49 protein-coding genes and 3 tRNA genes are annotated in these 52,853 nt (G+C 40.3%); 20 read left to right on the top strand and 32 right to left on the bottom strand.

Features of this window, described 5'->3' with window-relative positions; translation table 11 throughout:
• Positions 1-380: 380 nt before the first annotated feature.
• Positions 381-821, bottom strand: a complete 441-nt coding sequence (locus tag DPC56_RS07500; RefSeq protein WP_112094456.1) for a DUF371 domain-containing protein — start codon at positions 819-821, stop codon at positions 381-383.
• 99 nt (positions 822-920) lie between these two features.
• On the opposite strand from DPC56_RS07500, the gene DPC56_RS07495 reads away from it, so the two are divergent.
• Complete coding sequence (locus DPC56_RS07495; RefSeq protein ID WP_181454426.1) at positions 921-1,304, top strand: GIY-YIG nuclease family protein; 384 nt, start codon at positions 921-923, stop codon at positions 1,302-1,304.
• Here DPC56_RS07495 and cfbC read toward each other — a convergent pair.
• From cfbC to DPC56_RS07460, 7 genes are read right to left on the bottom strand one after another with little or no spacing between them, the layout of a single operon-like run.
• Positions 1,293-2,105, bottom strand: coding sequence for a Ni-sirohydrochlorin a,c-diamide reductive cyclase ATP-dependent reductase subunit (cfbC, locus tag DPC56_RS07490; protein WP_112094454.1), 813 nt, complete (start codon positions 2,103-2,105; stop codon positions 1,293-1,295). The genes DPC56_RS07495 and cfbC overlap by 12 nt on opposite strands.
• A 17-nt stretch (positions 2,106-2,122) precedes the next feature.
• Positions 2,123-2,599, bottom strand: coding sequence for a CBS domain-containing protein (locus DPC56_RS07485; protein WP_181454425.1), 477 nt, complete (start codon positions 2,597-2,599; stop codon positions 2,123-2,125).
• A gap of 9 nt (positions 2,600-2,608) precedes the next feature.
• Positions 2,609-3,796, bottom strand: coding sequence for a U32 family peptidase (locus tag DPC56_RS07480; RefSeq protein ID WP_112094453.1), 1,188 nt, complete (start codon positions 3,794-3,796; stop codon positions 2,609-2,611).
• Between the two features lie 31 nt (positions 3,797-3,827).
• Entirely contained in the window at positions 3,828-5,195 is a 1,368-nt protein-coding gene (gene purF / locus DPC56_RS07475; RefSeq protein WP_112094452.1) for an amidophosphoribosyltransferase, read from the bottom strand.
• Between the two features lie 24 nt (positions 5,196-5,219).
• Complete coding sequence (locus DPC56_RS07470) at positions 5,220-6,059, bottom strand: toprim domain-containing protein (RefSeq protein ID WP_112094451.1); 840 nt, start codon at positions 6,057-6,059, stop codon at positions 5,220-5,222.
• Positions 6,060-6,242 carry a 50S ribosomal protein L37e gene (locus DPC56_RS07465; RefSeq protein WP_112094450.1) on the bottom strand — a complete coding sequence of 61 codons (183 nt, stop codon included), beginning with the start codon at positions 6,240-6,242 and terminating at the stop codon, positions 6,060-6,062. It abuts the gene before it with no gap.
• Between the two features lie 49 nt (positions 6,243-6,291).
• Complete coding sequence (locus tag DPC56_RS07460) at positions 6,292-6,534, bottom strand: LSm family protein (RefSeq protein WP_112094449.1); 243 nt, start codon at positions 6,532-6,534, stop codon at positions 6,292-6,294.
• Positions 6,535-7,216: 682 nt separating this feature from the next.
• Between DPC56_RS07460 and DPC56_RS07455 the strand changes: the two genes are divergently transcribed.
• Genes DPC56_RS07455 through DPC56_RS07445 form a run of 3 tightly spaced genes read left to right on the top strand, consistent with a single transcriptional unit; the run spans position 7,217 to position 10,826 of the window.
• Complete coding sequence (locus DPC56_RS07455) at positions 7,217-7,693, top strand: RNA-binding protein (RefSeq protein WP_112094448.1); 477 nt, start codon at positions 7,217-7,219, stop codon at positions 7,691-7,693.
• Positions 7,675-8,382: a 2-amino-5-formylamino-6-ribosylaminopyrimidin-4(3H)-one 5'-monophosphate deformylase gene (gene arfB, locus DPC56_RS07450; protein ID WP_112094447.1), complete on the top strand. Its 708-nt coding sequence runs from the start codon at positions 7,675-7,677 to the stop codon at positions 8,380-8,382. Before DPC56_RS07455 ends, arfB begins: the two co-directional genes overlap by 19 nt.
• Before the next feature lie 26 nt (positions 8,383-8,408).
• Complete coding sequence (locus tag DPC56_RS07445) at positions 8,409-10,826, top strand: ribonucleotide reductase N-terminal alpha domain-containing protein (RefSeq protein ID WP_112094446.1); 2,418 nt, start codon at positions 8,409-8,411, stop codon at positions 10,824-10,826.
• On the opposite strand, the gene DPC56_RS07440 is transcribed toward DPC56_RS07445, so the two are convergent.
• From DPC56_RS07440 to DPC56_RS07425, 4 genes are read right to left on the bottom strand one after another with little or no spacing between them, the layout of a single operon-like run.
• A complete protein-coding gene (locus DPC56_RS07440; RefSeq protein ID WP_245923974.1) occupies positions 10,823-12,373 on the bottom strand; it encodes a hypothetical protein in 1,551 nt (516 codons plus the stop codon). The genes DPC56_RS07445 and DPC56_RS07440 overlap by 4 nt on opposite strands.
• Positions 12,364-14,865, bottom strand: coding sequence for a DUF5814 domain-containing protein (locus DPC56_RS07435; protein ID WP_112094444.1), 2,502 nt, complete (start codon positions 14,863-14,865; stop codon positions 12,364-12,366). Before DPC56_RS07435 ends, DPC56_RS07440 begins: the two co-directional genes overlap by 10 nt.
• A complete protein-coding gene (locus DPC56_RS07430; RefSeq protein WP_112094443.1) occupies positions 14,849-16,507 on the bottom strand; it encodes an AMP-binding protein in 1,659 nt (552 codons plus the stop codon). The genes DPC56_RS07435 and DPC56_RS07430 overlap by 17 nt, the downstream gene beginning before the upstream one ends.
• Positions 16,508-16,526: 19 nt before the next feature.
• Positions 16,527-17,099: a helix-turn-helix domain-containing protein gene (locus DPC56_RS07425; protein ID WP_112094461.1), complete on the bottom strand. Its 573-nt coding sequence runs from the start codon at positions 17,097-17,099 to the stop codon at positions 16,527-16,529.
• A gap of 194 nt (positions 17,100-17,293) precedes the next feature.
• Between DPC56_RS07425 and DPC56_RS07420 the strand changes: the two genes are divergently transcribed.
• The 3 genes from DPC56_RS07420 to DPC56_RS08135 all read left to right on the top strand — a co-directional run bounded on the left by DPC56_RS07420 (position 17,294) and on the right by DPC56_RS08135 (position 18,994).
• The gene (locus DPC56_RS07420; RefSeq protein WP_181454424.1) at positions 17,294-17,884 is read left to right on the top strand and encodes a DJ-1/PfpI family protein; all 591 of its coding nucleotides are present in this window, start codon (positions 17,294-17,296) and stop codon (positions 17,882-17,884) included.
• 9 nt (positions 17,885-17,893) lie between these two features.
• Positions 17,894-18,406, top strand: a complete 513-nt coding sequence (locus DPC56_RS07415; protein WP_112094441.1) for a thermonuclease family protein — start codon at positions 17,894-17,896, stop codon at positions 18,404-18,406.
• A gap of 222 nt (positions 18,407-18,628) precedes the next feature.
• Entirely contained in the window at positions 18,629-18,994 is a 366-nt protein-coding gene (locus tag DPC56_RS08135; RefSeq protein ID WP_146737624.1) for a hydrogenase maturation nickel metallochaperone HypA, read from the top strand.
• A 42-nt stretch (positions 18,995-19,036) separates the two neighbouring features.
• Here the strand turns inward: DPC56_RS08135 and mch are convergent, their stop codons facing one another.
• From mch to DPC56_RS07380, 7 genes are read right to left on the bottom strand one after another with little or no spacing between them, the layout of a single operon-like run.
• Positions 19,037-19,999 (bottom strand): methenyltetrahydromethanopterin cyclohydrolase, encoded by a 963-nt coding sequence (mch, locus tag DPC56_RS07410; RefSeq protein WP_112094440.1) that lies wholly within the window; start codon positions 19,997-19,999, stop codon positions 19,037-19,039.
• Positions 20,000-20,004: 5 nt separating this feature from the next.
• The gene (locus DPC56_RS07405) at positions 20,005-20,655 is read right to left on the bottom strand and encodes a thymidylate synthase (RefSeq protein WP_112094439.1); all 651 of its coding nucleotides are present in this window, start codon (positions 20,653-20,655) and stop codon (positions 20,005-20,007) included.
• Positions 20,630-21,568 (bottom strand): methionine synthase, encoded by a 939-nt coding sequence (locus tag DPC56_RS07400; RefSeq protein WP_112094438.1) that lies wholly within the window; start codon positions 21,566-21,568, stop codon positions 20,630-20,632. The genes DPC56_RS07405 and DPC56_RS07400 overlap by 26 nt, the downstream gene beginning before the upstream one ends.
• 21 nt (positions 21,569-21,589) lie before the next feature.
• The gene (locus DPC56_RS07395) at positions 21,590-21,895 is read right to left on the bottom strand and encodes a DUF1894 domain-containing protein (protein WP_112094437.1); all 306 of its coding nucleotides are present in this window, start codon (positions 21,893-21,895) and stop codon (positions 21,590-21,592) included.
• 1 nt (position 21,896) lies between these two features.
• Positions 21,897-22,358: a DUF1890 domain-containing protein gene (locus DPC56_RS07390; RefSeq protein ID WP_112094436.1), complete on the bottom strand. Its 462-nt coding sequence runs from the start codon at positions 22,356-22,358 to the stop codon at positions 21,897-21,899.
• Between the two features lie 3 nt (positions 22,359-22,361).
• Positions 22,362-23,441, bottom strand: a complete 1,080-nt coding sequence (locus DPC56_RS07385; protein ID WP_112094435.1) for a hypothetical protein — start codon at positions 23,439-23,441, stop codon at positions 22,362-22,364.
• Positions 23,442-23,498: 57 nt separating this feature from the next.
• Positions 23,499-23,978, bottom strand: a complete 480-nt coding sequence (locus DPC56_RS07380; RefSeq protein ID WP_245923972.1) for a GNAT family N-acetyltransferase — start codon at positions 23,976-23,978, stop codon at positions 23,499-23,501.
• Positions 23,979-24,042: 64 nt separating this feature from the next.
• Between DPC56_RS07380 and DPC56_RS07375 the strand changes: the two genes are divergently transcribed.
• Positions 24,043-24,116 (top strand) — tRNA-Ala (locus tag DPC56_RS07375).
• On the opposite strand, the gene DPC56_RS07370 is transcribed toward DPC56_RS07375, so the two are convergent.
• The 3 genes from DPC56_RS07370 to hypA are packed head-to-tail and all read right to left on the bottom strand — an operon-like array spanning position 24,117 to position 26,190.
• A complete protein-coding gene (locus DPC56_RS07370; protein ID WP_112094434.1) occupies positions 24,117-25,145 on the bottom strand; it encodes a DUF354 domain-containing protein in 1,029 nt (342 codons plus the stop codon).
• A 21-nt stretch (positions 25,146-25,166) separates the two neighbouring features.
• Positions 25,167-25,814, bottom strand: a complete 648-nt coding sequence (gene hypB, locus DPC56_RS07365; RefSeq protein ID WP_112094433.1) for a hydrogenase nickel incorporation protein HypB — start codon at positions 25,812-25,814, stop codon at positions 25,167-25,169.
• Positions 25,815-25,818: 4 nt separating this feature from the next.
• The gene (hypA, locus tag DPC56_RS07360; RefSeq protein ID WP_112094432.1) at positions 25,819-26,190 is read right to left on the bottom strand and encodes a hydrogenase maturation nickel metallochaperone HypA; all 372 of its coding nucleotides are present in this window, start codon (positions 26,188-26,190) and stop codon (positions 25,819-25,821) included.
• Positions 26,191-26,299: 109 nt separating this feature from the next.
• Between hypA and DPC56_RS07355 the strand changes: the two genes are divergently transcribed.
• Positions 26,300-27,163, top strand: a complete 864-nt coding sequence (locus DPC56_RS07355) for a ribose-phosphate diphosphokinase (protein ID WP_112094459.1) — start codon at positions 26,300-26,302, stop codon at positions 27,161-27,163.
• Here the strand turns inward: DPC56_RS07355 and lonB are convergent.
• Positions 27,160-29,055, bottom strand: coding sequence for an ATP-dependent protease LonB (gene lonB, locus DPC56_RS07350; protein ID WP_112094431.1), 1,896 nt, complete (start codon positions 29,053-29,055; stop codon positions 27,160-27,162). The two genes, DPC56_RS07355 and lonB, sit on opposite strands and share 4 nt — an antisense overlap.
• Before the next feature lie 101 nt (positions 29,056-29,156).
• A complete protein-coding gene (locus DPC56_RS07345; RefSeq protein WP_112094430.1) occupies positions 29,157-29,915 on the bottom strand; it encodes a PAS domain-containing protein in 759 nt (252 codons plus the stop codon).
• A gap of 75 nt (positions 29,916-29,990) precedes the next feature.
• On the opposite strand from DPC56_RS07345, the gene cobQ reads away from it, so the two are divergent.
• The gene (cobQ, locus tag DPC56_RS07340) at positions 29,991-31,505 is read left to right on the top strand and encodes a cobyric acid synthase CobQ (RefSeq protein ID WP_112094429.1); all 1,515 of its coding nucleotides are present in this window, start codon (positions 29,991-29,993) and stop codon (positions 31,503-31,505) included.
• Here the strand turns inward: cobQ and DPC56_RS07335 are convergent.
• Positions 31,494-32,915 (bottom strand): DASS family sodium-coupled anion symporter, encoded by a 1,422-nt coding sequence (locus DPC56_RS07335; protein ID WP_112094428.1) that lies wholly within the window; start codon positions 32,913-32,915, stop codon positions 31,494-31,496. The genes cobQ and DPC56_RS07335 overlap by 12 nt on opposite strands.
• 66 nt (positions 32,916-32,981) lie before the next feature.
• On the opposite strand from DPC56_RS07335, the gene DPC56_RS07330 reads away from it, so the two are divergent.
• Complete coding sequence (locus DPC56_RS07330; RefSeq protein ID WP_245923971.1) at positions 32,982-33,980, top strand: DNA-methyltransferase; 999 nt, start codon at positions 32,982-32,984, stop codon at positions 33,978-33,980.
• Here DPC56_RS07330 and DPC56_RS07325 read toward each other — a convergent pair.
• The gene (locus DPC56_RS07325) at positions 33,975-34,247 is read right to left on the bottom strand and encodes an ATP cone domain-containing protein (protein ID WP_181454423.1); all 273 of its coding nucleotides are present in this window, start codon (positions 34,245-34,247) and stop codon (positions 33,975-33,977) included. The genes DPC56_RS07330 and DPC56_RS07325 overlap by 6 nt on opposite strands.
• A 334-nt stretch (positions 34,248-34,581) precedes the next feature.
• On the opposite strand from DPC56_RS07325, the gene pheT reads away from it, so the two are divergent.
• On the top strand, positions 34,582-36,225 hold the full coding sequence (gene pheT / locus DPC56_RS07320; RefSeq protein WP_112094425.1) for a phenylalanine--tRNA ligase subunit beta: 1,644 nt from the start codon (positions 34,582-34,584) through the stop codon (positions 36,223-36,225).
• 11 nt (positions 36,226-36,236) lie between these two features.
• On the opposite strand, the gene DPC56_RS07315 is transcribed toward pheT, so the two are convergent.
• The 3 genes from DPC56_RS07315 to uvrC are packed head-to-tail and all read right to left on the bottom strand — an operon-like array spanning position 36,237 to position 39,555.
• On the bottom strand, positions 36,237-36,641 hold the full coding sequence (locus DPC56_RS07315; protein ID WP_112094458.1) for a secondary thiamine-phosphate synthase enzyme YjbQ: 405 nt from the start codon (positions 36,639-36,641) through the stop codon (positions 36,237-36,239).
• 20 nt (positions 36,642-36,661) lie between these two features.
• Positions 36,662-37,795: a DUF362 domain-containing protein gene (locus DPC56_RS07310; RefSeq protein ID WP_112094424.1), complete on the bottom strand. Its 1,134-nt coding sequence runs from the start codon at positions 37,793-37,795 to the stop codon at positions 36,662-36,664.
• A 17-nt stretch (positions 37,796-37,812) separates the two neighbouring features.
• Positions 37,813-39,555, bottom strand: a complete 1,743-nt coding sequence (gene uvrC / locus DPC56_RS07305; RefSeq protein ID WP_112094423.1) for an excinuclease ABC subunit UvrC — start codon at positions 39,553-39,555, stop codon at positions 37,813-37,815.
• Positions 39,556-39,658: 103 nt separating this feature from the next.
• On the opposite strand from uvrC, the gene uvrB reads away from it, so the two are divergent.
• The 4 genes from uvrB to DPC56_RS07285 all read left to right on the top strand — a co-directional run bounded on the left by uvrB (position 39,659) and on the right by DPC56_RS07285 (position 47,879).
• Positions 39,659-41,605 (top strand): excinuclease ABC subunit UvrB, encoded by a 1,947-nt coding sequence (gene uvrB / locus DPC56_RS07300; RefSeq protein WP_112094422.1) that lies wholly within the window; start codon positions 39,659-39,661, stop codon positions 41,603-41,605.
• Between the two features lie 14 nt (positions 41,606-41,619).
• On the top strand, positions 41,620-44,493 hold the full coding sequence (gene uvrA / locus DPC56_RS07295; protein ID WP_112094421.1) for an excinuclease ABC subunit UvrA: 2,874 nt from the start codon (positions 41,620-41,622) through the stop codon (positions 44,491-44,493).
• 438 nt (positions 44,494-44,931) lie between these two features.
• On the top strand, positions 44,932-46,296 hold the full coding sequence (locus tag DPC56_RS07290; protein ID WP_112094420.1) for a B12-binding domain-containing radical SAM protein: 1,365 nt from the start codon (positions 44,932-44,934) through the stop codon (positions 46,294-46,296).
• Positions 46,297-46,319: 23 nt separating this feature from the next.
• Positions 46,320-47,879, top strand: coding sequence for a B12-binding domain-containing radical SAM protein (locus DPC56_RS07285; RefSeq protein WP_112094419.1), 1,560 nt, complete (start codon positions 46,320-46,322; stop codon positions 47,877-47,879).
• On the opposite strand, the gene DPC56_RS08480 is transcribed toward DPC56_RS07285, so the two are convergent.
• Positions 47,876-48,001 (bottom strand): hypothetical protein, encoded by a 126-nt coding sequence (locus DPC56_RS08480; RefSeq protein ID WP_281267929.1) that lies wholly within the window; start codon positions 47,999-48,001, stop codon positions 47,876-47,878. The two genes, DPC56_RS07285 and DPC56_RS08480, sit on opposite strands and share 4 nt — an antisense overlap.
• Before the next feature lie 1,077 nt (positions 48,002-49,078).
• Positions 49,079-49,789 carry a heparan-alpha-glucosaminide N-acetyltransferase gene (locus tag DPC56_RS07275; RefSeq protein ID WP_245923968.1) on the bottom strand — a complete coding sequence of 237 codons (711 nt, stop codon included), beginning with the start codon at positions 49,787-49,789 and terminating at the stop codon, positions 49,079-49,081.
• 317 nt (positions 49,790-50,106) lie between these two features.
• Here DPC56_RS07275 and DPC56_RS07270 point away from each other — a divergent pair.
• From DPC56_RS07270 to DPC56_RS07255, 4 genes are all read left to right on the top strand, one after another.
• A tRNA-Gly gene (locus DPC56_RS07270) sits at positions 50,107-50,180 on the top strand.
• A gap of 2 nt (positions 50,181-50,182) precedes the next feature.
• Positions 50,183-50,256, top strand: a tRNA-Gly gene (locus DPC56_RS07265).
• 151 nt (positions 50,257-50,407) lie between these two features.
• Positions 50,408-51,448: a hydroxymethylglutaryl-CoA synthase gene (locus DPC56_RS07260; RefSeq protein ID WP_112094417.1), complete on the top strand. Its 1,041-nt coding sequence runs from the start codon at positions 50,408-50,410 to the stop codon at positions 51,446-51,448.
• An 11-nt stretch (positions 51,449-51,459) separates the two neighbouring features.
• Positions 51,460-52,611, top strand: coding sequence for an acetyl-CoA acetyltransferase (locus DPC56_RS07255; protein ID WP_112094416.1), 1,152 nt, complete (start codon positions 51,460-51,462; stop codon positions 52,609-52,611).
• 26 nt (positions 52,612-52,637) lie between these two features.
• On the opposite strand, the gene DPC56_RS07250 is transcribed toward DPC56_RS07255, so the two are convergent.
• A partial coding sequence (locus tag DPC56_RS07250) for a TCP-1/cpn60 chaperonin family protein (RefSeq protein ID WP_281267928.1) occupies positions 52,638-52,853 on the bottom strand: 216 nt, incomplete at its 5' end.

Raw genomic sequence — 52,853 nt, 5'->3', positions numbered from 1 at the left:
TGGCAAGTGGTATAGCGCAGATGCAACAAGCAGTAGAAACAGTCTAGGTGTAATAAACAATTGGAACACAGCAACCGGGAAAATACTAGGAACCTACGCAAGCCTACCATTCTAGGCCCTCTATACGCCCCCTCATATTCTATTTTTTTATATTTTACAAAAGAAAAATCTCAAATTTTCAAAAGAGAGATGAACTGCCCAGATAAATACGTTTAAAGTCTACAGAAAGTAATTAGATCAACTGCGATAAATGAAATATACAACTTCACAAAACTCGGTTTGTCCGCGGATATAAAGTTTAGCTTTCAATCCTATAATGGCTAATGGTTCCTGCGAACCAAGACGTGGAATGGAAAGTTCCCTCTCCATGGGTAAATTTTTCATGAGGTACTATCCTTAGAGGGAGGATAGCTCACTATTATTTCAACCTTAAGATTAGAACCTTGTTTTAGGTCTTCTATCAATTCTCTTTTAAGGTCACAAGCGGCCTTATCAGCTTTTATCATGAGGGTTCTGTCGCATATGTAGTCGCTTTTACGGCAGACCATGTCCCTTGGATGATCCAAGGTCAAATTAGGATGACCTCTACCTGTTATTTCATCCTTTGCATTCTCTGTTTTTAATATAACTTTGATTATAGCATTTTCTTTTGCAATCGCTTTTTTGAGCTTCTTTGGAAAATCTTTCATGGAAACTGATGAATCAACGCCTATAATACAATCAGCTGTTTTCCCAATTTCATCATCCATGGTGATTTCAAATGTGGATTTATGCCTTGAAGTCACATTAGGATGGCCCTTAGCATAAAATACATATTTCATGATATCACATCCTGAAATAGGTTTTTTAACTCAGTAACCATATTATAGGTTATGAGGGGAACCTATTGTCTAATTATTAGGGTAGGGGAAACTTCATATTTGAATGTTGGCTCCCTTGGTAAGGTTAAAATTGAACGTGGATGTTATGTATACGTGGGTTCAGCTTTTAATTCATTAGAGGCTAGGATTATGAGGCATCTTTCAGAAAATAAGAGGATCCATTGGCATGTTGATTATCTTCTAGCCCATGAAAATACGATGATAGAGGATGTGATATTCACAACAGATGAAAGACGGCTTGAATGTTTGATCTCCAAAAGATTAGAAAATCGAAAATCCATAGAAGGTTTTGGATGTTCTGATTGTAGATGCAAATCTCATTTGCACTATTATGAGAATTTTGAGGCTGCTAAAAATGAAATTTTAAATGTTATGGAAGAATTAGGGACTAAAATCATGTCACTTGAAGATCTAAAATTCTAAAAATCCCATATTTTTAAGCTCTTTGAAGAATCCTTCAAATTCATCCGTGGTAAGCGGCTCTGGTACCGTGAAATCCTTGTTTTCATAAATTCTCCTAGCAAGTTCATGATAGACCATGGCCTGTTTCGAATCTGGGAATTTTTCTATAACAGTCATGGCTTCAATTTCGCTTTCAGGTACAAGTTCACTCCTTGGTATAACACCGATAACCCTTGACCCTATTTTCTCCGCGAATGATTCCACGATCTGGGCTTCATCCTTGATGCCCTTACAGTTGCAGATTATCCCCCCAAGTTTGCTGTTAAGCTTTTTTATACCCTTAGCTATATTATTAGCCGCATATAGTGACATGTATTCTCCTGATGTTACAATGTAGACTTCGTCTGCGAATTCTTCCCTTAAAGGTACTGCGAAGCCCCCACATACAACGTCACCAAGCACATCATATATGATCACGTCAAAGGGTTCTTTGAAAACGCCAAGTCTTTCAAGGAGGTTCATGGCAACTATAACTCCACGGCCGGCGCAACCAACTCCAGGCTCGGGGCCGCCGCTCTCAACACATGAAATATTATTATAGCCATGGTATACTACCTCTTCAGTGCGGGGTTCTTTGTTTTCCTTTAAAACAGATAATACTGTGGGTATTCTTGAACCATATAGTGTTCTGGTGGTGTCGGCTTTTGGGTCGCAGCCTATAACGAGTACATTGTATTCTTGGGAATAGGATGCTGCAATGTTAGCGACGATGGTTGATTTACCGATACCGCCTTTTCCATAGATTGCTATCTTTTTTGTCAATTAAGGGACCTCACAGTCTATGTTTTTACTAGTGCTCCTATAATATCGCCTCTTGTGATGATCCCTATGAGGTTGCCTTCATCGTCCACTACTGGTAGTCTTTTTATTTTATGCTTGTCCATGAGTTCAGCAGCATCTGATATTGATTGGTCTGGTTTTACTGTGATGAGCTTTCGCGTCATTATCTCATCAACTAATGTTAATGATGCCTTTTTTATCCCCTTTACTATCTCATCATATTCATGTTTCATTCTGATGGGGAGTTCTATGAGGTCTAGGGGTGATGGTAATATTAAGTTTAATTTGGGTGAGTGTACTTCCAAGAGTCTTATGATGTCTCCTTCACTTAGCATGCCAACTAGTCTATTCTTCTTGTCTATAACTGGGGCGCCACTTATCTTATTCTCCCTTAATATTCTAGCGGCTTCTTCTATCTTCATGTCGTTTTTGATCGTTATAACATTTTTTTGCATCGCATCTTCTACTTTTATCAAATTTCTCACCTATTCTCTTTTTACTCTTTTATATACCAAATCTCCGGGTCTTACCCTACTTTTTACTTTGACCCCGACTCTGCATTTTTCGGCTTTTTTAACGTCCCTTCCATTTATCTGTAATGATTTGACCTTATCTGTTAATGAACCTGTGGTTTTCCCTTGGATTATTATCTCATCTCCTATCTTGATTTTGTCCCAGAGTCTGATTTCAGCCGCGCCAACTTTCCTATAATAATTTAGGACTTGGCCTATGTCCTTTTTAACATACTTAGCTTGGTTCTGTGGAGGGCCTTGTTTTGGTTTTTTAAAGTAGAAGCCTTCTTCGAATCCTCTGTTGAATACTTTTCTAAGTTCATCTATCCATTCTTTTTTGAATTTCCATGAACCTTGAAGGTGGGAGTTTATAGCTTCTCTGTAAACTCGTGTTACTGTTGCAACATAGTCTGCTGGTCTTGCCCTCCCCTCGATTTTAAGGGCGTGGATGCCAGCATCAATCAATGAAGGTATATGTTTTATCATGCAAAGGTCTCTTGGACTTAAAATATAAGTTTTGATATTCCCTTGGCCAGATTCTAGTATTAGTGTCTCATCTTCTGATGTTAGCTTCCATGGTTTTCTGCATGGTTGGAGGCATTCCCCATTATTCGCACTTTTACCATAAAGGTAGTAGCTTAGGAGGCAGCGCCCAGATATTGCCATGCAAAGGGCTCCATGAACGAAGACCTCAACCTCCAAGGGGGATTTCTTCACGATCTCTTTTATCTCATCAAGTGACAGTTCCCTTGATAATATAACCCTTTTTGCCCCTATTTTTTTGAGCACATTCAAACTTCTAGTATTGGATATGTTGGCTTGGACGCTTACATGGACGTTAAGCCCATTATCTATGGCCAGGTCAATGGCTCCGAGATCTGATACTATTACGGCGTCTACTTCAAAGCTGTGTAGTGATGGTAGTTTCGATTCTAGATCTTCAAGATCCTTGTCCTTGAGGATGGTATTTGTACAAACATATACCCTTGCGTTGTTGTCATGGATTATCTTAGTGGCTTCTTTTATCTCCTCTAGGCTGAAATTGGATATGTTAGCACGTAAGTTACAACCTTCCATGCCAATATAGATTGCGTCGGCACCATTTTTAAGGGCTGCAGAGATTGAGGGGAAATCTCTGGCAGGTGCTAAAAGTTCGACCATAAACTCACCAGGGTGAAAATAATTTCACTATTTAAAGTGGTATGGGGGTGGGATATTTTCCATCGAGGCATCCGGTGCACAGATCTTCTTTGCTGATGCCAATAGCCTCCACTAGGGATTTTATGCTCAGATAACCTAGTGAGTCGACGCCTAGTATGTCCCTTATTTCTTTGATTGTTTTATTGGATGCTATAAGTTCCTTTTTTGTTGCCATTGCAATACCATAATAACAAGGCGATTTTATAGGGGGGCATCCTATCCTAAGGTGTATTTCACGTGCTCCAGCCCCTTTAAGGACGTCTATGAGGGCTTTGGATGTTGTGCCCCGGACTATACTATCATCTATTAGCACTATCCTCTTGTTTTTGAGTTCTGATTTTATAGGGTTCATTTTGAGTTTGACTGCGGTCTCTCTTTCTTCTTGGGTTGGCATGATGAACGTGCGGCCTACATAACGGTTCTTTATAAGGCCTTCACCATAGGGTATCCCTGATTCTCGCGAGTAGCCAATTGCGGCTGTTATGGCGGAGTCTGGTACTGGCATCACCACGTCCACGTCTACTGGGTGTTCTCTGTAGAGTGCTCTTCCTATTTTTAATCTTACTTCGTAGACGTTTCTGCCGTCGATGATGCTGTCTGGTCGTGCGAAATATACGTATTCGAACATGCAGTGGGCTCTTCTCATTTTCTCGGAGCCTTTGATGATATGTGACTCTTCATTGTTTAGGTGGATTATTTCCCCTGGTTTGACGTCTCTTTGGTATTCGGCGCCTATAACATCGAATGCCACGCTCTCGGATGCCACCATCCTTGTACTATCCTTCTCTGCTAATGCTAATGGTTTTATTCCTAGGGGGTCTCTTACAACATATAATTCATGGTTAAAGAGTATTACGAGGGAGTATGATCCTATGAGCTGTTTTGATGTTCTTTCAATGGCTTTTATCATGTTGTTGTCCTTTTGATATTCCCTCCTGATCAAGTAACTGATAACCTCGGAATCTGTGGTTGATTTGAAGGTGTAGCCTTCCTTTTCCAATTCTCTTCGAAGTTCCCTTGAGTTTATTATGTCCCCATTGTGGGCTATGGCAATATCTAAGCCGTCTATTTTATTATGGAATGGTTGTGAATTTTCTATCCTGGATTTTCCTGTTGTGGAGTATCTTACATGTCCGATTCCAATGTTACCTTTGAGTTTTTTCAATTTTTTGCCGTTGAAGACTTCATATACTAATCCCATCCCCTTGTGTGTGTAGAACCTTTTGCCATCCGAAGTTGATATCCCTGCTGATTCTTGTCCGCGATGTTGGAGTGCGTAGAGTCCATAATAAATGTGGGGGGCTATATTTTTGTTCTTATCAGAAGAGTATATGCCCACTATACCACATTTGTCCTTCAACTTAGATTCTCCCCCCACTGTTTATCACTCTTCTGTCCTGCTCATTAAAAATAGGATTGTCCTTATGGTTCTCAAACAAGCTATCGCATCCTCTTTTGAGGGTGCTGCAATATGACCTTGTCCTATGATCAGATTTTCGGATTTAAGAGTATCCGCCACTTTTACAATCTTCTCTTCATCTTCAAGTTCTTCATCAAAGAGGTCTTTCCATAATTCATGTAGGGGAAACATTTCAAGGAAGCTTTTACTTTTAAGTTCCTTGTATTTTTCCTTAATTTTCCGGTAGTCTTCCTGAAGGTTGGTGAACTTCTCTTCTAATTCCTCTAATTTAGAGTTCAATTCCTCCTTCTCTTCTATGATTTTCTCCAATTCATTTGATAATCTGTTGTTCTCATCTTTTAATGTGCTGTTTTCATTGGCTAATTCATCTATTTCAGACTTGAATTGGAGCACTTTTTCTTCAAGTTTTCTTAGTTTTCTTATGTTTGCGATTGAGGATAAACCGGCTCTTATAATAGCATTTTTTATCTCTTCCATCATGAGCCGGGGGTCAATATATTCTACATCATGGCCATAGGGTAATTTCACCCTTTCAACGTGCCCCACATTCCCCTTAAGGCTTTTCTGGAACTTCTCTGCAAGTTCTCTGCCAGTAGCATCAGCATCCGTGGCTATGAGCACTATATCAGCGCCTTCAACGGCCCTTTTAGCTATTTCTAGGCTAGTGGTTGGTATTATCGAAGAGATTGTGATATGATACTCAGAGCCTAACGAAACATCTTGAAGAGCCTTTGAAACACTCTCCACGTCAGATGCTCCCTCAACAATTATACGAACATCAATGGGGCCGCGATTATCTAACATTTATTTCAACCTTCGACCATTAACTTTCTTATTCTGCCAACTATAACGTCTTATCCTCTTGGATCTTCCAAATCCGCAAGCAGCACATACCTTCTTACGTATATGATAAGCGTTTCTTCCACAACGTCTACATCTTATATGAAGACTCTTATTCCTTTTACCAAATGATGGAGTGCCTTTCATGGGTTGAATCCCTCCTGAAAAATAAGCTTTTAAATATTTCCTATTAACATTATGGGGATATATATACTATGTTATCTCCTCTAATTAATACTGTTCCAAGTCTCCTGGTAACCTCACCATTCTCCAGTTCCTCGGCATCATTTAACACAAGATTCATATGGAGGTCGAAACTCTTAAGAACACCCCTGAATTCCCTGTCACCTTTTAGTTTTATGAGAACTGGAGAATTCAATGAATTACCCAGCGCGTCAAGTGGTCTTTGTATATTACCTTTTTGCGAATTCACGATCATCACCCTAATAGTTCAATTTAACTAGGAGCATATTTAACCTTATCGGAAGGGGGAACTACCCACTACCATAGAAAGGACAAGGGGCCTTAAAAGTGTTTACTTCTAAACATCTATATATGTTTATAAACGGGACAAGATACTGTTGGTATTGGCCTTCCCATTGTAGAGTGCGGAGATTCCTAGTGGAGGGTGGGCCAGTCAAATCAGGTTTTACTAACAAATGATCTTCTTTCAATGGGATAAATGTTGTAATAAGATAAATTTTTTGCTGAACAGTTGATTTGCAGCTTAGAAAATTTTCACCAAGCCTTTTTTGGAGGTCCCATAATCCCCATATTCCATGCCCACTCCTAAATCATGATAGAAGTTTATTCAATTTCATCTCATGTTAGGATAGTGCGATTATATCCATGATTGCAGATCAATACTTTAAATCCAAAAAATACATTCATATAGGGGGGATTTAACCTCCTATCCTTGAAGAAGAATATTTATAATATTTTAACCCCTTATGGGGGGGTTTCCTAGGGCAATTAAGTGGAGTATAAAAATCCTCCTACAATTAGTTTGGAGGTAAATTCACTAATCACACTATCAAAAGCTTGGAAAGATAAAATAGAAGAAAATATTAATAGAAAGGGGTAAATATTTTCTCTTATCGACACACAATTGGTGAGGCCCCTTGAAGGTGAAAAGAAGATACCATCTGAAAAAAAGGGAGGCTAAAAAGATAAAAGAAGGATTAGCCGACTATTCTGATCTAATCCCAGAAAAAGCAATAATAGAATTCCTCGAAGCAGAACCTTACCCTTTAATATTAATTGATGGCGAACCATTAATCATGTTAGTCGATAACAAGCCTTTCCCCACCCTCAAAGGAGCCCTCAAAACTAGTATAAAATCTAATCGTGTTATAGTTGATATGGGGGCTGTTAAATTCCTTACAAATGGTGCTGATGTGATGAGTCCAGGTATAGTCGATGCAGACCCCAAGATAAAAAAAGGAGACCTGGTAATAGTAGTAGATGAAAAGTACAAAAAGCCTATAACAATAGGAGTGAGTCTAATAGATGGCCCTTCCATGGTAAAAAACAGAAAAGGGAAAGCAATAAAAAACATACATTATATCGGAGATAAAATATGGAATCTAAAAATATAAGATTAAATTATGATTCAGGTAACATAATATCACCCGAGATCCACAAGATAGGAATACTCGCCATAGGATCCCACCTCGAAAACCATGGCCCGGCACTTCCCATAGATACAGACGCCAAAATCGCTTCATACCTCGCCCTTGAAGCAAGTAATAGGACAGGGGCAAAATTCCTAGGCATAATCTATGCCGCAACAGAACACCCATATATAAAACATGGAATACACATAAAACCCATAGAACTCGTTGACAAACACCTAAAACCAATCCTAAAATGTGCAAAAAGATCCCTGAAAATCCAAAAGGTTCTTATAGTGAATGGACACGGAGGCAACACAAAAATAAAAAAATATCTACCCACCATCGCAGAAGAAACCGGAATAAAGATAAAATTAAATAACAGGATAGTTGAAATAGAAGGCCCACACGCCGGATCCGGTGAACTTTCAATAGGCCTAATCCTAGGGATAACAGACCCCAAAAGACTCCGAGAATGTGAAAACATTAGAGAATATCCGGAGATAGGGATGATAGGCCTAAAAGAAGCTCGTGAACGGGACAAAAAAATAGATGAAAGTGCAAAACAACTAGAAAATGAGGGTATTAATGCAGATCCAATACTTGGAAAATCACTCCTAGAAGAAGCCCTAGAAGATATTATAAAAGACATAAAATTATTACTAGATGATTAAACCCCCCATAAGATAGGTGCACCCCAATGAAATTAACCCAAAACGCCTTGAAAGTCCTCAAGGAAAGATATCTCCTCAGAGACGAAAAAGGGAAAATATTAGAAACCCCCAAGGGAATGTTCAGGAGAGTTGCCCTTGCAGTTGCACAGGCAGAAGAAAAATATGGTGGCGACGCTGAAACCACAGCAAAAAAATTCTATGATATAATGAGCAAACTCGAATTCCTTCCAAATTCACCAACCCTAATGAACGCTGGCACCCCAATAAACCAACTATCAGCATGCTTCGTCATACCCATAGAAGACTCAATGGACAGCATATTCGACGCACTTAAATACATGGCACTCATCCACAAATCAGGTGGCGGAGTCGGCTTCTCATTCTCCCATCTCAGACCTAAAGGAGACATTGTAGGCTCAACCATGGGCGTCGCCTCTGGCCCAGTATCATTCATGAGAATATTTGATGTCGCGACAGAAGTTATAAAACAAGGTGGAAGGAGAAGAGGGGCCAACATGGGCATATTAGATGTTAACCATCCAGACATTATCGAATTTATAGAAGCAAAAAAAGAAGAGGGCGCATTCAGCAACTTTAACCTTTCAGTGATGGTGACCGATAGTTTCATGGATGGTATAGACTCCAATATTGAATATGAACTCATAAATCCACGTACAGGAGAAGTCACTGCTTCAGTGCCGGCCAGAGAAATATTTAATAGGATGGTTAAAATGGCATGGAAAAGAGGCGACCCAGGAATACTATTCAAGGACGCGATAAATAGGACAAACCCCACCCCAGCCCTAGGTAGCATAGAAGCCACAAACCCTTGTGTTGGCCCAGAAACATGGGTGATGACATCCAATGGCCCAAGACAAGTCAAAGAATTAACAGGAAAAACTTGTAATATAATATTAAACGGCAGAGAATGGAAATCATATACGGGATTCTTCCCAACCGGTGCAAAAAGATTATATAGACTAGAAACAGTTGAAGGCTTCAACCTACGCCTCACAGCAGATCATAGGATCCTCAGATTGTCCTCTGATGGCGAACTTGAATGGAGAAGATTATCAGAACTAAAAATAGGGGATAAAATAGTCCTAAATGAGCATAAAAGTTTAGAATGGGATGGTAAATTCACGGAGGATGATGGTTACCTCACGGGCCTCGCAATCAATGAAGAGGGCTTGAAAATCACAGATGAAATGGAAAAAGCTTCATCAAGATTCTACATAGGATTATTCAAAGGCCTTCTCGACTCTAATCCAAATAGAATATTATTTGAGGGAGATATTGGAATCGCGAAAACATTGCAAAGGATGCTCCTACGATCAGGGATATACACAAAGATCCGGGAAGATTCATCACAATACAGACTAGAAATGGTTAAACCCAAAGGAGCCTTTGCAACCGTTAAAGATATAATACCAGATACTATAGAGACAGTCTATGATATCCAAGTCCCTGGTGTAAATGCTTTTGATGCCAACGGATTCTATGTGCACAATTGCGGGGAACAACCCCTACTACCATATGAATCATGTAACCTTGGATCAATAAACCTTAAACTCATGGTAGAGAACGGTAAAATAAACTGGGAAAAATTATCAAGAACAGTTAAAATAGCGGTTCATTTCCTTGATAACGTAATCGATGTTAACAATTACCCCATAAAAAAAATCGAAGAAACTACAAAAAAGACCCGTAAGATCGGCCTCGGTGTTATGGGATTCGCTGACATGCTAATAAAATTAGAGATACCCTACAATTCCAAATCCGCCCTCCAAGTAGCTGATAAAATCATGTCACATATAAAAGTTGAAGCCCAGAAAGCTTCAATGGAACTGGCACTTGAAAGGGGCTCATTCCCAGCATTCAAGGATAGTAGATGGTACCAGGAAGGTTTTGATTATATGAGGAACGCCACACTCACAACCATAGCCCCAACAGGTTCGCTCAGCATAATAGCAGGTGTTACAAGTAGCATAGAACCTATATTTGCCGTATCATTCATAAGGGAGATTATCGACAGAAAACTTGTAGATGTAAACCCACTCTTCGAGGTTGAGGCGAAGAAAAGAGGATTCTATGATAAAGAACTCATGGAAAGAATCGCCAAGGAAGGATCCATTAGAAGGATTAAGGGTATACCAGCTGATATAAAACGTCTTTTTGTAACAGCCCATGAAATAGATCCAATCTTCCATGTGAAAATCCAGGCAACATTCCAGAAACACGTGGACAATGCTGTTTCAAAAACAGTGAACCTCCCGCCAAGTGCAAAACCAAAAGATGTGGAGAGGATTTTCAAAGCAGCCTATAAACTCGGATGCAAAGGCATAACAGTCTATCGTTATGGGAGTAAAAAAAGGGAGGTTCTAAAGTTCCCAGAATCCATCGAATATGCTGGTACATGCCGTGACATGACCTGTCCAAATTAGATTACCGCATAAACTACAAACTCCTCATTCTCATAAACCTTCTCTAGATAATCACAGCCCAAATCACTTAAATTAACCATATTAGGATTGTAGTATAAAAGATTCTTAGAACATGCAAATGGAAGATTATCATACATTCTCAACCTTTTATCATATACAAGATACCCTATACTGTCCTTGCGAAGCTCATCCTCCCTTGGGATCCCCTGAGAATGTTCTAACAAGGGATTAACAGGTTGTCTTGAATAAGCCATTATAAAAATCCCAGTATAATAATTTGAAAACGATGCAACTTTGGGCTTGTCAGCCTCTTCTTCAAACCATTCAGCAAGCTCCACTTCCCCCTCTGTGGGCGGTGCAATAGAAACCTTCCCATAGGCTGTTAAAACGCCAAAATCAGCAATCTTCGAACTTGAAAAATTCGCAACACCCTGGAATAATGAAAATGAAAAAATTAAAATTAAAAAGACACTAGCAGCACTTTTATTCATTTCTCTAAAAGCTCTGAAAGCAAATTCTAAACCAGAACCGGCCAATATAGATAAAGGCAACAAGATATAAATAAGAACCCTATATGAGATGACATTAATTCCAAAATAATAAGCCTTCGAGAGTAAAAACATCGAAAAGATCCATGATATGATAAAAAGATCCCTCAAACCAAAACCTTTATGGGCCCGGGCCAATCCTATAATAGCAAAACCACAGACAAGATAACCTAGGGCCTTCGGATAATTCAAGATACTAGTCCTCACGGAAATTGGCAGAGCTGTTGCAACCCCCCCAGAGGCTCCAAGGCTTTTAAGATACAATGAGGGCAACCACCAAACACTTGCAATAATAAAACCAGTCAAAATGAAAATCCCATAATCAGATATCACAGTCTTAAGGTTAATACCCCCTTTTAAAGCAGCCACTAGTAAACTAAATGTTATGAATGTGATTGAAATGAAAAGGCAAAGCGTGGCTGCTGGATGTATAAGTGCTATAATCCCCATTAAAGCCCCTGAAGCACATGCAAATTTTAATCTGGGAATTTTAATGGACTTATAATAAAAATAGATGCTAACTGGTAAAAATATCAGTGCCATGTTCTCTGGTAATGGTAAAATTATCCTCGTAGCTATAAAAGCCGAGATTAGGAGAATCCCGGCAAAAACCCCTGCAAGCCTATTATAGAAGCGCGCGCCTATAATAGTAATTGATAAGACTATAAAAGCCGCGAAGAATGGTTGCATGATCCTTGCAATCTCGAATGGGCTCCAACCCGAAATTAAGGAGAAAAAAGCTAATAAAAGGTGGAAAAGTGGGGGATAATTGATGAGCCTGCCTCCAGGTACATTATAAAGAGGGTCAAAGAAGGTGAAACCCTTACTCATATAAATCTGTGCAAGGTGTATATGATAAAAGATATCCCATCCAAGTGGCCATTTATAGTTTAGGGTTGTCCAAAGACAGATTATGAAGATAACCAATGAAGGGATAATATAAGCCAGTTTATTTTTATCCAGGGGATGGTACCACTCAAGAATTCTTCTCATGGACATTTTTCACCAGTTTCAATCGCCTGTAATATTATGGAAGATTCTTTCACTTTATCATGTTTTTGGGATGCTGAGGCTATCCTCTTTATACTTTCAAGTATTCTTAGTAGTGAGTCGAGCCAGTTGAATATATCCCCAGAGTATGCTTGTATCTGGTATCTTTTAAGGAGTAGTCTACTTATATCGGCGGGGTCTTTCCCCCTTAATCTCATTTTAACAATATACTCTGAAAGTTTATCTTGTATGCAATCACAGAATGGTCTCTCTTTACATTCGCAGGATAAGAAGTCAATTTGTATATTGATAAGAGCTTCTTGGAGTTTTTCATCTAATTTTATGATATTGTCACCATTAGAGATTATGTCTAGTGTTGAATCTGCGAATAGCTTATTTGAAAATTTAACTTTTAACCTGTGGGTTAATTGGTTGTGCAGACGATTGGAAAGGTAAGCATTTTCAAATGGTTCCATAGAAAGGGCTATTTCAAGGGGGTTCATACTATCCAAGTTTTCTTTTATATAATCGGCTTCTTCACATTTTAAGAAGGATTTGGAGACTGCCATGCCGTAATCTGTAACCTTTAATCTTCCATCATCCTCTATTATAAGACCATATGATTCTAGTATTTCAAGAGCCTCTTTTGGGCTAATGGGCCATGTAGGTTTTTCTTCAAGGTCTTTGATGTTTTTAATCGCGCCTGAACTTATATCAGCTAATAATTGCTCTGTAACATCCTCTTTGGTGTAATAGACGTTGACAGGGTCTAAACTTGTCTCAAGCAATTCTATGGCCTTTGATTCTTCGGTTTCTCCATCAAATGACATTCCAACTTCTGGTAGTAGGTATACTATGCCCCTGTCATGATATGATGGTCTTCCAGCCCTTCCAAGCATTTGGGAGAACTCGTTGGGGGTTATCCACCTGTTGCCCATGAGTAGTGTTTCGAATATTACCTGGGAGGCTGGGAAGTCAACGCCTGCTGCTAGTGCGGCTGTTGTGACCACCGCAGCCAATTGTTGGGATGCGAATTTCTTCTCGATCTTTCTTCTTTGTCGATAGGGTAACCCTGCATGGTATGCTTCAGCTTTTATTCCTCTTCTTTGGAGGTAATCTGCGATTAGTCTTGTTTTCCTCCTGGAATTCGTGAAGATTATGCTTTGCCCATGGAATCCTTTATTCGAAATGTTTTTAAATTCTCTGGTGGTTAGTCTTGTGATGAGATCTTTTTTTTCTTCTTCGTTTCTTGGGAATGCAAGATGTCTCTCTAATGTGACGGGCCTTTTATCATATTCAATTAATTTCAAATTGAATTCTGATGCTATCTCCTTCGGGTTGTCAATGGTAGCTGATAATGCGATGATCTGAGCTTCTGGGAATATTCTCTTTAACCTCGATATCATCCCATTTAATCTTGAACCCCTTTCCTCATCATCTAGTGTGTGTATTTCATCGATGACCACAACACCAAGCTCTTTTAGGATGTTGGATTTGTTAGATCTTAGTATGAAGTCTATGCCTTCATAGGTGCCCACGATTATATCAGCACCCTTGATGTCAGTGTCTGGTATTACAAGCTCTCCTCTAGCCTTCACCCTGTTCATCCCAACTTTTATAGCTGTTTTAAGGCCTATTTTCTCGTATTTGGATTTAAAGTCGTGGTATTTCTGGTTTGCAAGGGCTACAAGGGGTGTTAAAAACATGAACCTTTTACCCTCTAGGGCTTTGGGTATCCCGGCTAGTTCCCCTATTAGGGTTTTTCCACTTGCAGTGGCTGATACTATTAGGAGGTCTTCGCCTTCTAGGAGGCCTTCTTCTATTGCGAGTTTTTGCACGGGTAAAAGTTTTCTGTTACCATGCTTTTTTAATATGGTTTTAAATCGTTGGGGTATCTGTAATTCATCCACAAAAATTGGGTTTTTTTCACCTGTTGATGAGGTTATTTTATCAAATAATGTTAGATTGGGGTTCTTTAGTGGGTCGAAGCGGGGTTCGAAGACTTTTAAAACTTTTTCCAAGTCTTTTGTCCTCTGGAGGAGTCTTTTAAAGTTTTTGAATGTTGTTTTGTCCATTCTATTGTATTTGATCTCTCTTTTTATCACTTCATCAGCGCATTGTTTGCATATCCACTGTTTATTATATTGGAATGATGATCTTGGCGTGATGATTGTAACATATCCCTCAAGGAGGCAATGTTGACATATCCTGGCATAACGGTTTTTAATATTAAGGGACTCTAGAAATTCTTCTATTTCCTTGTCTTTCCTTGGAAGGAATATTAGCTGTTTTCTGAGAAGCTTTATGGCCTCTGCTGGGGGTGTTGGTTTTTCTTTTTTACCCTTTTTTATGATGAAGCGTTTTATCCTAGGCCCTTTACTAGTTCTTGTTAGGCGGATGTGACCCTGAAATAATGGTCTTCTGCGAGAATTTAAAGCCCCTTTGGCTTTTCCTATGGGTAGTAATTCTATTATCCTTTTTTTCCTATTTAGTACTATCATTTTCTCTCTTCTTTTTTAGTAGTTCAATTGCCATTTCTCGTAATTTGAATTTTTGTACTTTGCCACTGGCTGTTAATGGAAACTCCTCCACGAAGAAAACATGTTTGGGCACCTTGTAACGGGCTATCCTTTCTATTGCATAATCTCTAACATCCTCTTCCTTTATGTCAGCGCCTTTCTCTTTTATGACGAAGGCTCCGACGATTTCACCATATTTTTCATCTGGTATTCCCACTACTTGGACATCTTTGATCCCTGGCATGGTATGTAGGAATTCTTCGATCTCCCTTGGGTAAATGTTTTCACCGCCTCTTATGATCATGTCCTTGATACGTCCAACAATAGAATAATAACCGTCCTCGTCCATGACAGCCAAGTCGCCACTGTGAAGCCAACCATCTTCATCTATGACCTCCTTTGTCATCTCCGGCATTTTATAATAGCCCTTCATTACATTGTATCCTCTGCAACATATCTCTCCTATCTGTCCGGGTCCGAGTTCTTCTCCTGTTTCAGGATCCACTATCTTAACTTCTATGTGTGGGAGTGGTTTTCCCACAGTTTCAACCCTTTTTTCTATAGGATCATCCACACTACTCTGCGTAATACCCGGGGATGCTTCTGTAAGCCCATAGACAATGGTAACCTCCTTCATGTGCATGTCATTGATAACACGTTTCATGGCCTCGATTGGACAGGGCGATCCTGCCATGATCCCTGTTCTAAGGGAGGAGAGATCGAACATGTCGAACATCGGATGTGTGAATTCTGCTATGAACATTGTGGGGACGCCATATAGTGCTATGCACTTTTCTTTTTCAACTGCGGCCAATACTAATAGCGGATCGAATTCTTCCAGGATTACAAGGGTCCCTGCGTGGGTTAAAATTGCGAGCACGCCAAGTACTATCCCAAAACAATGGAATAGTGGCACTGGGAGGCATAGTTTATCTTTTTCTGTGAACTTTTGCCTTTCACCGATATAGTAGCCATTGTTGAGGATGTTTCGATGTGTTAGCATCACGCCCTTTGGAAATCCTGTTGTACCGGAAGTATATTGCATATTTATAACATCGTCATTGTTGAGGGTCTTTTTCACTTTTTCCAGTTCACTATCTGGGATGTGTTTCCCTAGTAACATCAGTTCATGGATGTTATACATTCCGCGATGTTTAGCGGCTCCAATATAAATGACACTTTCGAGCTTTGGGAACCTCTTACTTTTAAGGTTGCCCCTTTCATGGCTTTTAAGTTCAGGTACTAATTCGTAGATTGTCCTTATATAATCAACATCACGGAAACCGTCTATGATAGCTATGGCATTCATATCGGATTGTTTCATCACATATTCTAGTTCATGGCTCTTATAGGCTGTGTTTATTGTGACGAGTACGACTCCTATTTTTGCCGTGGCGAAGAGGAACGTTAACCAATCAGGGACGTTAGTCGCCCAAATACCTAGATGGTCGCCCTTTTTGAGGCCGATGGCTAAAAGTCCTTTCGCTAACAGGTTGACTCTTTCATTGAATTCATGATATGTGAATCTCAGATCCCGGTCAGGATAGACTATAAATTCTTTGTCGGGATATTTCTTCACCTGTTTTTCTAGGAATTCGCCGATTGTATCTTCTGTGAAAACCATAAAATTCCCCCATTCTCTGTTAGAATGGTGTGTAGACTACTGCCAGTATCTTTGCTGGTTTATCGTATCGTGTATGTAGATGATGTGGTACTACAGAATCATAATAGATGCTGTCCCCTTCCCTGAGGTGATATTTTTCTTTACCATATAATATTTCGATTTCTCCTTCAAGCACGTATATGAATTCTTCGCCTTCATGGGATGAAAGTTTGAATTTATCCTTGTGGGGTTCAACTTGGACTATGAATGGTTCCATGTGTCTGTCAACCTTCCCAGCTGCGAGGGAATAAAAATCAAGGTGACTTTCACTTGTTTCATCCTCCTGCCCGGAAAAGTGTATGACCTTCCCGGCTTTCCCCTCCCTTACGATCACTGGGCCTTCTTCTATTGTATCATCTAATAGCGTCCCTAATCTGACTCCGAGGGATCTTGAAATCTTGATGAGGGGGGCGAGTGATGGTATGATCTCACCCTCTTCTATATCCTTTATAAGATCCTTTTTAACTCCACTATTCTTGGAAAGTTCTTCAAGACTTATCTCCTTGTCCTTTCTAAGCTTTTTTATCTTTTCACCAATGGTGGCCTTGGCTATCACATGATCACCTGGAAAAACTTCTTATAAAAAAATCGTTTGTATTATATTTTACCAGTGTATCATAAAAAAGATTAACCCAAAGTGTCCCATCATAAAAAAATGGATATAATTAAGACTTCCACAACCTTTAAACTTATCAATGAAAAAGATTAAAAATAGTTGTATATCCTATAATGTCGCTGGGGGTTTTGATGCGGAAAGAGTACTTTATAATACTTGTAGCAGCCCTTGCAATTATAGCTATCCTAGCATTTTACACGACCAGCGAAAAGCCTTTAACTGATAAGAGAGTTGCCATTATAATATTTGACAGATACAATCCCATAGAATTAGAGGCTGCGGAAAAAATAAGTGAAAATTATACCATCATAGCTGCTGACAGGATAAACAGAGACTATGACATCTACATCGAGGATATGAACCTAAAGGATATAGGCCAATATGATGCTTTAATACTCATCGGTGGAAGTGGAGTATACGACAGAGTAACAGGAAAAATAGATGATCCAAATATGGAGAAAGTTATCGAACTCGTTAAAGAAGCCAACAGGCAAGGTAAAATTATAGGTGGAATCTGCGCGGCCCCTGCAATACTAGCAAAAGCAGGGATACTAAATGGTAAAGAAGCCACCATATACCCTGGCCTCGAATATATACTAACTGAAAACGGCGCAAAATATGTGAAAAGGGATGTTGTAGTCTCCGGGAATATAATAACTGCAAAAAATCCTAACGTGGCTGATGAATTCGCGAAGGCAATAGCCGAAAAACTCGGAAGATAGTGGTCCATAATGGCATCCAAAAAGGATGATACTATATCAGCCGCACTAATAGGATTATGTTGCCTTGGAATTTTGATATTGGTTGTTATTGGGGGTCTTTTACCTGAGTCAGATACCGGGGACAATATCACATCTGACATTGATAAAGGCAATGAAACCACTCTACCTGCTAATAATACAAGTGGACAGAACATATATGAGGCGAGTGGCTACTGTTATCATGTAGTGGATGGGGATACAATAGATGTTGAAGGCGTTGGACGCATACGCTTAGTTGGTGTTAACACCCCGGAACGTGGACAGCCAGGATACCAGGAAGCAAAAGATTTCGTAGAGGAAATGTGCTTGGGTAAAACAGTCCACTTAGACATTGACGATGCTAAAAACCGTGACAAATATGGTAGAATACTCGCTGTAGTTTACGTGGATGGTATGAACTTAAACGCAGAATTGCTCAGAAGAGGATACGCCGAAATAATGTACATACCCCCTTCAGAATTCGACCCATACACATGGACCTAACAAAAAAAGTGTAATGGTCATGAGAAAGTCCCACTTGTCAGACTAGATATTACATAAAAAGGTCTTAGATATTATCCCAAGAAAAAACATATATAATAAAACGTGAGAACATTTATAAGAGAAGGGCTTCTAGGAATGATAAATGCTAGGGTTTATCATATCTTAGAATATCTACTTCTCAAAATGTGAGTATCATACTCATAAAATTAGAGGGTGGGGAAAATGGATAAGAAGTTTTTACTTTCCATATTTGCTGTGATGGTGCTTGTAACTTCTTGTTTTGGATGCATTCAAATTCAATGGCCATTCACTAACCCACAGAATAATACCACAAATCCGCCCGTAGTTATTCACACCGGTGATGGATCCTCTGGGAATTCAGGATCCTCAGGAGCCCAAGAATGTCCAAACTGTGGATATTATCCATGGTATGTGGGTACAAGGTGTCCACAGTGTGGATATGGAGACGACGATGGCTTATTAGTCTGTCCAAACTGTGGATCCTATAGTTACCATGCTACAGGTACTGCTGGCTATGGAGACCCAAACGGCTATTGTTCAAACTGTGGATATCGCATATACGGCTAGATGAGGATTTTATGGGGGATTATCCCCCCATTTTCCATGTTTTTATAAATTGAAGGATTTTATGAGTAGTTCTTCGTTGACGAAACCTGCCCTGAATACTTCGCCTGTGCGAAGATCGTTGATGAAAACCTCAGCCGGGGCGAACATGCCCTTATCTATCTTGTAGAAATCGTAATCAGCCTCCTTAAATATTTCATAGAATGGTCTGCCATAGTCTTTGGAGGCTGATGATGGAAGATTCTCTGCGAGGGATTTCAGATCGTCGCCATCTTCTGATTGGATATAATAGTATGTACGGCCTCCGAAGAGCACAGCATCATTTGTTTTACCCATTGCTTTCAGTCCATCAGGGTCTACTGGTGCTATTGGTGCTATGCCAGCAGCATACTTCACCTTTTTAACATCAAAATCTAGAGCCTCCAGCATTTTATAAGTGCCGTTTTCAACAACTCTACCTGAAATTTGTATTGAACCTACAATTGATGCAGTTGGGGCTACCAATGCATAGACATTCTCGGTTGAAACTCCACATTCTTCGGCTATATTCTCTGTAACGTCCTCGTCTGGTAATTTGTCACTTTCAAGGGCTATTATCGCGATCTCAGCATCATCCTCATAATCTATCTCTTCGTATGTTTCACTTGGTTTCTTGGATAATGCGCGGGCCGGGCCTGAGCCCAGTGCAAAAAAGTCTCCGACGTTTACAGCCCATCCTGCCTTCTGGGATCCTAGAGTTGAAATGGCTGGGAAGTCTGTCTTCACTTTTACTGATGGTAGAGCTAACCTCTTGGAGAGGTCTGCTGGTATTGATATGCCCACACTCGCAAGCCCTCCAAGGCAAACTTTGGTGTAAAGTTCACCGGCTTTTATACTCCCTTCCACGTTCACTCCACAATCTAGGACTGTTGAACCATTATCTAATCTTTGTATTTTAATTTTAAGGTCATCTGACTTGGATATCATCTCATCAACTATTTTTTTAGCCCTTAAGTTTACACTTACCATACTAATCACCTCGATATCATTTTTTGCGCTTCTTCAAGGTCTGTTTCGTATATGTGGGCGCTTATGGAGTGGATTGTTATTGGGCCTACTTGGGTTCCCGTTTTTTCCGCGACATGCCTGGTAAGGTATGCTAGGCCTACTGCGTTGGGGAACCATGCGCCGTAGATGTCGTGGGATCTCCAAACTCCTGTTGTGTGCAGTTTACCTTCCCTGATTTTGAAGTCTATGAGTATCATGCATGGTATTTCATCTTCTTTTGAATCTATTTTGGGATCCCATGTTATCATTGTGGCTCTTCTGGTCTTTTTGAATTTTTTAAGCCTTTTTATGGCCTCTTTTACTTGGTCGACTTGGAAGTGGCCTCTTAGTCTGTTACCATAGGTGTATGTGAAGCCTGGGTTTTCGGGTGTGAGGAATTGGTTTGCGTATTCTTTGAGTTTTTCACCGGTCCAGAAGTATCCTTTTGGGACTTCGACTTCTTCGCTTATGTGGTAGAAGTTTGTTTTGAATGGTGTCTGGATTTCTACTATTGCGTTGAGGATTTCTAATGTCATGGAGCCTCTTTCGTCTTTTATTGGTTTGCCTTCTTTGAGTATTTTTTTTAGGAGTTTTTGCCATCCGTCTTTGATTTCATTGGCTTTTATCTTGTAGGGCATTAGCTGCCTCCACCATGTTTTTGAGTTTGGAGAATGCCACATTCCTTGGAAGTTTTCTCATCCCACAGTCTGGGTCTATGATGATTTTTTCTTCTCCAATTATTTTTATACCTTTTTTGATGAACTTTTTTATTTCTTGTATGGTTTCTATTTTTTGGCTTTTTGTGTTGATGCATCCGAATCCTATTTTCTTGTCTTTTATTTCAAAGTCTTTGATGATTTCTAAATTTTTGGGAGTTCCTGCGAATTCACAATCTATTATTTCCACGTTGAACTTTAGAAGGTCCTCGAAGACTTCTTCTATATCCCCGCAAACGTGTAGGGCTACTGGCACGCTTATAACATTTGATATCCTTTTAACTGCTTTTTTGGCCGTTTTAATATCGACGATACCAGTGGACAGGAATGGTTCGTCAATTTGTATCATAGAAGCTCCAGACTCTTCAAGGTATGATGCTTCTCTCTTTAGGGCTTCTGACATGTCCATTATAGCCCTTTTTTTATCTTCTGGATCATAGAAGCCCTCAATTCTTGATGAATAGACTAGTGTGCTGGGGCCTGTGATTATACCCTTAATCTCTTGTTCGCCTCCAAGTCTTTTAATGATTTTCTGGGAGAATTTGAGGTCTTGAGCGCCTATAGGGTTCTGGGGTGGTAGTATTCTTGTTATTATCTTTGATGTGCCATTGTCGACTTTCATCCCTGGGATTTTTGACGCGAAGATGCTTATCATGTCCCCTCGTACTTGTCCGTCGGAGATTATATCTATACCTGCTTTTAATTGGTCTTTAACTGCTATTTCAATTGCATTTTTGTAGGGGTCATAGGATCCTAGGATTTGGAGTAGTTTTTCTCTCCAGTTTCTTGGTTTGGATGGTTGGCTTGGATAACTTCCAACTACTGTCGTTAATATAATTGCAGCCCCCAGGGAGGTTTATTTTATCGCAACCTTCTCTATTTTTTCTATTTCTTCCCCTTTTACAGGTATTTCGACTACGGCCGTCCCATAACAAGGTTTTGTATAGGGTATCATGACTGTGTTCTTTTCCTTGTTGATACCGATGGGTATTGGGGGTATTCCTATAACTCTCGCTCCAAGGATTTTTTCACCAGCCTTAACATATAGAACTTTCCGGGCTCTTTCCTTGATCAATTTTGCACATTCTCTGAATCCGGCCTTTGAAATATGGATTTTATAATCTTCTGATTGCTGTAGATAAGTTTCGAGACAAAATGACATTTTAATCCTCCAATTCTTCTAGGAGTTTATCTATGCGCACTTTCAATGGGTTGGGGTTGTGATGAGCTCTTGCAGATACTATGTGAGAGTCTGTGTTCTCTTTAACCTCTTTTTCAAGTGTGTTTAAAATCTTCGCATCTCTTTCAAATATTATTGCTATAGATGGAATCTCCAGTATACTCTTAAATGTTATGAAGTATGTTAGGGCGGCGTCATTGTGTATAAAACCGAATAATAGATCATATTCACCCTTTGAAAGGCTATCAAGGGTTGAATCAAGATCTGAAGTCTTATCCAAGTATGATCTGGCAGGATCTGCCACTTCAAGCAATCTTAAAGTGGCTGGATTAGCAGTTACTGTTACCCCATAGTTCTTTTCCCTGAGCTTATGTGAGAGGTATAGGGCGAGTGGTGCTTGTATAGGAGATTCAGGGCATCCTAAGAATATTAAAGCCTCTTTCATCAGTTACACTTCCTTTATTTTAACTACATGGGCAACTATCAATGAACTTAAAAATATGAATGTTAAAAGTGCTGTTCCATTAATGCTCCTGTTAACAATGAAAAGGCCTATAATAGCCTGGGATATAAATGCTGTCAGAGAACCTATAAGGATGGCCTCCCTTCCAAGATAACTTTTCAATCCCTCTTCCCTCTTAGACCTGTAGATTTGAAGTAATTTGAAGCCTAATATTATGATACCAAGACACCAGACCAAGAAAAAGAACAATGTAAGGTATCCGAAATCATAAGCCCAACCGAATATCCCAGGTAGCATATAATCTATTATATCCTTCTTGCTTACTAGTATACCATAGAATATGGGTAATGGGAACCCGAAGAATAATATTAATGATAATGGCAGCGAAATGTATCCATCTGCGAAACCTTGGGACGCATCCCCCCAATAGGATGAAGATGGATTGTGTCCAATAAGGTAAGTGTTCTTAAGAACCATTTTTATGCTTGGGATAGCATTTTCCTCTATCCTTGTTATCCGAAGATAAGGGCTTAAAATGGTCATTTGAAAAATCCTTGAAACTAATTCAAGGGAGCCGAATGCTATTATAACGATTAGAATGAATAATATGACCCTTTTAAATGTGAGGACTGATTCCCTCCGGAATGATTTTGAAATTATGATCAGGCCCATGAATAATCCAAGAAGCCATAAAAGGAGGAATGAACGGTGCATCAGCCCCCCAAATATTGTTATACCACCTATGAGAAGGTATAAGAATCCTCTCAAACCTCTAACATCAACACCTGCATCCTCCATCATGTTTATAGCTGCTAATGCTGTTATCATCGTCATAAGTGCCAGGGACCCGAAGGGGTGAGTGTACTCTTGTTGTCCAAATGATGTGAAAAGGGAGATTATATCTATTCCAAATATTACATTGAAGATAACACCAAGAAGGAGGCAAAGGAAGAGTACAAATCCTAGTGAAATAGGGGCGAGATTAAATAGGAATATCATACCAGCATATAATATTATCGCTACTTCAATTATTAGTTGAAGGTGGTTTTGAGGGATTAATTGCAATCTATCCTCTCCCTTGTAACTTTAATCCCCATATGGATTAACCTCACATAAATAATTTTATTTTACAAACTTTTCAAAGAGTACCATATCCTCTCCCTCACCATTATACCCTTTGAAAACATTCACATCCCCAATTTTCTTGGTTTCAGGGCCTTTGTAGTCCTTAAATCCGTGTTTCTTGTAAAATGATATTGCTCTCTTGTTTATTGGTTTTGTTATAAGGGATATTCTCCTAATATTCTTCCTTTTAACATTCTCTATAAATTCTTTTAAGAGTTTGGATGCTATGCCATAGCCTCTAAATCTTGGATGAACACATAAAAGATGTATATATGCCTCCTTTGGATTGTCCTGTGATATGAATCCTAGAAGGAATCCTATCATCCTATGGTCTTCTTCGGCTACAAATGATGTGTTTGAGAAAAATTTTGTGAACAGATGATATATAGAGTTTCTCTCTGTGGCCATTGGTTTGCATTTCAATGCGAGTTCCGCTATCTTAATGAAATCCCTTTCCTTAACATTCCTAATATTCAATATATCACCCTAATGTAGGGTTAAATTTAAATAATATAATATCCAATAATTCCTTGTATAATGGGGGCTGGTAGCTCAGGTTGGTAGAGCGTCGCCTTGGCATGGCGGAGGCCCCGGGTTCAAATCCCGGCCAGTCCACTAACCCTTATTAGCTGCATTGTAAATGTTTTCGATTATTATCTTAAATAGGTCATCTGTTTCTATTTTTGGCGGCTTTTTATCATCTAATAACAATTTCAGGGCTAGTTTTACTATTTCATCCGTTTCAGTTGATCTGTGCATTAGACCATTCTCTATATAGAATTTATCTACTGCTAATGGTTTACCAGGGTAACATGATATGACAGGCGTTCCTAGGAGTGCGGCTTCACGGTTCATGGTACCCCCAGCCCCTATCATGAGGTCACATTTTTTCATCAGACTAAAGGTATCCACTGGCGGTTTAAGGATTGTCACATTCTCATAGCCTTTGAACAATTCGGCTTGTTCTTTGAATCTTGGTATGACTAGTATGTTAGCATGATCCTTGAGCATTTCAACTATGGGCGTTAAAACTGATTTGTGACAGTCTGCATCCAAATATGATGCTAAGGCCGGTTCCGGCCGCATTAGGATGGTCTTTTCTTTTTTTAGTTCCAGTTTAAGATCATGGAATATTTTATCATTGTATTTGAAATTTTGGAAATGTAGGATCTCTGATGTGCCCCTGTAACGTATTATGGAGTTTGGGTCCGCGCCTGTTTTTATAACATCCCAAAGGTCTATGACTTCTGGCATTATTATTTTCTCGCATAATGGTAGTGTGAGTTTATTAGCGGCTATTGCATGTTCATTATCGAGTATGTAGACACTGGGGATTTTAAGGCCGAATGTTACCCTTGGAAGTTCTATTGAATGCTTTGACACTCCAACATCAGGTTTCTCCTCTATTATCAGCTTTGAGAGCTTATAAGCCCTTTTAGTGCTCTCCTTTAATTTTTCAGCTAATGAGACTCCATGTTTGCCTATTGATATGAAATCGAATCCGAATAATCTCATTAATTTGTGTATGTCCCCAAATTTGCGGATGGTTATAATGACATCTTCCCCTTCCCCTTGTAAGTATTCAATGATATTCTTGAAAAATCTTACATGGGGTGCGTTTGTTATGTCAATCCATACCTTCACATGATCACCAAAAGGAGAGGATTACATGGCCTCTAGTATGGCTTCTATAACCTCTTTAATCCCTTCATCATTTTTTAGGCTGGTTTTTATAACCTTTACATGGGGGTTGATCCTTGATACGTCTTCCACCATTTTGTCAATGTCTGCGCCAACTGCATCTGCAAGGTCCACCTTGTTTATTATTACGAGGTCGGCCTCTTTGAAGATCAGTGGGTGTTTCTGGACGGTGTCATCACCTTCTGTGGCGCTTATGATAACTATCCTCATATGCGAACCAAGATCAAAATCGACTGGACATATGAGGTTTCCCACATTTTCTATGAATAATAGGTCTATTTTATCAAGTGGGAGGTCTTCAAGGCCGTGTTCTACGAGGTGGGCGTCAAGATGGCACTCTTTGCCTGTGTTAAGACCCACTACTGGGATGTTATACTTTTTAACTCTTTCAGCATCAAACTTGCTTATAATGTCACCTGCTATCACGCCTATGGAATAATCCATATTTTCTATGAGTTTCTCTATGAGCGTGGTTTTGCCTGAACCTACCGCTCCGAGGAAGTCTATTGCAAAGACCCCTGCCTTGTCAAGTAGTCTTTGATTACGTTTTGCAAGTTTTTTGTTGGCTATCAGTATATCATTTTGTATTTCCACCTCTGCAATCTTGTGCATAATATTATTCCTCCTGTTCAATTTTTATGTTCTTGATGTTGCATTCTCTCCCATCAATTATCTTAAAGTTGCCCCTGCCACAAGATGGGCATGAAATTATCGGATTATAATGGTCTAATTCATCATTGGATCCTATTCCACCTTTATATCCGCAGGAACATTCTATCTTGGCGGGTATTACTTCAATGTTAAATTTCGCACCCTCTAGTATAGTGTCTTCACTTAAAACTTCTAATATGAATTTTATCTGCTCTGGGTTAAGAAGTGTTAACTCTCCAATCTCGATTGTAACCTCTAATACTTCTATGGCATTGTTCTTCTCGGCAGAGTCAATAACTGTTTTTATAATAGCATCAGCCATTGAAAGTTCATGCAAAGGGATCACACCTCTCAGAGTCTAATAATGGTATGGATTTATATTATCTATGAAAGGAGTTAATATAGTCTATGTGAATATTAAAATATTCCTTGCAAGGGTGATCATCTTGATAATAGGGGGTTCTGCATCTCAAAATTTGGCGGCTAAGGTTGCTAATCTACTCCATGATCGATTGTGTCCAATAGAAACACACAAGTTCCCTGATGGTGAAAGATACATTAGGATAAAGGGTGAAATCCCCGATGAGGTTGTTGTCATCCAATCAACAGGGTATCCTCAGGATGAAAATTTTATGGAGTTATTTTTAATAATAAAAACCCTTAAGGATATTGGCGCCGATAAAGTGAAGGCTGTGATACCATACCTTGGATATTCAAGACAGGATAAAAGGTTTAAACCCGGCGAAGCCGTTTCTGTGAAGATAATAGCAGAACTACTAGAAGCTGCGGGTGCTGATGAAGTATTCTCCGTCAACTTGCATGAACATAATATAATCAAATTTTTCAACATACCGGCTCATGAGCTTTCAGCCATACCGCTACTTGCAAAACATTTATCCCCAATAGTTGATGATCCTATCATAGTCGCGCCTGATAAAGGTGCCTTGGCCCACGCCAAGACAATGGCTGAGATAATAGGCTGTGAATACGATTACATGGAAAAAGTGCGTATTTCACCCGAAAAGGTGGAGACACGCCTTAAAAGCTTTGATGTGGAGGGTAGAAGTGCTATAATAGTTGATGATATTATCAGTACAGGGGGTACAATTGTCAATGCAGCTAGGATATTACGCAGTCAAGGCGCTAATGATATCAAAGTGGCTTGTGTACATGCTGTGCTCGTTGATGATGCTCTATTAAGGATATTCTCAGTTGGCGTGGATGATGTTATAGCCACTGATACCATAAAATCAGAGGTTAGCAGAGTATCAGTGGCTCCACTTATAGTAGAAGCCCTAAAAGGGGATTAATGGGTTGTGGGATTCTTTATTATACCCTTTGGCATGATATCGCTGCTTATCCTCTGCATCTTCTCTATGAGACTCTCCTTACCCTTACCAATGAGAGCATGTTCCAGGACCTCTCCTAGGCTTTTCACGGGTATTACTTCTATTTTATCCTCATATTTCTTCTCGATCATCACATCATCCATGTTAGCCTTTGGGATGAGCACTTTTTTTATCCCTGCTTCTGCCGCGGCTTCTATCTTACCTGTAACGCCGCCAACGGGTAATACATCCCCTCTTATGCTTAATGATCCTGTAAGCGCCACGGACTGATCCACTGGTATCTCTTCAAGGGCTGATATTACTGCTGTGGCGACTGATACGCTTGCACTGTCACCCTCCACGCCATCGTAGGCTTGTAGGAATTGTATGTGTATGTCATAGTTGGAGATGTCGGTACCGGTATATTTTTTGATAAGTGCACTTACATTCTGGACGGCTTCCTTGGCTATCTCACCCAGTTTACCGGTTGCTATGATTCTACCTTCTTCTTTGCTCTGTGCGGGGGCGGCTTCAGCGGCTATGGGCAATATTATACCACTACGATCCCCTATGATTGCCAATCCATTCACTCTACCGATTTCACTTCCATGGGATTTGAAGACGCTATATTTCTTCTTCTGGGTGATGTACCTGTCCGCTATCTGTTGTTCGAGGGTTCTTGCAAATTTCTTCGCCTTTAGCACGTGCTTTTTGGATACGAGTTCCGCGCCCTCGCTCTTTGCAATATCACCAGCTGCTCTTACAAGGCCTCCAAGATCCCTTAATTTTAGGGTTAGTGAATCTTTCTTACCTGCTCTTCGCTGGGCTTCCCTTATGATCTCTTTTATGGCATCCTTGTTGAAATGGGGTATCCTTCCATCCTTTTCCACTTCTTGTGCCACGAATTGTACAAGTTTTTCTCTGTTCTCTGGGGTGTCTGGCATGGTGTCTTTCATGTAGACCTCATATCCATAGCCTCTTATCCTTGAACGTAACGCTGGGTGCATTCCTTTGAGTACATGTAGGTTACCTGAGGCTACGAGCACGAAGTCACAGGGTACTGCTTGTGATCTTACCATGGCGCCGCTGCTGGTTTCGCTTTGTCCTGTGATTGAGTATTTCTTGTCTTGCATTGCCGTTAGGAGTTCTTGTTGTGTTTTCATTTTCATTGTACCTATTTCGTCGATGTATAGTACTCCTTTGTGGGCTTTGTGTATCATCCCTGCCTCTACTCTTTCGTGTGCTGGGGTTCCTAGGCCTCCTGACTGGTATGGGTCGTGTCTTACGTCTCCTAGTAGTGCTCCTGCATGGGCTCCGGTTGCGTCGACGAATGGTGCTGTTTTTTTCCCTTCATTGTTTATTAATAATTTTGGTACCATTATTGTTTTCTGTGGTCTTACTTGTTGTAGTGCTAGGAATATTATCCCCGCTGCTATTATTGCTGCGAGGAATTGTTTGAGCATGAATCCCATGAGGAGTATGAAACTTATTATAGCGATCATGAAGAGGTTTTTCTTTTCTTCTTGGGCTCTTGCCCTGTTTTTGTGGCTCATCACAATCCTTTTACCTTCACCGGCGGGTACTGTGCTGATCACGGGATTGTTTGGGTCGTCGAGGTTGGGATAGACCAGTATATCTTTGAGTTCTTCTCTTGGTAATAGTTCTGCCATCGCCCTTGCGAGCATTGATTTTCCTACTCCAGGTTCTCCGATGAGTAGTACATTACGACGTTGCTCAGCAGCCTTTTTTATCGTTTCAACCGCTTCTTCCTGGCCTATTATCTGATCTATTAATCTTTTGGGTACTGGTATGTCTTTTGAAGTTTCATATGAAAATGATTCTTTCATGTTAGCTTTTTTAACCTCGCTTGTCATGTTTATCCAGATTCCTCCCCTATTTAAATTAAAAAAATAATCACTATGATACTAGGATGTTTTTCATAAGTTAAATATTTTTCTAACATTTATTTATTTTATTATTTTTTTATCTCAGCTATAAGTGCAAGTGCATTCTGTATGAATTTTTCGACTATCCTACGATACTTCTCTTCCCTGGCCCTTAACTCCTCCTCCATCTTCTTCTTCTCAGTGATATCCCTTATAATGGATGTAGTATAGTTTTCCCCATTGAAGGTCCAGGGGGTTAATGACATTTCAACTGAGATGATAGTTCCATCAGCCCTTCGACTTTTAGTTTCGAATATTTTGCCTGCGAGGGGATGTTCACCCTCCCTCTTGAATTTGTCCATCATCTTCTTAAAATCTTCATGAAACTCGGATGGTATTATAAGGGTAAGTTCCCGGCCTATGATTTCATCACGCTCATACCCGAATACCCTATAAAATGAGGGGTTCGCCTCGAAAATCCTACCATTCTCATCGACTATGAGTATGGCATCAGCAGTGGATTCAAAGACGGATTTGAACCCTTCTAATAGTTTTTCGCTGGGTTTCATTGATAGGAATATCCTCCCATCCTTGAGTGGGATGCATGTCACAAGCACAGGTATAATTGAACCATCAACCTTGAGATTTGTATGTAGATCCTCAACAAACCTCCCTGAAATCCTAGTATCCAAAATATCCTTAAGATTAACCCCTTTTAACCTATCCTCTGGTAGGCCAGTTAATTTTATGAATTCATTATTATATTCTTCTATGACAGAATCTTTTGCTATGAGATTAGCACTTTTAGAATATTCAAAGAAGATATCTTCAAGGCTAGGGGATTCCATGAAATCAACCTCACTACTTTTTTATCTAAAGTATTGGATATATATACCTAACAGTCACTGGGGGATAGTCATCATATGAGCGCAAAGTGTATAATGATCCAGGGAACATCATCAAATGCTGGTAAAAGCGTTATGGTAGCTGCACTCTGCAGGATATTCGCAAAGAAAGGATACAGAGTGGCGCCATTCAAATCACAGAACATGTCACTCAACTCCTACACAACAAATGAGAACAGAGAGATAGCAATGGCACAGGTTCTGCAAGCAGAGGCCGCAGGCGTCGAACCATCACATCACATGAATCCCATACTATTAAAACCCAAGGAAGAGTTCATATCACATGTTATAGTCCATGGAAAACCAGCAGGGGACATGAACTTCTATGATTACCAGAGAAAATTCCGAAAAAAAGCCTTAAAGGCCATAAAAGAATCCTTAGACCATCTAAGAAAAAATTATGATCTTATAATCATTGAAGGTGCGGGTTCGCCAGCAGAAATCAACATGCGCCAATACGACCTAGCAAATATGGAAATAGCACACCTAGCAGACGCTGACGTGATACTAGTAGCCGACATAGACAAGGGAGGCGTATTCGCATCAATCGCAGGCACATTCATGCTACTAGACAAGAAAGACAGAAAAAGGATAAAAGGAGTGGTTATAAACAAATTCAGGGGAAACTTGGACATACTATTACCAGGCATCAAAAGGATAGAAGAAATAACCAAAGTCCCAGTACTTGGGGTCATACCTTATGATGAAAACCTCAAATTGCCAGAAGAAGACTCAGCCTCGCTATCAGAGAGAAAATACAAAAGTAAAGGAAAAATAAAAATAGGAGTCCTAAGGCTGCCGAGAATATCCAACTTCACAGACATAGACCCCCTAGAGTATGAAGAAAACGTTTCAATAAGATTCATAGAAGCAGAAGATACACTCCACGGATTAGATGCCATAATAATACCAGGGACCAGGAACACGATAAACGACCTTCTATTCCTAAAAGAAAAAGGATTCCACGACGAAATAAACGATCTTAAGGATGAAAGTCTAATATTTGGGATCTGTGGAGGATTCCAAATGCTAGGCAAAAAAATAATAGATGAAGACCATAGAGAATCACGACATGGGAGCATAGAAGGCCTAGGACTATTAGACTGTAAAACAGAATTCACAGGCGCCCCAAAGATAATAACACAGAGCCAGGGAAAAATAATAGGCCAAGGAATATTCCAGGGATTAAAGGGCGCCCAAGTCAAAGGCTACGAACTCCATGAAGGCATAACAATCCTAGGAGACTCCAAACCTCTAATACTCCTAAAAAGGGGCTGCGGTAACATGCCAGGAAAGAAATTGGATGGGGCAGTTGAAGGAAACATTGCAGGAACATACCTACATGGCATATTCCATAACCTAAAATTCCGAAGATACTTCACAAACATACTCCGCGAAAGAAAAGGCCTAGAAAAAATACCCTACAATATAGACGAATACAATACAAGATTTTCCATTGAAAGACTAGCAAAGACCGTGGAAGAAAACATCAACCTAGAATTCATAGAAAAACTAATAGAATCAAGCCCCTAGAAAAGGCCTTGCTATCGTGAAAAGGACGAAGATCGTCACGATTATCCCCGAGATAATAATTGGAATCCCACTCCTTGGAATATCCCGCAACTTCACAAAACCAGTCCCATGGGCCATGGCCACCGTAGGATCTGCTGTAGGTAACATGAAAGAGAGTGAACATGCTATTGCAACAGGCACGGCATAAATACCAACAGGTAAATGTTGCGTATGGGCAAGGGTGACAGATAAAGGCACAAGTATAGCTGCCAATGCTATATTAGACATAACCTGCGTTATACTAACAGCTAAAACTATAAGGACAAGGGTTATGATTAAGGGGCTGGGGGATCCTAAGGCCACTATTATATCCTTTATAAGCCACTTAGCAGCCCCAGTATTTAAGAGGGCGGATCCGAGTGAAAGAGCACCCCCAAAGAATATTATAAGCCCCCAGTCAATGTTCTTCTGCGCATCTCTCCAACTTATCACACCCGTGAAGAGGAAGAGCACACCAGCTATGAGTGCCACAGAATAACTATCTATGCCAGTCCAACCAGCTGTAACCCAAAGTACTATTGCAAAGAATAATATTAATAGGGTTATCTTTTCATTACGTTTCATTGGCCCGAGTAAATCGAGTTTATCATCCACGGTTTTGTTCCTGGTGTCATGGACTTCTGGTGGGAAAATTCGCAGTAAAATCTTCCAGACTATCAACATGAGTATTATTGAAAGTGGGAAGCCGAATATCATCCAGTTTAGGAATGGTATTTTTGTGTAGGCTGCTGCCATGAGGTTGGGGGCTGTTCCTATCTCTGTTGCGAGTCCACCTGCCAGGGAGCCAAATGATGCTCCGAGGACCATGCTCTTGGCGAAATTGCTTTCACCATTCTTGGCATTTTCACAGCCCATTAAGTCGATTATCTCTTTTATGACTGGGAGTAGCATTGCAAATGCCACAACATTTTCGATCCAAGCCGATAAGAGGCCTGTTGAGAATATGCTCACAAATAATGTCCGTTTAGGGGAAATTCCAAGTTTTGAGAGGAGTGTGTAGGTTAACCTGAGGGCGAGTCCACTCTCTCTTATCGCATTCGCCATTATAAAGCCGCCTATTATGAGAAATATTATAGGATTTGCAAATCCTATAACCGCATCTTCAAAACTCTGAATACCCATTAATGGTTGTATAAATAATATGATCATGGAAGTCACAGCTAATGGTACAACCTCACTAATCCACATGCTGACGGCGAAAACTAATAATGACAAGGCTGCATGGCCAGAAGATCCAATCCCAGGCAATGGTATAAGATAAACTATTAAAGCTAATAGTATGCTTATCAAAAGATAAAAATAATTCTTTCTGCTGGCCACATGGACACCAACTTTAAGTTGGTATCCTTTTTTATATATAAATGTTTCCATGAAAAACTTCCTATGAGGGGGGATATGAAAACTGTTCATAGAATAATTTTTAAAAATTCGAAGGATATGGATGAAATTACTAACGAGAGTGTGAACTTTGTACTCACATCACCACCATATCCGATGATAGAGATATGGGATAGTCTATTCTCATCGTTTAATCCTCGGATAGGTGAAGCCCTCGAAGACGGGGATGGGATGAGAGCATATGATCTCATGCACAAAGAACTGAATAGTGTCTGGGATGAAATAGATCGGGTAATATGTCCTGGGGGGATTGTTTGCATTAATATAGGGGATGCCACGCGGAAAATAGGAGATTCTTTCAAAGTTTACGCAAACCATTCCCGTATAATATACTATTTCGAAAAGAAAGGCTACAATATTCTACCACTTATTATTTGGAAGAAACATTCAAATAAGCCGACAAAGTTCATGGGCTCTGGGATGCTACCACCAAATGCCTATGTCACACACGAACATGAATACATACTAATATTTCGTAAAAATGGCCCCCGTCAATTCAAAACAGAAAAAGAAAAAGAGAAAAGGAGGAATAGTGCATACTTTTGGGAAGAGAGAAATGAATGGTTCTCGGATATATGGGCCGACTTAAAGGGCACACCACAAAAATTAGATGATATAGAAAGAAAGACAGCAGCATACCCTTTAAGATTGGCATATAGGCTGATAAGCATGTACTCAATCCAAGGCGACACCATTTTAGACCCCTTCTTGGGCACTGGGACAACCATGATAGCTGCAATGTGCGCTGCCCGTAATTCAATAGGATATGAGATCGACACCAAATTTAAGAATATAATAGAAGCGCGAATAAAAGAGATTAAAAGATTATCAAGGGAACTCATCAGGGAACGCTTGAAAAAACATGCAAAATTGATCAAAATGAAAAATACTAGATATAGATCGAAATATTACGGCTTTAATGTTATGACAAAACAAGAACAGGATATATTATTCCAGATAATAAAAGAAATCAGAAAAGATGATGGAAACAGATTCGAAATAACCTATAAACCCTTAAAGTTTGTCAACTTTCTATGATTTGTATTTCTTCTCAAATCTCCTCCAAGACTTTGCAATGTATGGTTCACACTTATCAAGTTCAGTGAGTAGACACATTCTTATAGTGTCGGTCTTTATCTCCTCTTTACCCTCCAATTTCTTGGTTACACTCTCATATATCTTGTCTATTATCTCCTTTTTCTCTTCAAGACTATAACCCGCATCGATAGTAGCCTTTTCGAGAGATGCTCTGATCTTCCAAGGCTTATATGGCTCCAATCTCCCTCTTCTCTTTATAACCCTCATCACTCTTCACCATCCGCATCTCATGGGGTTTTTCTAATATTAAGTGGGGGGTTTAATCTCTCAAATCCGTAACTGCTGGGATTTCACAAAGCTTTCTATCCTTTGCCGTCCATTAAGACACTGGATTATATTTTATTTTTGGACATATTTAAACTTAACATACCAGCCCCCTTCTTCTATCCACTTTCTCACGACGGATCCTCAGGCAACAGAATAAGATAAAGGATTATTCTGAATTCTAAAGACCATGATCTAAAAATTGGACTTATATTCAGTAATTTTTATATTTCATGTTACTATATTAGGTTCATAGAAATCTCATTGGTGTTCTATAATGCCAGTTATAACAGTTGAATATGAGGATCTGAAAGAACTGGGAGTAGATATAAGCAAAGACAAACTTATTGAGATTCTCCCTATGATGGGCAGTGACATCGAAGAATTTGATGAAAAAAGTGTAAAAGTGGAATTTTTCCCTAACAGGCCAGATCAACTTTCGGTGGAAGGTGTTGCAAGAAGCCTTAAAGGTTTCCTAGGCCTTGAGAAAGGCTTACCATCCTATAAGGTTAAAAAATCTCAGATGAAACTGTATGTGGACAAGAGCGTGACGAGTATAAGACCCCATATTGGGATGGGCGTTGTTAAGAATGTTAATTTTAACGATAAAAGGTTAAAGCAGGTTATGGAGTTCCAAGAGGATCTGCATTGGGTCATAGGAAGAGACAGGAAAAAGGTGGCCATAGGCATACATAACCTTGATGTGGTGGAGGCTCCATTCACTTACAAGGCTGTTAAACCAGATGAGGTGAAGTTCACCCCACTCGACTGTGACCATGAAATGACACCAGCCCAAATACTCAGAGAACATCCAAAAGGCGTGGAATACGCCCATCTCTTGGAAAAATTTGATCGTTATCCCCTCATCCTTGACAAGGACGATAACGTCCTCTCAATGCCGCCCATAATTAATGGGGAGCTTACAAAACTCACAGATGATACCAGCAACATCCTCATAGACGTCACAGGGATTGACGAGCGCGCTGTCATGCAAACATTGAATATAATCTGCACTTCCTTCGCAGAATCCAATGGCAGAATAGAAAGCCTTAAGATACTCCGCCCAGAAAAAGAACTTGAAACACCAGATCTAACAGCCAAAACAAAAAAATTAAAGGCTTCAAATGTTACAAGGATAACAGGGATAAAACTCGACTCAAAGACCATAATAGATCTTCTAGGAAAAGCTAGGATGGACGCGGAGATCATATCAGAGGATGAAATCAAAGTTAAAATTCCACCCTACAGGGTTGATATACTCCATGAAGTCGACATCATCGAAAACATAGCAATACAATACTGTTTCAATAATATTAAACCTGAGATCCCGGCAATCCCAACCATAGGAGAGGAAGACCCATGGTATGCGATTGACAAGTTCATAAGAGAAATCATGATAGGCCTCGGCTTCCAAGAGATCATGAGTTTAATGTTAACCAACGAAGAAAACCATTACCTGAAAATGAGACTCGAAGAAGATGAAAGAGTTGAAGTGGCACAGCCAATATCCACTGATAGGACAATGATAAGAAAAAGCTTACTTAATGGCCTGCTGGAATTCCTAGAAGCTAACAGGCACGAAGACCTGCCACAGAAGATATTTGAAATAGGTGATGTAGTATACATTGACAAGACCCAGGAGACAAACACCCGACTAGTTAAGAAACTTGCAGGTGCTATAATACACTCAAATGCCAACTTCACCGAAATAAAATCCACAGTAGCAGCTATAATAGAAAATCTTGGATACAAATTCCAAATAGAACCCATGGATCATCCATCTTTCATAAAAGGCAGATGCGCAAAAATAGAAGATAATGGGTTAAAAGGATTCTTCGGAGAATTACACCCAGAGGTTATAACCAACTTCAAATTAGAGTACCCTATAATCGCCTTTGAAATAACATTCCCTAGCAGATAAGGCCACAAGGCTTATCTTCCAATTACTGTGACCCTGACTCTGCGCCTTCTTGGACCATCAAATTCAACAAAGAATATGCTCTGCCATGTTCCAAGATCTAGGGAACCACCAATAAGGGGTATGCTCTGACTACCCCCTATGATCATCGCCCTTAAATGGGAATCTGCATTATTATCAATGGCATTATGCCCATAGGATCCGCCCATAGGTATCAACTTTTCAATAACCTTCTCAAAGTCTCCAAGGAGCCTTGATTCATTCTCGTTTATGAAAATAGCTGAAGTAGTGTGTCTCGTGAAAACATTCACAATACCCTCGCTGATACCGGAAGCCTTCACAATATCTTTCACCTTCTGTGTTATGTTCACAAGTTCCATCCTCTTTGAAGTCTTTATGTTTATTTCATCCGAAAACATTTCCACTATGATCAAACCTCCTATCTTCTGTTGGATAAGCGTGAGGTCAACTTGTAAAGGAAGCTTTTCTCATGATAAAATGCATGATGAGGGCAGAGTTCCATGCAGCATAAACAATTCACACACTTTTCATAATCAAATACTGGAGATGACATGCCCTGAGTAAGGGCGCCGGTGGGACAAGCCTCTACACATACCCCACAATTTTTGCAATTTCTATCATCAATGGCTGGCCTCGACCACCAAAACCTTAAAAGTGTCTTAGCTAACCTCAAAGGTAAAAATTCAAGGGCATGATATATATTTGAGGGCCATTTGAAGTCATCTATTAGTGTGGGTTCATCCCCTATGACTTTAATGTTACCTAAGCCTTTTCCGAGTCCCCTTTCTATTGCTATCCTATTAGATGGTATCATATATGGATCCATTCCAAGGATGTGGGAGATGTAAACGTCTAATGCTACTGTATCATTTGATGCGAGTATGATTCCAAGTTTTCTTGGATTGCCTCCTGATGGGCCGTTGCCTTCCATTCCAATTATACCATCTACGATGGTCAGGTTTGGTTGTGTGAGTTCATATATGTCAACTATTCTTTCACTGAATTCTGAGGGGCTTGGGTATCTTCTATGGTAATCTGTTTTTCTGGCTCCTGGGATGGCCCCGTACATGTTTTTTATGGCGCATGTTAATATTGTTAGGTTATGGGTTTTTATCTTCGGGAGGTTGATGATGAAATCGCATTCTAGTATGGGTTTTGCTATGGGATATTTTTCTGATTTGAAATTTTTGATGTATGATCCTGTTGATTCGAAATTTAATAGTTTGATACCTAGTTTTTTGCTTATGCTTTTCATCCCAGTTTTTTCCCATAGGTTTTCTAGGTTGGTGTAGGGGCTTCCTGGACTGTCACCTATCATGACTTTCACATTTTTTTCGAGTAATATTCTTGCCGTGGCTTCTACAATTGTTGGGTGTGTTGTTATCCCCTCTTCTGGTGATGCGCCCATTAGAAGGTTTGGTTTGAGGAGTACGTTGTCGCCTTTTTCTAAATCATCAAATCCACTTATATTATTGATACATTCTCTGATGGCTTCTATGACCCTTGAAGGATCGTATGATGTGCATTTCTTCACTGCTATCAATGATGTCAATTATGGTCCCCCCCCATTTATTGGGTGTTGTGGAAGTGTTTATGGATCTTTTCGGCGAGCTTCCTGTTTATCCCCTCTACTTGGCTCAGCTCCTCTATACTAGCACCTTTAATAGCTTCTATCCCCTTAAAGTGCCTTAGTAGTCTCATTTTCCTCTTGGACCCTATACCTTTTATTTTATCGAGTTGAGAAGCCTTAAATCTTTTATTCCTGATTTTGCGATGGTATTCGATGGCGAACCTGTGGGCTTCATCCCTCACATGTTGTATGAGATGTAGAACCTTAGAATCTCTTGGTAGTCTTATTGGACTCATTGAATAGGGCGTGTATATTTTTTCATCCTCTTTAGCGACTCCTATAACTGGTATTTCAATGTTTAATGATTCGAGGACGCTTAAAGCTGAATTTAATTGTCCTCGGCCGCCATCTACTATTATAAGGTCTGCTTTTGTCTCATCCTTTGAGTATCTTCTTTTGATGATTTCGCGGAGCATGGCATAATCGTCGGGGCCCCTTGTGTGTATCTTGTATCGTCTGTAGAGGCCCTTTGCAGGCTTTCCATCTATGAATGTTACCATGGATCCTACTGGCGCCTCTCCACTAATATTCGAAATATCGTAGCCTTCTATCCTCCGGGGATGCTCTGGGAGTTTAAGTTGCCTTTTCAGTTCGGCTAGGATCTTATGGGTTTCTGTTTTCTCTTCTGAAAGTTCCTGGACGCTTTTAACCGCCGCCTTTAAAAGTTTTAGTTCAGATCCCCCTATAGGGGTTCTGATCTTAACTTTAACCCCCTTTAGGTTGGATAACCATTTCTCTAATAGTCTCCTCTTGTTTATGGCATATTCTGTGATTATTTCTTCTGGTATTTGATGTGGTGTTGAATAGTATTGTTGGATAAATGCTGATAATATTCCCCTAGGCGTTTCTTCCTTGATACTATCCATGGTGAAATCGTTTTTACCTATGATTTTCCCATCTTTGACGTGTAATATCATGATATGGGCTTTATCATCGAAACTAATGGTTATAATATCCTTGTCTATACCCTTGGTGAATGTGGTTTGTCCTTTTCCCATGACCTCCTTTAATGATATTATCTGGTCCCTTAGTGTTGCTGCTTTTTCAAATTCTAATTTTGATGCAGCATCCTCCATTTCCTCTTCCAATTCTTTTAGGATGTCCTTGTATTGTCCCTGGAAGAAAAGCTCCACTCTTCTGACCATCCGAATGTATTCATCCTTTGAAATATTACCGGTGCATGGACTGTAGCATAGGCCCATTTGGTTGTTGAGGCATGGTCCATCCATTCTCTTACAATCCCTGATCTTGAATAAGGATTTTAGAAATTTAATCATCTTCTTCGCGGCAAATGCGCTCGTGAATGGCCCAAAATAGGCTCCATCGGATGTTATTCTCCTTGTTATCGTTATTCTCGGATATTCTTCACTGGTAATTTTAAGGTAAGGGTATCTTTTATCATCCTTGAGATGGATATTATAGGGTGGTTTATATTTCTTGATAAGGTTGCTCTCGAGTATCAAGGCCTCCCTTTCAGTGTCTGTTATGATATACTCCACATGGTCTAAGTGTTTTCTCATGTTTTTTATTTTTGGATTATCTGTAGGCTGGAAATATGATCTAACACGTTTTCTCAAAGATATTGACTTTCCAATATAGAGTATGTTACCTTTCCTATCCTTTAGAATATAAACTCCGGTCTTATCTGGGAGATCCTCAACCTTCTTAACAGCCACTGCCAATTATAACCCCCTCTTAATGGAACCAACACCCCATAATGATTATATATGATACCGTGAATATAGTCTTTTAGTATAATTTTTTAGTTTTTTTGTCAGTGATTTGATGATGAAATTCAGATTAAAATCAAATTTCGAGCCCCGGGGGGACCAACCCAAGGCTATCAAAGCATTAGTTGATGGGATAAAAGAAGGTTTAAGGGAACAGACACTTCTTGGGGTTACAGGGTCTGGTAAAACATTCACGATAGCAAATGTCATAGAGGAGGTTCAAAAGCCCACCCTGGTCATCTCCCATAATAAGACACTAGCCGCCCAATTATACGAAGAATTTAGAGAGTTTTTTCCAGATAATGCCGTGGAATACTTTGTAAGCTATTATGATTATTACCAGCCAGAGGCCTACATCCCACAGACAGACACTTACATAGACAAGGAAGCTTCAATAAACGATGAGATAGATCTGATGAGACATTCAACCACACAATCCCTCCTCACAAGGGATGATGTTATCGTGGTCTCCAGCGTATCCTGTATCTATGGTATAGGAGCCCCATGGGACTACGGCGAATCTGCACTTTCACTCAGCGTGGGATCCCAATTAGATAGGGAGGAAGTCCTATCAGAGCTTGTGCACATGCAATATGAAAGAAATGATATAGAATTCGACAGGGGACAATTCAGAGTTCGCGGGGATATACTAGAGGTTAATCCTGTCCATGGGATGCCCCCAATACGCATAGAATTTTTTGGAGATGAAATAGACTCAATATCATTCATACACCCCACCAAGGGTGAAAGAATAAAAAACCTAGAAAAAGTAACCATATTCCCAGCCAAGCACTTCATAGTATCAGAAGATCGCATGGAAAAGGCCATAGAGTCCATAGAAGAGGAACTTGAGGAAAGATTAGATGAACTGAGGGGTATGGGGAAACTTTTAGAAGCTCAAAGACTCGAGCAGCGCACAAGGTTTGACATAGAAATGCTAAGGGAAATGGGCTACTGTCCAGGTATCGAAAACTATTCCTTACACCTTAGCGGGCGCAACTGGGGTGATAAGCCCTACACTCTATTAGATTATTTCCCAGAGGATTTCCTAACAGTCATAGACGAATCACATGTTACAATACCACAAATAAAGGGAATGTACAGGGGTGACAGATCACGTAAAGAAACTCTCATCGAATATGGTTTCAGATTACCCTCAGCACGAGAAAACCGTCCACTCAAATTCAAAGAATTCCAAGACACTATAAAACAGATAATATATGTGTCGGCAACCCCCGGAGAATATGAACTTTTAAGGAGCCAAAAGGTTGTTGAACAGATAATAAGGCCCACAGGACTCGTAGACCCCAAAGTCATAGTAAGACCAGTCAAAGGACAAGTAGATGACCTCCTAGATGAGATAAACAATCGCATTAAAAGGGGTGAGCGCGTACTCGTAACCACACTTACAAAGAGGATGGCAGAAGACCTCACAGATTATTATTCAAAAATGGGTATCAAGGTAAGATACCTACACTCTGAAATAGACACTCTCGAGAGGGTTAACATCATCAACGATCTCCGAATAGGAGAATTCCATTGCCTCATCGGAGTCAACCTACTAAGGGAAGGATTAGACCTGCCAGAAGTTTCCCTAGTAGCTGTACTAGACGCTGACAAGGAAGGCTTCCTAAGATCTGAAACATCACTCATCCAAACAATCGGTAGGGCCGCCCGCCATGTTAAAGGCGAAGTCATATTATATGCCGACAGACTCACAGACTCAGTAAAGGCAGCGGTAGAAACTACCAACAAGAGGAGGGAAATGCAACTCGAATATAACAGAAAACATGGCATAACCCCAGAGAGTGCTAAGAGAAGCCTCAAAGTCAAAAAGGAGAAGATAGGAGTGGAAGATTTCAGTAATCTTCCAGAGGATGAAGTTAAAGTTATCATAAAAGATCTCGAAGAGGAGATGAGGGAAGCCGCATCAAACCTCGAATTTGAAAAAGCTGCTAGGATCAGGGACCGGATCCTAGCCCTTAAAAACATCTCAAAATAAAAATTAGGGATACCATGGGAAAGAATATCGTGATCAAAGGTGCCAGGGAGCACAACCTCCAAAATATAAATCTCAAACTCCCAAGGGGCAAATTCATCGTTATAACCGGGATAAGCGGGTCAGGGAAATCATCACTCGCATTCGACACAATATACGCAGAAGGGCAACGAAGATATGTTGAATCCCTATCAGCATATGCAAGACAATTCCTAGGACAGATGAAAAAACCAGACGTAGACTATATAGAGGGACTGTCACCAGCCATATCCATAGACCAGAAAGCAACTAAGATGAACCCAAGATCCACCGTAGGGACAATAACAGAAATATACGATTACCTCAGATTACTCTTTGCACGTATAGGCAAACCACATTGTTACATCTGCGGAAAAGAGATCTCACAACAAACCTCCACACAGATAGTTGAGAGGATACTTGAAGAAGAAGACGGTACAAGAATCTACATCCTAGCCCCAATAATAAAAGACAGAAAAGGAGAACACAAGAAAGTCCTGGAAAAACTCAAAAAGGAAGGTTATGCAAGAGTCCGAGTAGACGGTGAAATACGCGATCTAGAAGAAGATTTCGACCTTGAAAAAAACCGTAAGCATACAATAGAAGTTGTAGTGGACAGGCTCATAATACGCTCAGATACAAACTTCAGAAAAAGACTAGCAGACTCCATCGAAACAAGCCTAGAATTAGGCGAAGGCACCCTAATAATCCTATACCTTGATAAAATGGAAGAAAAGGTTTTCAGCGAACACTTCGCATGCACAGACTGTGGCATAAATTTCGAAGAAATCAGCCCAAGGATGTTCTCATTCAACAGTCCACATGGAGCTTGCCCAGAATGCAACGGCCTTGGAAGCAAACTGGAAATCGACCCAAACCTTGTAGTCCCAAAACCAGAACTCTCATTAAACCAGGGAGCCATCATACCATGGAGCAAATCCTTGAAAAAAGAAAACTACTATTATCAGATGCTTAAAGCAGTAGCCAAACATTATAAATTTAGTATGGACACGCCATTCAAAGATCTCGCCCCAGAACACCAAAAAATCATATTATACGGCTCCCAGGATAGAATACAATTCGTATTCAAAAGAAAGAATAGGAAATATCGGGTCAATAGAAGATTCGAGGGTGTTATCCCCCGCCTAGAAAGAATATACTTAGAAACCAAATCCAATTACATGAGAAAATACATTGGAGAGTTCATGAGCAACAGGCCCTGTCCTGCATGTAATGGTAGCAGGCTCCGCCCCGAAAGTCTTGCAGTTACAATCAATGGCAAATCAATCCATGAAATAACTGAAATGTCAATTAAAGAAGCATTAGAGTTCTTCGAGAGACTTAAACTAACACCCAGAGAAGAACACATTGCCAAGGATGTTCTAAGGGAGATAAAAGAACGTCTAAAATTCCTAGTAGATGTAGGATTAGAATATTTGACATTAAGCAGGTCATCAGGGACGCTCGCAGGTGGAGAAGCCCAAAGGATCAGACTAGCCACGCAAATAGGCTCAAGGCTCGTTGGAGTGCTCTACATTCTAGATGAGCCGACCATAGGCCTCCACCAACGAGACAACATCCGATTAATCAACACCCTTAAAAAACTCAGAGACCTTGGGAACACTTTGATAGTAGTTGAACACGACCCTGAAACCATACTATCCGCTGATTATATTGTTGATATTGGTCCAGGGGCTGGTGAACATGGAGGACGCATAATAGCAACAGGAACCCCCGCGGATATAATGGAAAACAAGGATTCGCTCACAGGAGCATACCTATCAGGCCGGAAGACAATACCAACACCCCCTAAAAGAAGACAGAAAAACAAATACATCACCATAAAAGGGGCTAGTGAAAACAACTTGAAAAATATCGACGTTAAAATACCATTAGGAGTATTCACATGTGTTACGGGCGTTTCAGGTTCCGGTAAGAGCACCCTAGTGAATGAAATCCTCTACAAGGGCCTCTATCAGAGACTGAACAACAAGCACATGAATCCTGGTAAACACAAGGACATAGAAGGTGCACATTATCTAGACAAAGTCGTGATAATAGACCAGTCCCCTATTGGGCGTACACCCCGTTCTAACCCTGCAACATATACTGGAGTATTCACACATATAAGAGAACTTTTCGCCCAAACAGCCGAGGCGAAAAAAAGAGGATACAAGCCTGGCAGATTCAGTTTCAACGTTAAAGGGGGTAGATGCGAAGCCTGTAACGGTGATGGGATCATAAAAATAGAAATGCATTTCCTAGCTGATGTTTACATCCCATGCGAAGTGTGTAAAGGTAAAAGATACAATGAGGAGACGCTACAGATCAGATACAAGGGTAAAAACATTGCCGAAATACTTGACATGACCGTGGAAGAAGCATTAGATTTCTTCCATAACATACCATCAGCCAAGAATAAACTCCAAACATTATATGATGTCGGCCTAGGCTATATAAAATTGGGACAACCCGCAACAACATTATCTGGCGGCGAAGCACAAAGAGTCAAACTTGCAAAAGAACTAAGCAGAAAAAGCACAGGCAAGACACTATACATATTAGATGAGCCTACCACAGGCTTGCACTTCGATGATATAAAAAAGCTTCTAGACGTGCTAAATCGGCTCGTAGATGCGGGGAACACCGTGGTGGTCATAGAACATAATCTAGATGTTATTAAAATGGCCGATCATATAATAGACCTTGGACCGGAAGGAGGTGAAGAAGGGGGTAGGATAGTCGCGGAAGGAACACCTGAAGAGGTTGCAGAGTCAGGAACATACACCGGAAAATTCCTAAAAAAAGTGATAGGAGCCACAAAACCCTCATTGGAGGCAACAATCATAGAAGCAGATAAAGTCAAAAACTAAAATCCCACCCCCAATCCGCGACCACCAAATAAGAGTAAGGACTAATATGATAATCTGAACGGGAATATCATATTTGCGTCACCCCCCCGTGCGAAGCGATGCAAATGAGAATCTTCCCCCCTACTCTCTTTTTACACCCCCTAACCTTAGACAAACTAATAAGCTTCACAATACTAAAAGGCTGTTATACCCGCCCACCCAAAAGTATAAAGGTTATCCCATCCGTAACCCCTACCCCCCAGAGAGGGATCCTTTACTAAGCCTTTTTCTGTTTTTCCATGCATAACGGATTTTTTTGGTTGGGGGCGATATCGATTGCAAAATTCATGTTCCCATATGCATTTTTCATAACCTGGGATAACATTTAAGTGATTGCAAGTACTTACATACTTGTCGGAGGATCATCTTCAAGCGCCCCATAAAAGGGGGTGTATAACAATGAGAGACATAATATTCATAAATCCTCTTGACAAGACTCATGTAAGTGAAATGTTAGAGTTACAGGCTCCTCCACTTAATCTAATGTACCTTGGAGCCTCATTAGAGAAGGCATCCTTTTCTGTTAAAATTTTAGATGATAACCTTAAAAGGTGGGGGTATGAGCAAATAACTAAGCTCGTGGAAAAACTCAACCCTTTCATAATAGGTGTTACCGCAACCACAGCAACAATCAAAAATAGTCTAGAATATATCAAATCCATTAAACGCATATTACCAGATGTCCTAACAATCATCGGAGGCCCTCACCCAACATTTTTACCCATAGATACCTTGAAGGCTTTGAAGGAATTAGATGTTGTCGTGATAGGTGAAGGTGAAGAGACTTTCACGGAACTCGCGGAAAAGTATGAGAAAAAGGGCGAGAAGGGATTAGAAGAAGTTAAAGGGATAGCATACCGAGACCAATCCAAGATAAGAGTTAACGAGCCAAGACCCCTCATACGAGACCTTGACAGCCTCCCATTCCCTGCAAGGCACCTTGTACCATTCAAAGAATATGAAACAACAAAGAACGACCAAGCGCATATCATAACAAGCAGAGGATGCATATACTCCTGTGAATATTGTTCATCCTCTCTTATCATGGGTAAAAAATTCAGGGCACGATCCCCTGAAAACGTGGTTGATGAAATAGAAGAACTCTACGACAAATACAAGATCGGAGAGATAGGATTCATAGATGACGCCTTTGTATTAAACAAGCGGAGAGCCCATAGAATAGCGGAGGAGATCAAGGAGAGATCCTTAGACATCAGATGGAGCACATCATCAAGGGTGAACACCATCAACAAGCAACTTTTAAGCAACCTTAAAAGCGCAGGCCTACAATCAATATACTATGGAGTGGAATCAGGCTCACAGCGCGTCCTAGACCTTATGAATAAAAAGATTACATTAAAGCAGTCAGAGGATGCTGTTAAAATCGCGAAGGACCTTGAGATAGAGGTTATGGCATCATTCATGTTCGGATACCCTGGGGAGACGCCAGCTGAAATGGATAAGACAATAGACTTCTCCATCAAACTCGACCCAGATTATGCACAATACTCTATTCTAACACCATTCCCAGGGACGCCCATCTACTACAAACTAGAAAAGAGGGGGCTCATCGAAAAAGACTGGGAAAAGTATACAGTACTTGAGCCAGTTATAAAATATGAAAAGCTGGGTCTTAGCAGAGAAATTGTGAAGAGAAAACTACTAGAAGCCTACTTCAAATTCTATAGGAGACTATCCTATTATATTAAACATCCCCACATGATCAAAGTTGTATTGAAAACCCTCCTCAAAAGCCTAACATAAACCCCTAAAGGGGGGATAAAAATTTGGAGATCATCCTAACAGCCGATGAAACCTTAACAACAACCTATAGGGATCTACCCCTTGCAGATTTCCTTGGATGCGCACCCCCAAATAGAATACCCCCAATCCTCTACAAGATCATAGACACCCAAGTACCCGACAAGAATGGTAGACTAACCTTCGCACCATATTCTCTCAGGAAAATCGAAGCAGCACTCCTAAGAGAGTACAAGAAAGACGATATTGTAGTTGCCCATCCAAGACACATAAAAAAATTTATCAAAGAAAATACTACGATAGTTGCCGTAACAACCATGGACCCCCTCGGCCTCGGACCAGTCACAATGTTATTTACAGACGGCGGAAGACTGCCATCATATACAAAAATAAAATTCACATCCTTAATAAAAAAGATAGACCAGTACAGACAGGCAAAGAAACTAGATTTCAAGATTGTTGTCGGAGGCCCTGGAGCCTGGCAATTAGAAGCCAAAGAGGATGAAATGGAAAAACTTGGGATAGACCATCTAATAATAGGCGAGACAGAACATCAGATCATCGAAATCTTCAAGGAGATAGAAGAGGGGAGCGCCGAGAAGATAATCTATACCAGGGGATGGCCATCCATCGATGAGATACCGACCATCATAAACCCTTCATATAAAGGGATGATAGAGGTCATGAGAGGCTGTGGCCGGGGCTGCAAATTCTGCGACCCCAATATCAGGAAAGCCAGATTCTATCCGCTAGAGAAAATAATCAGAGAAGTAGAAGTGAATAGGAAAGCCGGTCAAACTTCGGCGTGGCTCCATAGCGAAGACATATTCAATTATATGATAGAGGATAAAAGGCGTTATCATCCGAACGAAGATGCTGTCATCAATTTATTCGAAGAAGTCTTAAAGAGGGTGGATTATGCGAATCCAACCCATGGGAATGTTAGCGGGGCCCTGGCCGCGCCAAGGATCTTGGAGAAAGTGGCAGAGTTAAACAATGCTAACATACACAAGTGGGTGGGTATACAAGTGGGGTTAGAGACGGCATCTCCCATACTTATAGAGAAGATTGGGAATAACAAGGTGAAGCCCTTTGATGCAAATGAATGGCCATGGGTGCTCTTGAATGGGACTTATGCCTTTAACAAGTACTTCTGGTTCCCAGCTTATACAACTATTGTGGGCTTGCCTGGCGAGACAGAAGATGATGAGATCGACACAGCTAGACTCATAATCACGATAAGGGAGAAGCTCAGGGAAGAATTGGGTGAAAAGGCCCACTTCATAGTCGTGCCTTTATCCTTCGTGCCTATGGGACTTCTAAGGGATGAGGAGTTCTTTGACGTGGAAGAGCAGCTCACCCAGGGCAGGTTATTGCACATTTATCATGCTTGGAGGCACATCCTCTGGGAAGTTGAACATGGCTTCAAGCTCATGAAACTTGGTATCGTTTCATCCTTGTTCTCACCCTTGATAAAGTTGGGTTTAAGATTCTTGTTAAAGAGTATTGAAAAGTGGGCCGCCAAAAATGGTTTAAACTTGAAAAAGCCCTTGGAGCCTATGGATATCAAGATTGAAAAGTTTTAGTCCAAATTTTCCAAGCCAGTATATGATAGTATTTTTTCACGTCCTCCCCATAGTATTTCCTTCGAACGTCTCTGGCATTCTCTGATCACAGATTTTAGGTTCTCCTCGCCTTTCCAGTACATTTCAAGGCGATCATAGCCGAGGCTTTCTGCTATTTTCTCTATGATGAGTGAGCAGAGGAATATGTCATCGATGTAACCTTGCGGCCTGTATATTGTAGGCTGTTAAGAAGTATCCTAGGGCGACGCATATCAGTTCGATTTTTTCTTAGGTAACAGTTTCTTAGTAGTCCTTCAAAATTCTCGATATTTTCTTGGTAAACCCTTCTAAGGCCTTTTGCAAGGCTTCGATAATATTTCTTGTTTTTTGGGGAATCCTCTGAGGCTTTTTTGTGTTGTGTCTTATGTAATGTTTGAGTGTACAATCTTATGTAATAGGGAGGGTTCTACAGTTTTATACTATCTTATTGGTTCAAAATTAGTGTTGTTGTAGCCATATGGTTATGATTTGATATAACGAAATAAAAGCGCCAAAAAGACCATCACAAGGACCCCTATTATGGGGGTGTGCAGACTTTTATAAATGTTTGCCAAGATTTTAAACTTCACACACTTCCGAAAAGAGCAAGAATATAAAGGTATGGAAAGAATAAATGATATGACAAGTAGGGGTTGCAATACCCAATCCAAAAAACAAGTATTGGAACCTTCATATTCTTTCACAATGTCTCTCATATTTTTTCACCTCCTTCATCTTTTTAATCAGAGAAGTCCTCGGAGAAGCCCAATGGAAAAATGCAGCTCCCATAAAAAAATAAAAGAGAATGTCTTCCCATAATCTATGATGAATTGTTAAATCATGGCAGAATATTAAAATAAGATCATGTGACGGTGACAAGGAAATAATAAAGGAAAGGAGAAGAATCTGTGGTTTAATTTTTAAGAGTTCTGTGATATTTTTCGAAGCCGCTAATTTTTATCTTTCAATTTCCCTATTAATGCTCTTATTGTTCTAACATCGCCTATCTTTCCCGAGACTCGCATCGCTTCTGTCTACATGCTCTCATTTTCATCTTTTACAAAAAAATTTAACTTCGTTTAATCACTAGTGAAACCGCCTTCAAGTCGGAATTTGGCGTCTGATCTTGCAAGATTTATAAAACTCGGAATATAGTTAAAGTTTTTTTTTCTACAGATCCATTAAAATATTCTGATCATGAAAATAATGGCGATAATGATGAGTTGATGGATGAAGTATATGAAGAGTGAATGTCTTCCGATAAATGCTAAAAATTTCACGATTTTATACCTTGAAAGGTCCTTGATATGGAATCTTCTTTTATAGTCCTTGTACAGTTTCCCACCAGCATATATTCCAAGAGAGACCACACCCATCCATGGTAGGATAGGAAAATAGTCGAGTGTATAAAAGTTTGGTGGTATGATACCAAGCCAGAAAAGATAACTGATATCAAATCTTTGATTTAAGAGGAAAAGACCAACTACTATGAATAAGATAGCTAGTGGGATATTTAGTTTTTCATGGCGTAGGAGAGGGTAGCTGAGTATTATTGCGACTCCTATAAAATGCAGAACCCCAAATATTATATAACCCTCGCCGATTACCAGCCAGGTTATGATGGTGATGATAAAAGCATATGATAGTATCCTTAAACCCCTCTTCACATACTTTAAAATGAGCAAACCTTTATATCCTATGAGTATGCTTCGCATATAACTAAGTTTGAGTGACACTCCCACCAAGAATATGAAAATGAATGCTGTTAACCTTCCGAAAAACCATAAAATGCCACTTTGGATGTTAAGTGATACCATCCCCAGATAGTTAAGATCAAATAATAAGTGGAAGGTTATCATCATCAAAACTGCAATTCCCCGGAGCACATCCACCTCCCAAAACCTATGATATAATCTTTGAAGCGACATCATACACCCCATTTATACCCTCCCAAGATAATAATTCTAATCGAAAATTTTATATTCCAGTCACTTACAATACCCTCCATCGAGCGGGTAATGGATGGGAAAAACTTAAATACATCTTACAAATAATAAACATTCTGTAAAATGGTAGCTCCCCGGATCCCCCAAGGATGTGGGTGGCGGCCGCTTGAACCAGTTAGTGGAAATAAGAGTACCATAAAACCTTTCACGAAACTCTATCCGCGGAGACGGAATAGTTCACATACAAAAAAATAGGAGGTTGTGCGGCGTTAGTCCAGCCTGGTTAAGACACTGGCCTGCCACGCCAGCGACCCGGGTTCAAATCCCGGACGCCGCATTGCGGTTGTAGTCTAGTCTGGTTAGGACTCGGGCCTTCCAAGCCCGCGACCCGGGTTCAAATCCCGGCAACCGCATGTACTCGTTCTTTCATAATTCCTATCCTTTTTCTTAGTATTTATTTGAAATCCGGAGGAAAATTTTTTATAGGCATAGAGAGGGAATGTTAAAATAATCTAGTAGATGATAGACGAATCCTTATCGTGTAAATTTTAGGTTGTGATGTTTATGGTTGGAATTGTTGGATATGGAGTTTACATTCCATTATATCGTATAAAAGTTGAAGAGATAGCGAAGGTCTGGGGAGACGATCCCGAAACGATCATTAGGGGTCTGATAGTTGAGGAGAAATCTGTACCAGCCCCTGATGAGGATACCGTGACTATATCAGTTGAAGCCGCAAGGCAAGCTCTAAAAAGGGGTCAGATAAATCCTGAAAGGATTGGCGCGATCTATGTAGGATCGGAATCGCATCCATATGCGGTGAAACCAACTGCAACGATAGTCGCTGAAGCCATAGGGGCAACACCACAATTAACAGCTGCAGACCTTGAATTCGCATGTAAAGCCGGCACGGCTGGAATGCAAGCATGTCTAGGTTTAGTAAAGAGTGGAGTGATAGATTATGGTCTTGCAATAGGAGCGGACACTGCCCAGGGAGCTCCAGGCGACGCACTAGAATATACAGCCTCGGCAGGTGGCGCCGCATATATCATAGGCAGAAAAGACCTAATAGCAAAGATAGAATCAACCTATAGTTTCACAACTGACACGCCCGATTTTTACAGGAGAGAAGGCATGCCATACCCACGGCACGGTGGCAGATTCACAGGAGAACCAGCCTACTTCAAACATGTGATCTCAGCCGCAAAAAAAATAATGGAAAAAGAAGATCTTAAAGCATCTGATTTTAACTATGCAGTATTCCATCAACCTAACGGTAAATTCTATCTTAAAGCAGCTAAAAAACTAGGCTTTAAAATGGAACAAGTAAAACCAGGACTTTTAACCCCAATGATAGGTAACACTTATTCAGGAGCCACACCAATAGGACTCGCAGCAACACTAGATATAGCCAAACCAGGAGACAGGATACTAGCAGTATCATATGGATCTGGAGCAGGAAGCGACGCCTTCATAATCACAGTAGAAGATGGGATAGAAGAAAAAAGGGAACTCGCACCAAAAGTCCGGGAAATGATAAAAAAGAAAGTCTATGTCGACTACTCATTATATGCAAAATTCAAAGAAAAACTCAAAATGGCCTAAAGGTGGTACAAATGAGGGAAGTTGCAATTATCGGAGCATCACAGACAAAATTCGGCGAATTATGGGACATATCATTCAGGGACTTGATCACAAGAGCCGGGGTAGAAGCCATAGAAGATGCAGGGATTGAAGGAGCCGACCTAGAAGCAATGTACATCGGAAACATGTCAGCAGGACTATTCATAAAACAAGAACACATAGCCTCTTTAATAGCAGACCACGCAGGACTCACACCAATCCCAGCAACCAGAGTAGAAGCCGCATGCGCATCAGGCGGCCTTGCACTAAGAAGTGGTATAATGGCCATCGCTTCTGGCTACCATGACATCGTACTTGTAGGTGGGGTGGAAAAAATGACAGATGTCGTAGATCCAACCCCTGCAATAGCCACAGCATCAGACCAGGAATGGGAAGCCCAACAAGGAGTTACATTCCCCTCACTCTATGCTATGATGGCCCGCCGCCACATGTATGAGTATGGGACAACAAGGGAACAACTTGCAATGGTATCTGTCATAAACCATGAAAATGCTGCTAAGAACCCTAAAGCCCAATTTCCAATGGAAATTACAGTAGAACAGGTTCTAAATTCTAGTATGGTTGCCGATCCCCTAAGGTTGCTTGATTGTTCACCAATATCTGACGGTGCATCAGCCGTAATATTATGTCCCGCGGAAAAAGCAAGGGAATATACTGACACTCCAGTTTATGTGAAGGCCTCTGCACACGCTTCTGGTACAATAGCGCTTCACGACAGAGAGGATATTACAAGGATTGACGCAACTGTCCATGCAGGGAGAAAAGCCTTTAAAATGGCGGGTTTAGAACCCAAGGATGTTGATGTAATCGAGGTCCATGATTGTTTCAGTATAAATGGTATACTTGCAATAGAAGATCTTGGATTTGTCAAAAAGGGTGAAGGTGGACTAGCATTCGAAGAAGGTGTGACGCGTCGTGATGGTGACATTCCATTCAACCCATCTGGCGGTCTTAAAGCAAGGGGTCATCCACTTGGTGCAACTGGCATAGCGCAAGCAGCGGAAATAGTATGGCAACTCAGGGGAGAAGCAGGTAAAAGGCAAGTAGAAGGTGCAGAAATCGGATTAACACATAATATAGGGGGTACTGGTGGAACAGCTGTTGTCCATATACTCTCAAGATAAAAAAAAGGAAAAAAGTTTAGGAGAATTTACATTGGTGGCATTCCGCCTTCCATTCCCTCCATTCCCTCTTCTTCTTCGCCTTCTTCTCCTGCGGCGGCTATGACATCATCGATTCTTAGTATCATTTCTGCTGCTTCTGCTGCTGATTGTATGGCTTGTCTTTTGACTCTGTGTGGTTCTAGTACTCCTGCCTCTTTCATGTCAACTACTTTGCCCTCGAAAACGTCTAAACCCATGTATGG

Source organism: Methanothermobacter tenebrarum, from assembly GCF_003264935.1.
Lineage (GTDB): Archaea > Methanobacteriota > Methanobacteria > Methanobacteriales > DSM-23052 > Methanothermobacter_A > Methanothermobacter_A tenebrarum_A.
This window is presented reverse-complemented; position numbering and strand designations above follow the sequence as displayed.

Bases quoted from the DNA above. Each gene is read 5' to 3' on its own strand.
- DPC56_RS07420 (WP_181454424.1), top strand. From the start codon at position 17,294: ATGCGGAAAGAGTACTTTATAATACTTGTAGCAGCCCTTGCAATTATA.
- DPC56_RS07500 (WP_112094456.1), bottom strand. From the start codon at position 821: ATGAAATATGTATTTTATGCTAAGGGCCATCCTAATGTGACTTCAAGG.
- uvrB (WP_112094422.1), top strand. From the start codon at position 39,659: ATGATGAAATTCAGATTAAAATCAAATTTCGAGCCCCGGGGGGACCAA.
- DPC56_RS07415 (WP_112094441.1), top strand. From the start codon at position 17,894: ATGGCATCCAAAAAGGATGATACTATATCAGCCGCACTAATAGGATTA.
- DPC56_RS07290 (WP_112094420.1), top strand. From the start codon at position 44,932: ATGAGAGACATAATATTCATAAATCCTCTTGACAAGACTCATGTAAGT.
- DPC56_RS07435 (WP_112094444.1), bottom strand. From the start codon at position 14,865: ATGATAGTACTAAATAGGAAAAAAAGGATAATAGAATTACTACCCATA.
- DPC56_RS07395 (WP_112094437.1), bottom strand. From the start codon at position 21,895: ATGTCATTTTGTCTCGAAACTTATCTACAGCAATCAGAAGATTATAAA.
- DPC56_RS07260 (WP_112094417.1), top strand. From the start codon at position 50,408: ATGGTTGGAATTGTTGGATATGGAGTTTACATTCCATTATATCGTATA.
- DPC56_RS07405 (WP_112094439.1), bottom strand. From the start codon at position 20,655: ATGCCCTACAAGATAAAAGCCAATGAAATCAAAGACGGATGGCAAAAA.
- mch (WP_112094440.1), bottom strand. From the start codon at position 19,999: ATGGTAAGTGTAAACTTAAGGGCTAAAAAAATAGTTGATGAGATGATA.
- DPC56_RS07440 (WP_245923974.1), bottom strand. From the start codon at position 12,373: ATGTCCATGAGAAGAATTCTTGAGTGGTACCATCCCCTGGATAAAAAT.
- DPC56_RS07390 (WP_112094436.1), bottom strand. From the start codon at position 22,358: ATGAAAGAGGCTTTAATATTCTTAGGATGCCCTGAATCTCCTATACAA.
- DPC56_RS07330 (WP_245923971.1), top strand. From the start codon at position 32,982: ATGGATGAAATTACTAACGAGAGTGTGAACTTTGTACTCACATCACCA.
- DPC56_RS07445 (WP_112094446.1), top strand. From the start codon at position 8,409: ATGAAATTAACCCAAAACGCCTTGAAAGTCCTCAAGGAAAGATATCTC.
- DPC56_RS08135 (WP_146737624.1), top strand. From the start codon at position 18,629: ATGGATAAGAAGTTTTTACTTTCCATATTTGCTGTGATGGTGCTTGTA.
- hypB (WP_112094433.1), bottom strand. From the start codon at position 25,814: ATGCACAAGATTGCAGAGGTGGAAATACAAAATGATATACTGATAGCC.
- DPC56_RS07345 (WP_112094430.1), bottom strand. From the start codon at position 29,915: ATGGAATCCCCTAGCCTTGAAGATATCTTCTTTGAATATTCTAAAAGT.
- DPC56_RS08480 (WP_281267929.1), bottom strand. From the start codon at position 48,001: ATGTACTGGAAAGGCGAGGAGAACCTAAAATCTGTGATCAGAGAATGC.
- lonB (WP_112094431.1), bottom strand. From the start codon at position 29,055: ATGACAAGCGAGGTTAAAAAAGCTAACATGAAAGAATCATTTTCATAT.
- DPC56_RS07325 (WP_181454423.1), bottom strand. From the start codon at position 34,247: ATGAGGGTTATAAAGAGAAGAGGGAGATTGGAGCCATATAAGCCTTGG.
- DPC56_RS07470 (WP_112094451.1), bottom strand. From the start codon at position 6,059: ATGTTAGATAATCGCGGCCCCATTGATGTTCGTATAATTGTTGAGGGA.
- DPC56_RS07460 (WP_112094449.1), bottom strand. From the start codon at position 6,534: ATGATCGTGAATTCGCAAAAAGGTAATATACAAAGACCACTTGACGCG.
- DPC56_RS07480 (WP_112094453.1), bottom strand. From the start codon at position 3,796: ATGGTCGAACTTTTAGCACCTGCCAGAGATTTCCCCTCAATCTCTGCA.
- pheT (WP_112094425.1), top strand. From the start codon at position 34,582: ATGCCAGTTATAACAGTTGAATATGAGGATCTGAAAGAACTGGGAGTA.
- DPC56_RS07315 (WP_112094458.1), bottom strand. From the start codon at position 36,641: ATGTTTTCGGATGAAATAAACATAAAGACTTCAAAGAGGATGGAACTT.
- cobQ (WP_112094429.1), top strand. From the start codon at position 29,991: ATGAGCGCAAAGTGTATAATGATCCAGGGAACATCATCAAATGCTGGT.
- arfB (WP_112094447.1), top strand. From the start codon at position 7,675: ATGGAATCTAAAAATATAAGATTAAATTATGATTCAGGTAACATAATA.
- DPC56_RS07430 (WP_112094443.1), bottom strand. From the start codon at position 16,507: ATGGTTTTCACAGAAGATACAATCGGCGAATTCCTAGAAAAACAGGTG.
- DPC56_RS07465 (WP_112094450.1), bottom strand. From the start codon at position 6,242: ATGAAAGGCACTCCATCATTTGGTAAAAGGAATAAGAGTCTTCATATA.
- DPC56_RS07335 (WP_112094428.1), bottom strand. From the start codon at position 32,915: ATGGAAACATTTATATATAAAAAAGGATACCAACTTAAAGTTGGTGTC.
- uvrA (WP_112094421.1), top strand. From the start codon at position 41,620: ATGGGAAAGAATATCGTGATCAAAGGTGCCAGGGAGCACAACCTCCAA.
- DPC56_RS07255 (WP_112094416.1), top strand. From the start codon at position 51,460: ATGAGGGAAGTTGCAATTATCGGAGCATCACAGACAAAATTCGGCGAA.